This is a genomic window from Streptomonospora mangrovi (assembly GCF_027604915.1).
In the GTDB taxonomy this organism is placed as follows: domain Bacteria; phylum Actinomycetota; class Actinomycetes; order Streptosporangiales; family Streptosporangiaceae; genus Streptomonospora; species Streptomonospora mangrovi.
On sequence record NZ_JAJAQC010000056.1, the window covers coordinates 1 to 44,743 of the forward strand.

The 44,743-nt window shown below is 73.0% G+C and carries 34 protein-coding genes, 1 tRNA gene and 1 pseudogene; 30 read left to right on the forward strand and 6 right to left on the reverse strand.

Translation table 11 applies throughout. From position 1 onward, the window contains the following. On the forward strand, positions 1 to 982 hold a 982-nt coding region (locus LG943_RS24090), incomplete at its 5' end, for a hypothetical protein (RefSeq protein WP_270074649.1). Between the two features lie 282 nt (positions 983 to 1,264). Next, on the forward strand, positions 1,265 to 1,987 hold the full coding sequence (locus LG943_RS24095) for a hypothetical protein (protein WP_270074650.1): 723 nt from the start codon (positions 1,265 to 1,267) through the stop codon (positions 1,985 to 1,987). A gap of 97 nt (positions 1,988 to 2,084) precedes the next feature. On the opposite strand, the gene LG943_RS24100 is transcribed toward LG943_RS24095, so the two are convergent. Next, entirely contained in the window at positions 2,085 to 3,821 is a 1,737-nt protein-coding gene (locus tag LG943_RS24100) for a bis-aminopropyl spermidine synthase family protein (protein WP_270074651.1), read from the reverse strand. Positions 3,822 to 4,588: 767 nt separating this feature from the next. Here LG943_RS24100 and gltB point away from each other — a divergent pair. From gltB to pyk, 6 genes are all read left to right on the forward strand, one after another. Next, a complete protein-coding gene (gene gltB, locus LG943_RS24105; RefSeq protein ID WP_270074652.1) occupies positions 4,589 to 9,151 on the forward strand; it encodes a glutamate synthase large subunit in 4,563 nt (1,520 codons plus the stop codon). Between the two features lie 36 nt (positions 9,152 to 9,187). Beyond that, positions 9,188 to 10,642: a glutamate synthase subunit beta gene (locus tag LG943_RS24110; RefSeq protein WP_270074653.1), complete on the forward strand. Its 1,455-nt coding sequence runs from the start codon at positions 9,188 to 9,190 to the stop codon at positions 10,640 to 10,642. 126 nt (positions 10,643 to 10,768) lie between these two features. Next, the gene (locus tag LG943_RS24115; protein WP_270074654.1) at positions 10,769 to 11,167 is read left to right on the forward strand and encodes a DUF2784 domain-containing protein; all 399 of its coding nucleotides are present in this window, start codon (positions 10,769 to 10,771) and stop codon (positions 11,165 to 11,167) included. Between the two features lie 131 nt (positions 11,168 to 11,298). After that, positions 11,299 to 12,201 carry a prenyltransferase gene (locus tag LG943_RS24120; RefSeq protein WP_270074655.1) on the forward strand — a complete coding sequence of 301 codons (903 nt, stop codon included), beginning with the start codon at positions 11,299 to 11,301 and terminating at the stop codon, positions 12,199 to 12,201. A gap of 199 nt (positions 12,202 to 12,400) precedes the next feature. Beyond that, on the forward strand, positions 12,401 to 12,955 hold the full coding sequence (locus tag LG943_RS24125; protein WP_270074656.1) for a type 1 glutamine amidotransferase domain-containing protein: 555 nt from the start codon (positions 12,401 to 12,403) through the stop codon (positions 12,953 to 12,955). 71 nt (positions 12,956 to 13,026) lie between these two features. Next, the gene (gene pyk, locus LG943_RS24130) at positions 13,027 to 14,457 is read left to right on the forward strand and encodes a pyruvate kinase (RefSeq protein WP_270074657.1); all 1,431 of its coding nucleotides are present in this window, start codon (positions 13,027 to 13,029) and stop codon (positions 14,455 to 14,457) included. Between the two features lie 151 nt (positions 14,458 to 14,608). Here the strand turns inward: pyk and LG943_RS24135 are convergent, their stop codons facing one another. Both LG943_RS24135 and LG943_RS24140 read right to left on the reverse strand, forming a co-directional pair. Next, entirely contained in the window at positions 14,609 to 15,547 is a 939-nt protein-coding gene (locus LG943_RS24135) for a DUF1266 domain-containing protein (RefSeq protein ID WP_270074658.1), read from the reverse strand. A 260-nt stretch (positions 15,548 to 15,807) separates the two neighbouring features. Then, positions 15,808 to 17,283 (reverse strand): MDR family MFS transporter, encoded by a 1,476-nt coding sequence (locus LG943_RS24140; protein WP_270074659.1) that lies wholly within the window; start codon positions 17,281 to 17,283, stop codon positions 15,808 to 15,810. 148 nt (positions 17,284 to 17,431) lie between these two features. Here LG943_RS24140 and LG943_RS24145 point away from each other — a divergent pair, with 148 nt between their 5' ends. Further along, positions 17,432 to 18,034 (forward strand): TetR/AcrR family transcriptional regulator, encoded by a 603-nt coding sequence (locus tag LG943_RS24145; protein WP_270074660.1) that lies wholly within the window; start codon positions 17,432 to 17,434, stop codon positions 18,032 to 18,034. Between the two features lie 137 nt (positions 18,035 to 18,171). Here LG943_RS24145 and LG943_RS24150 read toward each other — a convergent pair. Then, positions 18,172 to 18,245: transfer RNA gene (locus tag LG943_RS24150), tRNA-Leu, on the reverse strand. Positions 18,246 to 18,396: 151 nt separating this feature from the next. On the opposite strand from LG943_RS24150, the gene LG943_RS24155 reads away from it, so the two are divergent. From LG943_RS24155 to LG943_RS24175, 5 genes are all read left to right on the forward strand, one after another. Beyond that, positions 18,397 to 18,966, forward strand: a complete 570-nt coding sequence (locus LG943_RS24155) for an ANTAR domain-containing response regulator (RefSeq protein WP_270074678.1) — start codon at positions 18,397 to 18,399, stop codon at positions 18,964 to 18,966. 362 nt (positions 18,967 to 19,328) lie between these two features. Continuing rightward, complete coding sequence (locus tag LG943_RS24160; RefSeq protein WP_270074661.1) at positions 19,329 to 20,789, forward strand: branched-chain amino acid ABC transporter permease; 1,461 nt, start codon at positions 19,329 to 19,331, stop codon at positions 20,787 to 20,789. Positions 20,790 to 20,801: 12 nt separating this feature from the next. Next, positions 20,802 to 21,800, forward strand: coding sequence for a branched-chain amino acid ABC transporter permease (locus LG943_RS24165; RefSeq protein ID WP_270074662.1), 999 nt, complete (start codon positions 20,802 to 20,804; stop codon positions 21,798 to 21,800). Further along, positions 21,790 to 22,680: an ABC transporter ATP-binding protein gene (locus LG943_RS24170; protein ID WP_270074663.1), complete on the forward strand. Its 891-nt coding sequence runs from the start codon at positions 21,790 to 21,792 to the stop codon at positions 22,678 to 22,680. The genes LG943_RS24165 and LG943_RS24170 overlap by 11 nt, the downstream gene beginning before the upstream one ends. 206 nt (positions 22,681 to 22,886) lie before the next feature. Then, positions 22,887 to 23,681 (forward strand): ABC transporter ATP-binding protein, encoded by a 795-nt coding sequence (locus tag LG943_RS24175; protein WP_270074679.1) that lies wholly within the window; start codon positions 22,887 to 22,889, stop codon positions 23,679 to 23,681. Positions 23,682 to 24,211: 530 nt separating this feature from the next. Here the strand turns inward: LG943_RS24175 and LG943_RS24180 are convergent. After that, the gene (locus LG943_RS24180; RefSeq protein ID WP_270074664.1) at positions 24,212 to 25,462 is read right to left on the reverse strand and encodes an ABC transporter substrate-binding protein; all 1,251 of its coding nucleotides are present in this window, start codon (positions 25,460 to 25,462) and stop codon (positions 24,212 to 24,214) included. 390 nt (positions 25,463 to 25,852) lie between these two features. Then, entirely contained in the window at positions 25,853 to 26,269 is a 417-nt protein-coding gene (locus LG943_RS24185) for a PaaI family thioesterase (RefSeq protein ID WP_270074665.1), read from the reverse strand. A 232-nt stretch (positions 26,270 to 26,501) separates the two neighbouring features. Here LG943_RS24185 and polA point away from each other — a divergent pair, with 232 nt between their 5' ends. From polA to LG943_RS24265, 16 genes and pseudogenes are all read left to right on the forward strand, one after another. Continuing rightward, positions 26,502 to 29,168, forward strand: a complete 2,667-nt coding sequence (polA, locus tag LG943_RS24190) for a DNA polymerase I (RefSeq protein ID WP_408648645.1) — start codon at positions 26,502 to 26,504, stop codon at positions 29,166 to 29,168. A 122-nt stretch (positions 29,169 to 29,290) separates the two neighbouring features. Beyond that, entirely contained in the window at positions 29,291 to 29,755 is a 465-nt protein-coding gene (gene arfB / locus LG943_RS24195; protein WP_270074666.1) for an alternative ribosome rescue aminoacyl-tRNA hydrolase ArfB, read from the forward strand. 442 nt (positions 29,756 to 30,197) lie between these two features. Continuing rightward, positions 30,198 to 31,679 carry a 30S ribosomal protein S1 gene (rpsA, locus tag LG943_RS24200; RefSeq protein ID WP_270074667.1) on the forward strand — a complete coding sequence of 494 codons (1,482 nt, stop codon included), beginning with the start codon at positions 30,198 to 30,200 and terminating at the stop codon, positions 31,677 to 31,679. Positions 31,680 to 31,791: 112 nt separating this feature from the next. After that, the gene (locus tag LG943_RS24205) at positions 31,792 to 32,307 is read left to right on the forward strand and encodes a GNAT family N-acetyltransferase (RefSeq protein ID WP_270074668.1); all 516 of its coding nucleotides are present in this window, start codon (positions 31,792 to 31,794) and stop codon (positions 32,305 to 32,307) included. Between the two features lie 9 nt (positions 32,308 to 32,316). Continuing rightward, on the forward strand, positions 32,317 to 32,910 hold the full coding sequence (gene coaE / locus LG943_RS24210) for a dephospho-CoA kinase (protein ID WP_270074669.1): 594 nt from the start codon (positions 32,317 to 32,319) through the stop codon (positions 32,908 to 32,910). 95 nt (positions 32,911 to 33,005) lie between these two features. Further along, positions 33,006 to 35,096 (forward strand): excinuclease ABC subunit UvrB, encoded by a 2,091-nt coding sequence (uvrB, locus tag LG943_RS24215; protein ID WP_270074670.1) that lies wholly within the window; start codon positions 33,006 to 33,008, stop codon positions 35,094 to 35,096. A 546-nt stretch (positions 35,097 to 35,642) separates the two neighbouring features. Then, the gene (locus LG943_RS24220) at positions 35,643 to 36,638 is read left to right on the forward strand and encodes a GNAT family N-acetyltransferase (RefSeq protein WP_270074671.1); all 996 of its coding nucleotides are present in this window, start codon (positions 35,643 to 35,645) and stop codon (positions 36,636 to 36,638) included. Between the two features lie 85 nt (positions 36,639 to 36,723). Continuing rightward, the gene (locus LG943_RS24225; RefSeq protein WP_270074672.1) at positions 36,724 to 37,626 is read left to right on the forward strand and encodes a hydroxymethylglutaryl-CoA lyase; all 903 of its coding nucleotides are present in this window, start codon (positions 36,724 to 36,726) and stop codon (positions 37,624 to 37,626) included. Positions 37,627 to 37,863: 237 nt separating this feature from the next. Next, a complete protein-coding gene (locus LG943_RS24230; protein ID WP_270074673.1) occupies positions 37,864 to 39,513 on the forward strand; it encodes a CTP synthase in 1,650 nt (549 codons plus the stop codon). Then, positions 39,510 to 40,154: an NUDIX domain-containing protein gene (locus tag LG943_RS24235; RefSeq protein ID WP_270074674.1), complete on the forward strand. Its 645-nt coding sequence runs from the start codon at positions 39,510 to 39,512 to the stop codon at positions 40,152 to 40,154. The genes LG943_RS24230 and LG943_RS24235 overlap by 4 nt, the downstream gene beginning before the upstream one ends. A gap of 275 nt (positions 40,155 to 40,429) precedes the next feature. Continuing rightward, positions 40,430 to 41,392 carry a site-specific tyrosine recombinase XerD gene (locus LG943_RS24240; RefSeq protein ID WP_270074681.1) on the forward strand — a complete coding sequence of 321 codons (963 nt, stop codon included), beginning with the start codon at positions 40,430 to 40,432 and terminating at the stop codon, positions 41,390 to 41,392. 217 nt (positions 41,393 to 41,609) lie between these two features. Then, positions 41,610 to 42,569 (forward strand): ParA family protein, encoded by a 960-nt coding sequence (locus tag LG943_RS24245; RefSeq protein ID WP_270074675.1) that lies wholly within the window; start codon positions 41,610 to 41,612, stop codon positions 42,567 to 42,569. Further along, complete coding sequence (locus LG943_RS24250) at positions 42,566 to 42,940, forward strand: hypothetical protein (protein ID WP_270074676.1); 375 nt, start codon at positions 42,566 to 42,568, stop codon at positions 42,938 to 42,940. The genes LG943_RS24245 and LG943_RS24250 overlap by 4 nt, the downstream gene beginning before the upstream one ends. Positions 42,941 to 43,013: 73 nt before the next feature. Beyond that, positions 43,014 to 43,844, forward strand: coding sequence for a segregation and condensation protein A (locus LG943_RS24255; RefSeq protein WP_270074677.1), 831 nt, complete (start codon positions 43,014 to 43,016; stop codon positions 43,842 to 43,844). 5 nt (positions 43,845 to 43,849) lie between these two features. Continuing rightward, the gene (scpB, locus tag LG943_RS24260) at positions 43,850 to 44,452 is read left to right on the forward strand and encodes an SMC-Scp complex subunit ScpB (RefSeq protein ID WP_270074682.1); all 603 of its coding nucleotides are present in this window, start codon (positions 43,850 to 43,852) and stop codon (positions 44,450 to 44,452) included. Continuing rightward, a pseudogene (locus LG943_RS24265) lies at positions 44,436 to 44,743 on the forward strand (pseudouridine synthase); the annotation flags it as partial. The gene scpB and the pseudogene LG943_RS24265, both read left to right, overlap by 17 nt.

Below are 44,743 nucleotides of genomic sequence, written 5' to 3' on the forward strand. Positions count from 1 at the left end.
GACCAAGGGGCGCCGCGGCGCCCCCGCGCCCGAGGAGCCCCAGCCCGCCCCGGCGGGCCGCCGCGCCCGGCGCGCCCAGGGCGAGGACGGCGGCCCCGGGCGGCGCCGCGCCGCCGCCGTGGACCCCGTCTCCCGGTTCTCCGCCTCGGCGCTGCGCCGGGTGAGCGTGCTGGGCGACCGCCCCAACCAGGTCGTGGCCAACCTCGCCGAGCACAGCACCCGCCGGCGCGGCACCGTGGTGCTGGCCGGTTTGCTGGCGCTGTGCTGCGTGGCGCTGGTCGCCCTGCTGGGCGTCCTGGCCTACCAGCTCACCTCGGCGCCCGATTCGGCCGCCGGGGGCGGCTCCACCGCCATCGTCGAGCCGCCCGAGGGGCACTCCACCCTGGTGCCCACCCTCTACCAGGGCGACCCCGAGGGCAGCGAGCGCTTCGCGCCCATCGCCGAGCGCTCCGGCGACGCCAAGCCGCTGGCCGAGGACCAGGTGTTCGCCAAGGACACCAAGAAGCTGGAACTCAACGACTACGTGCTGGAGCGCGGCCAGACCGAGGTCACCGACACCTGCACGGCCATGGTCTGGGGCGAGGGGGTCGCCCAGGCGCTGGTGGACGGCGGGTGCTCCTCGGCCGCCGGCGCGGTCTTCCGCGACCCCGACGAGAACTACATCGCCCAGTTCACCCTGTTCGACCTGGACAGCGCCGAGTCCGCCGGAGCGGTCTCCACCGCCCTGGACCCCCAGGGCGAGTCCACCGAGCCCGGGTTCGTGCTGCCGATGGACACCGAGGTCCGCGGGCTCCAGGAGGGCTACAGCCAGGCCACCGCGCAGGTCATGGGCCACTACCTGGCCGTGTACTGGGTGGCGCGCGCCGACGGCGCCCCGCCCGGCGACGACGAGCACCTCTCCACGCTCAACGTGCTGGCGATGGACGCCTCCACGTGGGTCTACCGGCAGGTGCGCGACGCCGAGGAGGGCGAGGGCTCCTGACCCCGAGGCGGGGACGGGTGCCGCCGCGCTCAGGCTAGGCTGTGCGACAGCGCGGCGGGCCGCCCTCATTCCCCGCCGCACCCCGCACAGTTTCCCCCGCGACCTGTCCGAGAGGTTCTGGTGTCTTCTTCTGAGTCGTCCGTGCCCGGTTCCCGCGGCCGGAGGAGGAAAACCGACGATGCCGACGCCATCGCGGGTCTGGCCGCGTCGCCTTCCCGCCGCAAGGGAGCCCGCCGGCGGCGCAGGGGCGGCTCCCGCGCGGGCGGTCGGCGCCGGACCCGGATGCTGCCGCTGCTGATGGGCGCGCTGGGGGTGGCCGTGGTGGCGCTGGCGGTCGTGCTGGTCCTCCAGTTCGTCTCGGGCGGCTCCGCGCCGGAGAACCCCGTGCCCACGGCCTATGAGACCCAGGACACCGGCGACGAGATCCTGGCCACGCGCGAGGCCGACTCCCGCCCGCTCAGCGAGAACGAGATCTTCGAGGACAGCCAGGAGATCGACAGCCGCAGCCAGGACGTCACCTTCACGCTGGCCGCCTCCGGGCTGACCGAGGACTGCGCCTCGGCGGTGTGGGGCGAGGAGGTCGCCGCCGCGCTGGCCGAAGCCGACTGCACCCAGGCCGCCCGCGCCGGCTACACCTCCGGCGACTACCTCGGCGCCGCCGTGATGTTCAACCTGCGCGACCAGGAGGCCGCCCAGGCGGTGGCCACCGCGCTCAAGCCGCCCAAGGACCCCGAGGCCGAGCCGTCGGGCTTCATCACCGTGCCCGGTGCCGACGGCGAACTCGCCGACCTCGGCGCCGGCTACAGCGCGGCCGAGGCCACCGTCAGCGGCCACTACCTGACCGTCACCTGGGTGCAGTCGGCCGACTCCACCGACCCCGCCGAGCGCGAGAGCCTGGTCTCGCCGCTGATCGCGCTCAGCGGCTTCCGCGACCCGCTGTACAACCGGGTGGTCCAGTTGGAGACCCTCCAGGAGAGCCAGACCACCACCACGCCCGTGGCCTGACACCTGTGCCCCGCGCCCGGCGCGGGGGTGTGCGCCGCCGCGCCCTCCGGCGCGGCGGCGCACGCGTGTGCGGTGGGACCGGTGCCGGCGCCGGTGCTCAGACCGGAGGAGGGGCCGCCAGCGGTGCGGCCAGCCGCTCGGCCGCCGCGCGCAGGTCGGCGAACCGGTGCTCGGGCAGGTCCAGCGGGGTGTGCCCGCGCAGCCACGGCGCGGCCTCGGCCACGGCCAGCCGCGCGGTGCGCTTGTTGACCGGCGCGCCCGCCGCGGCGGCGGCGCGCTGGAGCCCCTCGCGCAGGGTGGCGGTCAGCGTGCCGTGCGCCCGCCGCAGGCAGTGGGCGAGCACCTCCTCGGCGGGGCCGGCGGGGGCGCGCTCGGCGGCGTGCACCAGGGTGAGGCGGGGGCCGGGGGTCCCGCGCAGGAACCGCACCTCGAAGCGCGGCGCCAGCAGCGCGGCGAGGTCGCGCTGCCCGGCCTGGTCGCGGACGCGGGGGTCGGATGAGGGCACCACCGCGTAGACCTCGGGGCCGGCGGCGGCGAGCACGGCGCGGGGCAGCAGCGCCGCCCAGCCGCCGGTGAGGTTGAGCACGGCGCGCTCGGCGGCCACCGGCGACTCCAGCCAGGTCTCCAGGCGCACCCGCCGGGGCGCGGCGGTGACGCCGGCTGTGTCTCCGGCCCCGTCCCCGGCCGCGTCCCCGAGCGCCGGCCAGTCGCCGACGAGGGTGTCGGGCGCGGCGCGCTCCAGCGCCGCGCGCGCCTCCTCGGCGCCCCAGGAGCCCGCCGCCTCGGCGGCGTTGGCGCCCCGGCTGTAGACGCGGGCGCGGGCCGGGCCGGCGGAGGGGGCGGCCGGGGTGCGGGTGGTGGGCCGCAGCACGTAGAGGTCGGCGGCGGCGCCGATGGCCTCGGCGCCCAGGTAGCGGTGGAACTCCGGCCACAGCGCCTCGGTCACCAGGCCCAGCCGCGCCAGGCGCTGCTGCACCTTGGCGGCCAGGGCGGGCGTGGTCTCGCTGGCGCCGTAGGCCAGCAGGACGCGGCCGCGCTGGGGCGCGGAGAGCCCCTCCAGGGCGCGCCGCAGGAACAGTTCGACGCCCTCGGGGGTGTAGGGCGGGTCGGTGAAGGCGAGGTCGCAGGTGCCGCGCACGGCGGCGGGCAGGCCCAGGCGCAGGTCGGCGAAGTGGCAGCGGACCGGCAGGCCCAGGCGGTCGGCGGCGGCGTCGACATAGGCCAGGATCCGCTCGTCGATGTCGACGACCACGGCCTCCAGCCCGGGGTTGACCAGGGTGGCGGCCAGCGCGGTGAGGTCGTGGTCGCCCACGCACAGCAGCCGGGCGCCCGCCAGGGAGTAGTCGCGGCCCAGCAGCGCCGCGCGCCGCAGCGCGGTGCGCGGTGTGGCGGTGACGTGGTCGAGGTCGGTCAGCGGGGGAGGGGCGTCCTCGACCAGGCGGGTGATCTCGGCCTCGGCCGCCGCCAGCCCGGCCAGGGCCGGCGCCAGGGGGTCGGGCTGCGGCGGGCGGGCGTAGCGGGTGAAGGCGCGCGGGGCGCGCAGCCGCACCCGGCCCTCGGCGTCCCACTCGGCCTCCTCGCCCAGCGCCTCCAGCACGGCCTGGACCAGGCGGTGGGCCACGGCGGTGTCGCGCACCAGGGCCCGTGGGGTCCACCACCCGCCCGAGGATAGCGCGCCGAGGACCCGGTGCAGGCGGGGCGCGGTGATCCCGTGCTCGGCCAGGAGCGCGTCGAGGGCGGAGCGGGGCCGGGCGGGCGGGGCGTCCGGGCGCCGCGCGGCGGCGTGGTCTTGGTCACCCGGGTGGGCGGGGTGCGGGGCGGCGGGGTCGGTCACCGGACGATCCTCCCACGCGGGAGCGGGAGTCCGCGGCGCCGTGAAAACGATCACGTCGGCCGCGCGGGGGAAGCGGTGGGGGCCGTGCGGGGGTGGGCGCGCGGGGCGGGCGCGGGCGCCCGATGGGGCCGGCGGCGGCGCGGAACGGGCGGCGGGGCTGGGGTTCGCGGGCGGCGCGGGTGGTGGCGGGAATGGCGCCGGGGCGGGCGCGGTTGCACTGCTCGCGCGGGTGGAGCGGCCACGGAGCGGTGGCCGGGCGGCCGCGCCAGTGTGCTGTCGGCATATGTCCGATCTGTGTCGCGCGGGTTACCCTGGCTGGTGTGTCCGGGCGGCCCCGGTGACGGAGCGCGGTCGCGGGCACGGTACGGTTCCCTAGCCGTATTCGCCCCGGTTTGGGGTGTTTGAGGCGTGGGGACATGTTTGCGGGGAACCGCCGGATGGAAAGATCACGGCTAGTGCCCCGACGGAGGACCGACGCCGATCCCCTCGGGGGCGCCGACGGCGCCGTCCTCGACCACCGCGCTGTGGCGGTGGTTGGTCTAGACCTCGGGTTCCCGCCCGGGCTGGGCCGATGTATAACGTAGCTACTCACGAGTGTGGTCACTCACCTGGGAAAACGCCGGTCACCACGACGAGGTGACGCGTGCCGGCACGTCCGGACACCGCGGTACCGGCGCCAGGGGAGCGGCCGTCTTCGCACGCAGCAGGGCCAATGTCGTCCCGGATGCGCTTTACCAAAGCCCAGACGTACGACGACAGGAGGGTAGATGCCTGCTGGCCAGGTGCAGCGTTCGTCCGTCCGACCGAACGCCGAGTCCACTCACGAGGGCCTGTACGACAGCGCCTACGAGCACGACGCCTGCGGCGTCGGCTTTGTCGCCGACCTCTCCGGTCGTCGCAGCCACGACATCGTCCAGCAGGCCCTGACGGTCCTGCGCAACCTCGACCACCGCGGTGCGTCGGGCCACGACCCCGACGACGGCGACGGCGCCGGGATCATCACCCAGGTCCCCGACGCCCTCTACCGCGAGGTCTGCGGGTTCGACCTGCCCGAGGCCGGCGCCTACGCCACCGGCATCGCGTTCCTGCCCACCGACGCCGCCGAGCGCGCCCGCGCGGTGGCGGGCATCGAGGCCATCGCCGCCGAGGAGGGCCTGGCCGTCCTGGGCTGGCGCGACCTGCCGTTCGAGTCGCGGTTCTGCGGCCCGGCGGCCCGCGAGGTCATGCCGTTCTTCGGCCAGGTGTTCCTGGCCGGCGCGGCGGGCTCGCCCGCCGAGGGGCTGGCCGGCATCGACCTGGAGCGCTACGCCTACTGCGTGCGCAAGCGCGCCGAGCACGAGCAGGGCGTGTACTTCCCGAGCCTGTCCCCGCGCACCATCACCTACAAGGGCATGCTCACCACGCCCCAGTTGGAGCCGTTCTTCCCCGACCTGTCCGACCGCCGCTACACCAGCGGCCTGGCGCTGGTCCACTCGCGGTTCTCCACCAACACCTTCCCGTCCTGGCCGCTGGCCCACCCGTTCCGGTTCATCGCCCACAACGGCGAGATCAACACGGTCAAGGGCAACCGCAACATGATGCGGGCGCGTGAGGCCACGCTGGCCAGCGACCTGCTGCCCGGCGACCTGTCGCGGATCTTCCCGATCATCGACCCCGAGGACTCCGACACCGCGTCCTTCGACGCCGCCCTGGAGCTGCTGCACCTGGGCGGACGCTCGCTGCCGCACGCGGTGCTGATGATGATCCCCGAGCCGTGGGAGAACCACACCGAGATGGACCCGGCGGTGCGGGCCTTCTACGAGTTCCACTCCATGCTTATGGAGCCCTGGGACGGCCCCGCCTCGGTCTCCTTCACCGACGGCACGCTCGTGGGCGCGGTCCTGGACCGCAACGGCCTGCGCCCGGGCCGCTACTGGGTGACCGACGACGGCCTGGTCGTGCTGGCCAGCGAGGCCGGCGTCCTGGACATCGACCCCGCCCGCGTGGTGCGCAAGGGCCGCCTCCAGCCCGGCCGCATCTTCGTGGTCGACACCGAGCAGGGCCGCATCATCGAGGACGAGGAGATCAAGGCCCAGCTCGCCGCCGAGCACCCCTACGCCCAGTGGCTGGAGCGCGGCGTGGTGCGCCTGGGCGACCTCGCCCCCGGCGAGCCCGCGCCGCTGACCGACCTCGTGCACCACCAGCAGGTCTTCGGCTACACCGAGGAGGAGCTGCGGGTCATCCTCACCCCGATGGCCCGCACCGGCGCCGAGCCGATCGGCTCCATGGGCACCGACACCCCCGTCGCCGCCCTCTCCGCCAAGCCGCGCCAGCTCTTCGACTACTTCTCGCAGGGCTTCGCGCAGGTCACCAACCCGCCGCTGGACGCCATCCGCGAGGAGCTGGTCACCAGCCTCCAGACCGTCCTGGGCGCCGAGGAGAACGTCCTCTCGCCCGACCCCGAGGACTGCCGGCGGATCGTGCTGCCCACGCCCGTGCTGGACGAGTCGGAGCTGGCCGCGGTGGTGCGCGCCGGCGCGCCCGAGGGCGACCCCGCCTTCCGCGCCTTCACCGTCAACGGCACCTACGAGGTCGCCGGCGGCGGCGCGGCGCTGGCCGCCCGCCTGGACGAGATCTGCGCCGAGGTGTCGGCGGCCATCGCCGAGGGCGCCCACATCATCGTCCTCAGCGACCGCGGCGCCGACGACCGGCGCGCGCCCATCCCCTCGCTGCTGCTCACCGGCGCCGTCCACCACCACCTCGTGCGCGAGAAGAGCCGCACCGAGGTCGGCCTGGTGGTCGAGGCCGGCGACGTCCGCGAGTGCCACCACGTGGCCCTGCTGGTGGGCTACGGCGCCTCGGCCGTGTGCCCCTACGTCACCCTGGCCACCGTCCGCGACCTGGTGGGCCGCGGCGTGATCGGCGGCATCGACCCCCACACCGCCGTGCGCAACACCGTGAAGGCGTTCGGCAAGGGCGTCCTGAAGATCATGTCCAAGATCGGCGTCTCCACGGTCAGCTCCTACACCGGCGCCCAGATCTTCGAGGCCCTGGGGCTGGGGCGCGAGGTCGTCGACCGCTGCTTCACCGGCACCCCCTCGCCGCTGGGCGGGGTGGGCTTCGACGTCCTGGCCGCCGAGGTCGCCGCCCGCCACGGCGCCGCCTACGCCGCCAACCCGCCCAGCCACCGCAGGCTGGCCGTGGGCGGGGAGTACCAGTGGCGCCGCGAGGGCGAGCCGCACCTGTTCAACCCCGAGACGGTCTTCAAGCTCCAGCACGCCACGCGCACGCGCCGCTACGAGATCTTCAAGGAGTACACCGCCAAGATCGACGACCAGGCGCACAACCTGATGACCCTGCGCGGGCTGTTCCGGCTCAAGGAGGGCGTGCGCGAGCCGGTGCCGATCGAGGAGGTCGAGCCGGTCTCCGAGATCGTCAAGCGGTTCTCCACCGGCGCCATGTCCTACGGGTCGATCTCGGCCGAGGCCCACGAGACCCTGGCCATCGCCATGAACCGGCTGGGCGGCAAGTCCAACACCGGCGAGGGCGGCGAGGACCCGGCGCGCTTCACCGCCGACGGCAACGGCGACCTGCGGCGCAGCGCCATCAAGCAGGTGGCCTCGGGCCGCTTCGGCGTGACCTCGCACTACCTCACCAACGCCGACGACATCCAGATCAAGATGGCCCAGGGCGCCAAGCCCGGCGAGGGCGGCCAACTGCCCGGCCACAAGGTCTACCCCTGGATCGCCGACACCCGGCACTCCACGCCCGGGGTCGGCCTGATCTCGCCGCCGCCCCACCACGACATCTACTCCATCGAGGACCTCGCCCAGCTCATCCACGACCTGAAGAACGCCAACCCGCGGGCGCGGGTGCACGTGAAGCTGGTCTCGGAGGCCGGGGTGGGCACCGTGGCCGCGGGCGTGTCCAAGGCCCACGCCGACGTCGTGCTGATCTCCGGCCACGACGGCGGCACCGGCGCCTCGCCGCTGACCTCGCTCAAGCACGCCGGCACCCCCTGGGAGCTGGGGCTGGCCGAGACCCAGCAGACCCTGCTGCGCAACGGCCTGCGCGACCGCATCGTCGTGCAGGCCGACGGCCAGATGAAGACCGGGCGCGACGTCATCGTCGCGGCGCTGCTGGGCGCCGAGGAGTTCGGCTTCGCCACCGCGCCGCTGGTGGTCTCGGGCTGCGTCATGATGCGGGTCTGCCACCTGGACACCTGCCCGGTGGGCGTGGCCACGCAAAACCCCGAGCTGCGCAAGCGCTACACGGGCAAGGCGGAGTTCGTGGTGAACTTCTTCGAGTTCGTGGCCCAGGAGGTGCGCGAATACCTGGCCGCGCTGGGGTTCCGCACCCTGGAGGAGGCCATCGGCGCCGTCGACCTGCTCGACACCACCGAGGCCGTCGACCACTGGAAGGCCGCCGGCCTGGACCTGCGCCCCATCCTGCACGAGGTGGAGCCGTGGGCCGGCGACCACCGCCGCCAGGTGCGCGCCCAGGACCACGGGCTGGAGAAGGCGCTGGACAACACGCTGATCCAGCTCGCCGAGGGCGCGCTGGAGTTCGGCGAGCCGCTGCGGCTGGAGCTGCCGGTGCGCAACGTCAACCGCACCGTGGGCACCATGCTGGGCCACGAGGTCACCAAGCGCCACGGCGCGTCCGGCCTGCCCGACGACACCGTCGACATCACCTTCACGGGGTCGGCGGGGCAGTCCTTCGGCGCCTTCGTGCCCCGGGGCATCACCCTGCGGCTGGTGGGCGACGCCAACGACTACGTGGGCAAGGGGCTGTCGGGCGGCCGCATCGCCGTCCGCCCGCCCGAGGACGTCCAGTTCACGCCCGAGGACCACATCATCGCGGGCAACGTCATCGGCTACGGCGCCACCTCCGGCGAGATCTTCCTGCGGGGCGTGGTGGGCGAGCGGTTCTGCGTGCGCAACTCCGGCGCGCTGGCCGTGGCCGAGGGCGTGGGCGACCACGGGTGCGAGTACATGACCGGCGGGCGCGCCGTCGTGCTGGGCCCCACCGGGCGCAACTTCGCGGCGGGCATGTCGGGCGGCATCGCCTACGTGCTCGACCTCGACACCCGCCGGGTCAACGGCGAGATGGTCGACATCGACCCGCTGGAGGAGTCCGACCGCGCGTTCCTGCACGACGTCCTCACCCGCCACCACGAGGCCACCGGGTCGGGCGTGGCGGCGGCGCTGCTGGCCGACTTCGACACCGCCGTCGAGCGCTTCGGCAAGATCATGCCGCGCGACTACAAGCGGGTCCTGGCCGCCCGGGAAGAGGCGGAGCGCGCGGGCCGCGACGTCGGCGAGGCCATCATGGCCGCCGCGCAGTCCTGACGAGCCGGCCGCCACAGAAAGGAGGGAGAAACCGACATGGCTGACCCGAAGGGTTTCCTCAAGATCACCGAGCGGGAGCTGCCCGCCCACCGCCCCGTCGACGTCCGCATCCAGGACTGGCGCGAGGTCTACGCCGACTTCGACCGCGGCACCGTGGTCAAGCAGGCGTCGCGCTGCATGGACTGCGGCATCCCGTTCTGCCACAACGGCTGCCCGCTGGGCAACCTCATCCCCGAGTGGAACGACCTCGTCTACCGGCACGACTGGGGCGAGGCCATCGAGCGGCTGCACGCCACCAACAACTTCCCGGAGTTCACCGGGCGGCTGTGCCCGGCCCCGTGCGAGTCGGCGTGCGTGCTGGGCATCAACCAGCCCGCCGTGACCATCAAGAACGTCGAGGTCTCCATCATCGACCGCGCCTGGGAGGAGGGCTGGGTCCGCCCCCAGCCCCCCGCCGTGCGCACCGGCCGCAGCGTGGCCGTGGTGGGCTCGGGGCCGGCCGGGCTGGCCGCCGCCCAGCAGCTCACCCGCGCCGGCCACGAGGTCACCGTCTATGAGCGGGCCGACCGGATCGGCGGACTGCTGCGCTACGGCATCCCCGAGTTCAAGATGGAGAAGCGGCACATCGACCGCCGCCTGGGCCAGATGGCCGCCGAGGGCACGGTGTTCCGCACCGGCGTCAACGTCGGCGTGGACATCAGCGTGGCCGAGCTGCGCGAGCGCCACGACGCCGTGCTGCTGGCCGGCGGCGCCACCGCCTGGCGCGACCTGCCCGTGCCCGGCCGCGACCTGGACGGCGTGCACCAGGCCATGGAGTACCTGCCCCAGGCCAACCGGGTGCAGCAGGGCGACATCGAGGTGCCCGCCATCAACGCCGAGGGCAAGCACGTCATCGTCATCGGCGGCGGCGACACCGGCGCCGACTGCGTGGGCACCGCCCACCGCCAGGGCGCGGCCTCGGTCACCCAACTGGAGATCATGCCCAAGCCGCCCGCCGAGCGGCCGGCCCACCAGCCGTGGCCGACCATGCCGATGGTCTACAAGGTCACCAGCGCCCACGAGGAGGGCGGCAAGCGGCTGTACTCGGTCAACACCCTGGAGTTCCTGGGCGACGACCAGGGCCGGGTGCGCGCGCTCAGGCTGGTCGACGTCACCCGCACCGACAAGGGCTTCGAGCCGGTGCCCGGCACCGAGCGCGAGATCCCGGCCGGCCTGGTCACCCTGGCCATGGGCTTCGTCGGCCCGCAGAAGGCGGGGATGATCGAGGACCTGGGGGTGGAGCTGGACGGGCGCGGCAACGTCGTGCGCGACCGCGACTACGCCACCACCGTCGAGGGCGTGTTCTGCGCCGGCGACATGGGCCGCGGCCAGTCGCTGATCGTGTGGGCCATCGCCGAGGGCCGCGCCGCGGCCGCCGGGGTGGACCGCTACCTCAGCGGCAGCACCACCCTGCCGGCGGGCATCGCGCCCACCGAGCGGCCCCTGGTCTGAGCGCGCAGGCGGCGGGCGGGCGCGGTGCCCGCCCGCCGCCGCGCCGCCCCGGCCCGCCCCGGCAATACCTACATCCCCGGCGGCGCCGGACGTTCCGGCCGCGCGCGGCGCGGGTATCTCCTCCCCATGGTCTACCGCTTCATCGGCGAGGCGGCCATGCTGGTGCACTTCGGCTTCCTCGCCTACGTCGCGCTCGGCGGGTTCCTCGCCTGGCGGTGGCCGCACGCGTTCTGGCCCCACCTGGTGGTGGGCGCCTACGCCGTGGGCCTGCTCGAAGTCGGCTGGACCTGCCCGCTGACCGTGGTCGAGGACTGGGCGCGCCGCCGCGCGGGCCAGGAGGGCCTGCCGCCCGAGGGGTTCATCGACCACTACCTCACCGGGGTCGTCTACCCCGAGGAGCACCTGGCTCTGGTGCAGTTCGGCATGGGGGTGTGCGTGGCGGTCTCCTGGATCGGACTGCTGGTGCTGCTGCGCCGCAGAGGCGCGCGGAGGGTTCCTGAGGACGACGCCGAACAGCCGCGTTAAGGATCCGTTCATGTTTTTTCCGGCAAATTCCGCGTAACGGACGCAAGGCAGCCCCATAAAACGGCAAAACCGGGCATTAAGGGCATTATGTCCACGGAACCGGCCGGGGACCCGGGCGTACATTCGGGACCATGAGCATGGTGACCTCGGAAGCCCTCCGCTCCGCGGAGCACTTCATCTGGCGCAACGCCCGGCTGATCGACCGACACCGGTTCGCGTTCCACTTCCGAAGCGGGCCCGCCGGCCCGGTCCGCTCCGCTCTGGAGTCCTACCGCAACGTCGACGGCGGCTACGGCAACGGACTCGAACCCGACCTGCGGGGCCACGGCAGCCAACCGCTCGCCGCGGCCACGGCACTGGGCTACCTCGACGAACTGGGGCCCATCCCCAGGGACGTCGGGGCCGACCTGTGCCGCTACCTCACCAGCGTCACCCACGCCAACGGCGGGGTGCCCTGCGTCCTGCCCTCGGCCCGCCACACCGAGGCCGCGCCGTGGTGGCGCGAGGGCGCCGACCACAGCGGCGCCCTCTACCCCACCGCGACCATCGTCGGCCTCCTGCACCGCCACCACCTCTGCCACGCCTGGCGCGACCGCGCCACCGCCTTCTGCTGGACCCGCATCGGCGCCCTGCGCTGGACCGAGCCCGACCAGGCCATCGCCGTGTGCACGTTCCTCCAGCACGTCCCGGACCGGCCGCGCGCCGAGGCGGAGTTCACCCGGCTGGCCCCGGCCATCCGCGCGGGCATCGCCACCGACCCCGCCGCCACCGGGCACGTGCACAAGCCACTGGACCTCGCACCGCAGCCCGGCCACATCGCGCGGCGGCTGTTCACCGACGACGAGATCGCCGCCCACCTCGACGCCCTCGTCGCCGACCAGCGTCCCGACGGCGGCTGGGACATCACCTGGCCCGCCTGGGCCGAGGCCGCCCGCAACGAGTGGCGCGGCATCCTCACCGTCCACCGGCTGCTCACCCTGCGCGCCTACGGGCGCATCGCCGAAGAGGTCCCCGCGCCCCTGCGCGTGGGCTGACCCGGCACCGTCCACCGCCCTTCGACCCGCGGCCGGCCCGGTGTGGCCGGCCGCACGCGTAAGCGCCCGCCGGGTGGGCAGGGGCAGGGGTGGCGGCGCGCGGCACCCCGCGGGCGGCGCCGGCTCCCCGGCGCCGGCGGGCGTGCGCGCGGCCGCCGCACAGCAGCGTCCGACGCACACCACAAGGAGGACACCCACCATGCCTTCCGACCTCAACGGCGCCACCGTCGCCTTCCTCGTCGCCCCCGAGGGCACCGAGCAGATCGAGCTGACCGACCCGTGGGAGGCCGTGGAGAAGGCCGGCGGCCGGCCGCGGCTGGTGTCCACCTCGCCGGGGGAGATCCAGGCGTTCAACCACCTCGACAAGGCCGACACCTTCACCGTCGACGCCACCGTCGAGGAGGTCGGCGCGGCCGACTTCACCGGCCTGGTGCTGCCCGGCGGCGTGGCCAACCCCGACTTCCTGCGGACCGTGCCGCGCGCCGTGCAGTTCGTCAAGGAGTTCTTCGACTCCGGCAAGCCCGTGGCCGCCATCTGCCACGCGCCCTGGACCCTGATCGAGGCCCGCGCCGTGGACGGCCGCCGGCTCACCTCTTACCCCAGCCTCGCCACCGACGTCCGCAACGCCGGCGGCGAGTGGGTCGACGAGGAGGTCGTCACCTGCGCCATGGGCCCCAACACGCTCGTCACCAGTCGCAAGCCCGACGATCTGCCGGCCTTCGACCGGGCTTTGCTCGACGCGTTCGCCAAGTAGCGACCTGGCGTACGCCCGTTCGCAACCTGGTTTAGACCACTGCACCAGCGAGACGCTTTAGAGTGTTAGGCGTGACACGTCGAGCAAAGATCGTCGCGACCCTCGGTCCCGCGACGTCGAGCCCCGAGACCATCCGGGCGCTCGTCGACGCGGGACTGGACGTGGCGCGACTCAACCTCAGCCATGGAACGCACGAGGACCACCGCACCAGCTATGCCAACGTCCGGGCGGCCGCCGAGGCCACCGGGCGCAGTGTGGGCATCCTCGCCGACCTCCAGGGGCCGAAGATCCGCCTGGGGACCTTCCCCGACGGCCCCGTCGAACTCGTCGCCGGCGACGAGTTCACGGTGACCGTCGACGACGTCCCCGGCGACCGGCACCGGGTCTCCACCACCTACAAGAGCCTGCCCGGCGACGTCCGCCCCGGCGACCGCGTCCTCATCGATGACGGCCGCGTCGTCCTGGAGTGCGTCAAGACCACCAGCACCGAGGTCCAGACCCGCGTGCTGATCGGCGGGCAGGTCTCCAACCACAAGGGGCTCAACCTGCCCGGTGTGGCCGTCAGCGTGCCGGCCCTCACCGAGAAGGACGAGGCCGACCTGCGCTGGGCGCTGGAGCAGGGCGTCGACATGGTCGCCCTGTCCTTCGTGCGCAGCCCCTCCGACGCCGAGGACGTCCACCAGATCATGGACGAGGTCGGGGTCCGGGTCCCGCTCATCGCCAAGATCGAGAAACCGCAGGCCGTCGAGCGCCTCCAGGACATCATCGAGGTCTTCGACGGCGTGATGGTCGCCCGCGGCGACCTCGGCGTCGAGCTGCCCCTGGAGAACGTCCCGATGGTGCAGAAGCGCGCCATCGAGCGCTGCCGCGACAAGGCCAAGCCGGTCATCGTCGCCACGCAGATGCTGGAGTCCATGATCAGCGCGCCCCGGCCCACCCGCGCCGAGGCGTCCGACGTCGCCAACGCCGTCCTCGACGGCGCCGACGCGGTCATGCTTTCGGGCGAGACCAGCGTGGGGCGCTACCCGATCGAGACCGTCGAGACGATGGCCCGCATCGTCGCGGCGGCCGAGCAGGAGTCCCTGCGCGCCTCCCACATCCTCAACCGGGTCCCCGAGACCACCGGAGGGGCCATCGCCCGCGCCGCCGCCGAAGTCGGAGCCACCGTCGGCGCCAAGGCCCTGGTCGCCTTCACCATGTCCGGCGAGACCGCCCGCCGCCTGGCGCGCTACCGCTCGCCGATCCCGCTGATGGCCTTCACCACCAGCAGCGCCACGCGCGCGCAGTTGTCGCTCACCTGGGGTGTCGAGACCCACTGCGTGCCCTGGGTCGACCACACCGACGAGATGGTGCGCCAGGTCGAGAGCGAACTGCTCGACATGGGCGTCTACCAGAAGGGCGACAAGATCGTCATCGTCGCCGGCAGCCCGCCCGGAACCCCTGGCTCCACCAACTTCCTGCGGGTCCACCGCATCGGCGACGCGATCGCCCACGGCAAGTAGCCGGCGCACCGCCGGCGGCCGGCCTGAACCCGGCTGGCACCCGCCCCGCGCCGCCGCACCGATGACACGGCCGGCGCGCTCACCACGGCCCCTGCCCCGGGGAGGCGGTCACCGCTTCACCGGGGAGGGCCGACGGGGAGCCCGGGGCGCGCTACCCCGGCTGGGCGCTGGGCGTCCCGGCCTCGTGCCCGACCCGCTCCAGGGGCATGTCCCAGGGCAGCAGGTTCCACGGGCTCGCGGGATCGGCCACCAGCAGGCCCAGCGCGGTCCACACGCGCTCCCAGCCCGGTCCGCGCTGGCCGTACCACAGCAGGTAGCCGGCGTGGAACGCCTCGGCGTACTGCTGCCAGCCCGGATAGCGCCGCTGAAGGTCGGCGGCGGCCCGCCGCAGCAGCGACCGCGTCTCGGGGCCGCTCAGCCACTCCAGCGTCGCCCCTCCGCAGGCCAGCCGGATGAGCTGCGCCGAGCGCCACCACTGGTGGGCGGGGATCACCACGGTGCCGGCCGCCGCGTCGGCGCCGGTCACCTGGCGCAGCCGGACCGCCTGGTCGGGCGAGAGCCGCACCACCCGCTCCTCGCGGGCGTCGGCGCGCAGCCGCCCCCGCAGCGTGGCCGTGGTGAAGTCCACCACCAGGTCGCAGTCGCCGGCGCTGTGCAGGTCGGCCCAGACCCGGTCGACGGCCGCCAGCAGCGAGGCCCGGTCCACCACCCCCCACTCCCGCTCGAAGGCCCGCCGGTAGCGGCGGCGCAACTGGGGCCGCTCCACCTCGTCCCAGGGCTCGGCCAGCGCCACCCGGAAGGGCGCGGCAACGGCGGCGGCCCAGCGCTCGGTGGTCAGCGGGGCGTCGGGGTCGGCGGCGCGCAGGGCGGGCGGCTCGCGGGAGCCGATCACCAGTTCGGTGAAGGAGCCGGCGGCCAGCAGCAGCGTCGGCAGGAACGCCCAGCCGGGCTCGCCGACCACCACCAGCCCCACGACCAGGACCGCCATCGGGGCCAGCAGCAGCGGCTGCCGGCGCTTGGCGCCCCAGGCCACCAGCGCCCAGAACCCGATCGCCAGCGCCCCGGCGATCGCGGCCACCGCGGTCAGCACCGGCCACTCCCTTCGCGGCGGACAGCACGCGCCCAAGGCGGCGGAGGCGCTGTCGGCGGACACACTCCCGCCATCAAGCATCGGCGACGGCGGGGGGTTGTGGCGCCCGCGGCCACGGGTTGTGCTCAGGTTGTGGCCGCGATGTGACCGGCGGCGGCGCGCGGGACCCCGGACGCGCGGCGGCCCCGCGCGTTCACGCGGGGCCGCCGGTGCGTTGCGGGTGAGCGGTGTGGTGATTGGGGGAGGAGCGCCGGGCCGTGTCAGTGCGCCGGCGCGGGGGCGTCCGCGGCGTCGTCGGCCGGCGGGCGGCGGACGAAGAACGCTCCGGCGACCGCGACCAGCGAGATGATGGCCGCGGTGAGGAACGCCGTGTGGACCCCGGCCGCCTGCGCGGCGGTCTCGCCGACTCCGGCGGGCTGCCCGCCGGCGACCGAGGACATCGTGGTGATCAGCAGCGACACGCCGGCCGCCCCCGCGACCTGCTGGAGCGTGTTCAGCACCGCCGAACCGTGGGAGTACAGGCGCGGCCGCAGCGAGCTGAGCGAGGACGAGAACAGCGGGGTGAACGACATCGCGAGCCCGAACGACATCCCCGTCTGGATCGCGACGAGCAGCCACACCGGCGTGGTCTCTCCGACGGTGCTGTAGAACCACAGCGCCCCCGCGACCAGGACCGTCCCGGGGATCAGCAGCGGTCGCGGACCGCGCGCGTCGTAGACGCGGCCGATGATGGGGCCCATGACCCCCATGAGCACCGAACCGGGGAGCACGACGAGTCCGGCCTCCGTGGCGCTCAGCCCGAGCACGTTTTGCAGGTAGAGCGGCAGCAGGGTGAGGCCGCCGAACATGGACAGCGCCAGCACCGACATGACCGCGACCGCCATCGTGAAGTTCACCGAGCGGAACACCCGCAGGTCCAGCAGCGCGGCGTCCCGGCGCTGGAGCAGCAACTGCCGCCACACGAACACCACGAGCGCGACCACGGCGGCGCAGGTGATCAGCGCGATCGTGCCCACGGACAGGGCCGCCTCGGCCTGGTGCTCGCCGCCGAGCTGGCTGAGCCCGAAGACCAGCCCGCCGAATCCGATCGCGGAGAGCACGATCGAGAGCACGTCGATGTGCTTGGCCTCCGGCTCGCCGAGGTTCAGCATCCACTTCGCCCCGATCAGCAGCGCGAACACCGCGATCGGCAGGATGATCCCGAACAGCCACCGCCAGCTCAGCGAGTCCAGGATCAGTCCCGACAGGGTGGGGCCCACGGCGGGGGCCAGGGCCATCACGATCCCGGCGCGGCCCATGATGCGGCCGCGCGAGTGCGCGGGGATCACGTTCATCACGGTGGTCATCAGCAGCGGCATCATGATCGCCGTCCCCGACGCCTGCACGACCCGCCCGACGAGCAGCACGACGAACCCGGGAGCGACCAGGCAGATCAGCGTGCCGGCGCAGAAGAGCGAGGCGGCGGTCAGGAACACGCCGCGCGTGGTGAACCGCTGGAGCAGGAACCCCGTGATCGGGATCACCACCGCCATGGTCAGCATGAAGGCGCTCGTCAACCACTGGCCCAGCGAGGGTGGGATCCCCAGGTCGACGTTGAGATGGGGGATGGCGATCCCCATCGTCGTCTCGTTCAGGATGGCGACGAAGGCGGCGATCAGCAGCAGCCAGATCACCCGCATCCCCCGCGGGTCGATGCCATCGGTGGGACGGGCCGTGGGCGTAGCGGCGGTGGCCATGGAACTCCTGTGGACAGACCTGCAAGGAACTGCCGGCGCCGTGCCTCGACCCTGCGGCGGGGAGGTTTTCTCGTGCGGCGGTGACGACTACGGCAGTATATGCCGCTAATGGCAGTATGTGACAGTTAGGGCAGCCGGACTAGGAGTTGTGAAAGACACCATCGTGGGCATCAGAGAGCGCGCGCGGGAGATGCTGCGCGAGGAGTTGGCCGAGACGGCGACGCGCCTGTTCGAGGAGCGCGGCTTCGACCACACGACGGTCGAGGACATCGCGGCCGCCGCCGGCATCTCCCCTCGCACCTTCTACCGGTACTTCGGCACCAAGGAGGACGTGCTCTTCGGCGACCTTCCGGCCGCCGGCGGCGAGGCCCTCCGCGACCGGCTGGCCGAGAACCTCGACCGGTACCGGCCGTGGGACGCGCTCCACCGGGTCATGCGCTCCACGGCGGCGCGGATCCCACCCCCGGCCCACCGCTGGGCGCGGCTGGTCCGCATCATCAACACCAGCGAGACCCTGCGGGCGAGGAACCTGGAACGGCAGATGCACCTCTGCCGGCTGCTGACCCCGGTCGTCGCGGAAAGCGTCGACGCGCCTGCGCCGCTCAGCGAACTGCGGGCCACCGTGCTCGTCCACACGGCGCTCACCTGCTTCGACGCCGCGTTCTCCTTCTGGGCGGAGCAGGGCGGGACCCCCGACCTCCGCACCGCGCTCGACACGGCGTTCGAGACGTTCGCGCCGGCGGTGGACTGAGGCCGACCGGCCGGCGCCGCCGGGGCGGGAGGCCCGGAACCCCGGAAGCCCGGGGAAACGCGAAAGGCCCCGCGCCGCGCGCGGGGCCGGATGCCGAGAGGATAAGGGCCGCCGGGAGAGCCGGGAGCGGCCAAAAGTGCCCTGAGTGGGACTCGAACCCACACTGTACGAGGTTTGAGCTCGCTCGCTCTACCGATTGGCGTATCAGGGCCGCGCGGCCGTGGGGCGACGGGAGCCGCACCCGACCCGGGGGCGCGCGGCGCGGCTGCCAAGGTCACGCCTTGGCTCCGTTCCCGTGGCCGTTGCTCTGCATCCTAGCGGATCTCGGTACCCTCGTGTACGTGACGACGACGCAGAGCCGCGTGGTGATCGCGGAAGACGAGGCCCTGATCCGGCTCGACCTCAAGGAGATGCTTGAGGAGGACGGTTATACCGTCGTGGGCGAGGCCGGCGACGGCGAGGCCGCCATACGGCTGGCCACCGAGCACAAGCCCGACCTCGTCATCCTCGACATCAAGATGCCCGTCATGGACGGCCTGACCGCGGCCGAGCGCATCGCCGCCGAGCGCATCGCGCCCGTCGTCATCCTCACCGCGTTCTCCCAGCGGGAGCTGGTCGAGCGGGCGCGCGACGCCGGCGCCATGGCCTACCTGGTGAAGCCGTTCAACAAGGCCGACCTCGTGCCGGCCATCGAGATGGCGGTCAGCCGCTACGCCGAACTGGCGGCGCTGGAGGCCGAGGTCTCCGGCCTCCAGGACCGGCTCGAGACCCGCAAGCTGGTCGAGCGGGCCAAGGGCCTGCTCCAGAGCCGCCACGGGCTCAGCGAGCCCGAGGCGTTCCGCTGGATCCAGAAGAACTCCATGGACCGTCGGCTGACCATGCGCAAGGTCGCCGAGACCGTCATCGAGACGCTGAGCGAGCAGCAGCGCTGACCCCCGGCTGAGTCCCCCGTTCCGCACCGCCCCGCCCGCGCGGGGTCCGGCCCCGGCGCACCGCGCCGGGGCCTTTCGCGTGCCCGGGACGCGGCCGGCCGGGCACACCGGGCGGGCCGGGGCCGCGCGCCGGAAGGCACCCCGCAGGGCGGCGCCCGCCGGGGTGACGCTGCGCCACTCGCCTGTCGCGGGCCGTCTCACCTGGGATCACGGTTGCGCACAAAGCAGTGACGTTTCCATCACGCGGCCTTAAGGGCTGCTGAAGAGACAGAGTAAATCCAGCTAAACTCGCGCCACCGACCAGAAAACAGTCGGTATCAGGACATAGATAATGAATCGGTCAGATGCGCAAGGGAGCGCACGTGCGCACACGCCTCGTGACGCTGCTGCTCGCCCTCATCGCCGCACTCCTGGCGATCCCGGGGACAGCAGCAGCAGACGCCCAGGGCGGTGAGTCTGTGTGGGGCCAGATCCGCAACCCCGACAGCGACGACGAAGGTGTCGAAGGCGTCGACATCGCCGTGTCGCAGGAGGGCGAGGAGATCGGCTCCGCCACCACCGACGCCGACGGCAATTGGGAAGTAGAGGTGCCCGAACCCGGCACCTACCAGGTCGTGCTCGACGAGGAGACCGTCCCCGAAGAGTTCGACCTGCTCCAGGTTCCCGCGGGAGCCGAACGGGACGTGGAGGTCCGGGCCGACCAGCGCTTCGCCGTGGTCTACCGACTCGTGCCCCAGGGCGAGGGCGACGTCGCCGCCTCGCCCAGCGAGTCGCAGGAGGCCGACTCCGAGGACTCCGGCGGCTCCGGGGAGGAGGACGCCGCGGGATCCGGTGCCGAGGAGGGCGAGGGGGTCGTGGAGGCCCCCGGGGTCGCCACCGGCCCCGGCCTGGCCAACCAGATCATCGGCCTGACCGTCGCCGGCCTGCTCTTCGGCCTGATCATCGCGATCTCCTCGGTCGGCCTGTCGCTGATCTTCGGCACCACCCGCCTCATCAACTTCGCCCACGGCGACATGGTCACCTTCGGCGCCGTGATGGCCATGATCTTCAGCGGCACCTCGATGCTCACCGGCCTCCACGAGCCCTTCGCCGACGTGCCCGTGCTCGGCCTGGTCACCAACCCGCTGATCGTGGGCACGGTGCTGGCCGTGGTCTGCGGCGCGGCCGTGGGCGGGGTGCTGGAGCTGTTCCTGTGGCGGCCGCTGCGCAAGCGCAACGTCGCGATGATCCAGATGTTCATCGTGACCATCGGCGTCGCCCTGCTGCTGCGCCACCTGCTGCTGGTGGTCTTCGGCGCCAACCGCGAGAAGTACGTGCAGTTCCGCATCCAGGACATGGTCAACATCGGCCCCATCGCGATCACACCGCGCGACCTGGGCATCATGGTGCTGTCCGTCCTCGTGCTGGTGGCCGTGGCGAGCATGCTCCAGTTCACCCGCATCGGCAAGGCCATGCGGGCGGTCTCGGACAACCGCGACCTCGCCGAGTCCTCCGGCATCGACGTCAACCGCGTCACCGTCTACGTGTGGATGCTGGGCGGCGGCCTGTCGGCGCTGGGCGGGGTGTTCCTGGGCCTCAACCAGTCGGTGTACTGGCAGATGGGCTTCCACCTGCTGCTGCTGATGTTCGCGGCCGTGATCCTGGGCGGTCTGGGCACCGCCTACGGCGCCATGGTCGGCGGCCTGGTGATCGGGCTCGTCGCGCAGCTCTCCACCCTGTGGTTCTCGGCGCAACTGATGAACGTGTGGGCGCTGCTGATCATGATCGTCGTGTTGTTGGTCCGGCCGCAGGGCATCCTCGGCCGGCGCGAGCGGGTCGGCTAGGGGAGACAGAACATGGACATCATGATGACCCTGGCCCTGTCCCTCGAAACGGCCATCGGGCCCATCGCGGCCATCTACGTGCTGGCGGCCATCGGCCTGAACATGCACTTCGGCTACACCGGCCTGCTCAACTTCGGCCAGGTCGGGTTCATGCTGGTCGGCGCCTACGGCGTGGCCGTGTGCGTCACCACCTTCGGCCTGCCGCTGTGGGTCGGCTTCTGCGTCAGCGTCCTGTGCTCGGTGGTGCTCGCGCTCATCCTGGGCATCCCCACCCTGCGGCTGCGCGCCGACTACCTCGCCATCTCGACCATCGCCGTGGCCGAGGTGCTGCGGCTGCTCTACCGCGCCGAGTTCGCCCGCCCCGTCACCGGCGGCGTGTACGGCCGGCAGAGCTTCGCCGACGCCTTCTACGAGTTCAACGACCGGGTCGGCATCATCCCGCCCGGCAGCTACGGCATCGGCGACGTCGACTTCTCCGCCGACGAGCTGTGGCTGATGCTGGTCTCCTGGGCGTGCGTGGCCCTGGCGCTGGGCATGACCGCCATGCTGATGCGCAGCCCCTGGGGCCGCGTCATCAAGGGCATCCGCGAGGACGAGGACGCCGTGCGCGCCCTGGGCAAGGACGCCTTCACCTACAAGCTCCAGAGCCTGGTGCTGGGCGGCGTGTTCGGCGGCGTGGCCGGCGTGCTCATCGCCCTCAACCAGGGCAACATCACCCCCGACCAGTTCATGCCGCAGGTGACGTTCTACCTGTGGGCGATGCTGCTGCTGGGCGGCGTGGGCACCCTGTGGGGCCCGGTGATCGGCCCGGTGATCATGTGGTTCCTGCTCACGCTCTTCGACGAGACGCTGCGTTCGCTGGCCTCCTCGGGCGCGCTGCCGTTCCTGGCGACCTCCGACTCCGGCGCGCTGCGCCACGCCCTGGTGGGCATCGCGCTGATGCTGCTGATCATCTACCGGCCACAGGGCCTCGTCGGCAACCGCAAGGAGATGCTGGTCAATGTCAAGTGACGGGATCGACGCGACGCGCACCGCGCCCGCCGCTGCGGGCGGCCCGCTGGCCGCGGTGGAGCCGGTGCCCGGCGTCGCCAAGCCGGACCCCATCCTGACCGCGTCGCACATCCGCCGCTCCTTCGGCGGGCTGACCGCGGTCAACGTGGACCACCTGGAGGTCCAGCGCGGCACCATCACCGCGCTGATCGGCCCCAACGGCGCGGGCAAGTCGACGCTGTTCAACCTGCTCACCGGGTTCGACAAGCCCAACGAGGGCACCTGGAGCTTCCAGGGCCAGCCCCTCAACGGCGTGGCCGGGCACCGGGTGGCCCGCCGGGGCATGGTGCGCACCTTCCAGCTCACCAAGGCGCTGACCCGCCTGACCGTGCTGGAGAACATGCTGCTGGCGGCCCCCGGCCAGGTCGGCGAGGGCTTCTTCGGCGCCTTCGGCTGGTGGATGTGGCGCCGGCAGGAGCAGGCCAACCGCGAGCGCGCCATGGAACTGCTCGCCCGGTTCAAGCTCGACGCCAAGAAGGACGACATCGCCGGCAGCCTGTCCGGCGGCCAGCGCAAGCTGCTGGAGATGGCGCGGGCGCTCATGGTCAACCCGAGCATGGTCATGCTCGACGAGCCCATGGCCGGGGTGAACCCGGCCCTGGTGCAGTCGCTGCTGGGCCACATCACGGCGCTGCGCGACGAGGGCACCACCGTGCTCTTCGTCGAGCACGACATGGACGTGATCATGGGCATCAGCGACTGGATCGTGGTCCTGGCCCAGGGGCAGGTGATCGCCGAGGGCCGGCCCTCCGACGTCCGGTCCGACCAGCAGGTCATCGACGCCTACCTGGGCACCCAGCACGACGAGCCGCAAGGCGCGAAGACGGAGGAGAAGCCGTGAGCGAGTCCGGCACCACGCCCGGTGCCGCGGGCGGCGCGGAGGACGCGGGCGCGGCGGCGCCCGCGGCCGCCGAACCCAGCGGCACCGCGACCGAGAACAAGGCGGACCGGCCCGCCGCGGCCGAGTCCGCCGGGGAGGCCGGCGCCGCGCGGCCGGCGGCCGCGGAGGCGGCGGCCCACCCGCCGCAGACCAAGGCCGAGGCCGAGGTGCTCCAGGAGCACCGCGAGGAGGTCCTGGAGCACGCCGGGGAGGTGGCCGCGCAGGTCGGCGACCCCCGCGACTATCTGCTGCTCGCCCACGAGCTGAAGGCCGGCTACATCCCCGAGGTCAACATCCTCAACGGCTGCACGCTCACCCTCACCGAGGGCGAGGTCGTGGGCATCATCGGCCCCAACGGGGCGGGCAAGTCCACCCTGATCAAGACCATCTTCGGGCTGCTGCCGGTGCGCTCGGGCAGCATCACGCTGCGCGGCGAGAGCATCGTGCGCCGCAGCGCCCACCAGCTCGTCTCCAGCGGCGTGGGCTACGTGCCCCAGACGCAGAACGTGTTCCCCTCGCTGACCGTCGAGGAGAACCTGGAGATGGGCGCGTTCCTGCGGCCCAAGGTGTTCCAGCGCCGGCTGGAGGCGGTGGCCGAGCTGTTCCCGCTGCTGGGCCAGCGCCGCAAGCAGAAGGCCGGCGCGCTCTCCGGCGGCGAGCGGCAGATGGTCGCCATGGGCCGGGCGCTGATGATGGAGCCCTCGGTGCTGCTGCTGGACGAGCCCACGGCCGGGCTGTCGCCGATGTTCCAGGACGAGGTCTTCCAGCGGGTCCGCCAGATCAACGAGACGGGCGTCTCGGTGATCATGGTGGAGCAGAACGCCCGCCGGTGCCTCCAGATCTGCGACCGCGGCTACGTGCTCGACCAGGGCCGCAACGCCTACACCGGGACGGGCCGCCAGTTGCTGGACGACCCCAACGTCATCGAGCTGTACCTGGGGACGCTGGCCAAGGCCGACTGACCCTTCTCGTCCGGGCGGCGCGACCGCCGCTACGGACGGCCGGCTCCATCAGGGGCGGCGCCCGCACCGGGCGCCGCCCCTTCACTGTGCGGTGGCGGGGGAGAGGGGAGCAGAGGAGGCGGGAGAGGGTGAGCGCCGCGCCGAGCGGGCCGGCCGAGGCGGCCCGACTCGGTGTCACCACGGGGAGCGCCGCGCGCCGGGCGGGAGGTGCCGGTACCCCCGGCCGTGCAGGACACGGCGGCGGTACGGCGGCGGCCGCGGCGCCGGGAGGTCGCACCGGGGGAAACCGCGCCGCGCGGCTCCGGAGGCGCGTGAGCGGCGGGAGGCCCGGGGCGGCCCGGCGGCCGGGCCGGTCGGGGGAGGGGCGCGGACACACGGACGGCCCCGGCACGACAGGTGCCGGGGCCGTCCGCGGGGGGGGGGACGGGCGCCCCGGGGGGACTCCCGGGGGATGAGGCCGTGCGCCGCCGGTCCCGCTCCGCCGCGCGGGGCGCGGCGGAGCGGGGGAGCCGGGGGGATCGGCGCGCGGGCTACTCGCCGCCCGACTCCGCGTCGACGGTGATCTCGTCCTGCTTGCTGTGGACGCCCTCGTCGTCGTAGCCGTAGATCTGGAAGGTGGCCGAGGTGACGTCACCGGTGTCGTTGAAGTCCAGCGGACCGCTGACGCCCTGGTAGTCGATGTCCTCGCCGTCGGCGAGCAGGTCGCGGCACTCCTCGAAGGTGGTGCACTCGGTGCCCTCCTTGGACACCGCCGCGATCTCCTCCACGAAGACGGCCGGGTCGGTGCTCTCGGCCTGCTCGGCCGCAAGCGCCGTGACGATCACGCAGTCGTAGACCTGGCCGGAGAACTGGAAGACCTTTAGGTCGCCGTCGAAGGAGGTCAGCCCGTCGATGAACTCCTGGTCGCCGTTGTCGGGAGCGGTGCCCTGGAAGCCGGAGACCGTGCTCGGGTCCTCGGCGTCGACCTTCTCGGCGAGGGTCTCGTCGTTCAGGCCGTCGGTGCCGTACATCTGGTCGGCGTCGACGCCGGCCTCGATCAGGCCGGTGACGACCTGCACGCCCTCCTCGAAGGCGACGATGACGACCGCGTCGGGCTCGGCGTCGGCGATGCCGTTGATCACGGAGTCGAAGTTGGAGGCGTTGGGGTCGTAGCCCTCGTTGAACGTCACCTCGATGCCGTTCTGCTCCAGCGCGTCGGCGGTGGCGTTGGCCAGGCCCTCGCCGTAGTCGTCGGCGCGGTAGGTGATGGCGACGCTCTGGTGGCCGTCGGAGGCGATCTTCTGCGCGAGCACCGGGCCCTGCATGAGGTCGCTGGGGGCGGTCCGCCAGTAGAAGCCGCTCTCGTCCTCCTCGGCCAGGCCCGGAGCGGTGTTGGAGCCGGAGCACTCCACGACCTCGGCGCTGGTGACCGTGTCCATGATGGCCTGGGTCATGCCTGAGGCCGCGGCGCCGATGACGACGTCGGCGTCCTGGTCGATCAGCCGGCCGGCGGCCTCGTTGGCCTGCGCCGCGTCGTTGGCCTCGTCGCCCGTGAGCATCTCGGGCAGTTCGGAGCCCAGAACACCGCCGGCGTCGTTGATCTGCTGGCGCGCGTACTGCGCCGCGCTGATCTGGGGCGGACCCAGGTGGGAGAGGTCACCCGTCTCCGGAAGCACGTAGCCGTACTGCAACGGCTCGTTCTCGCCGCCTCCGTCCTCTCCTCCGCCGCCTCCGCAGGCGGTCAACCCAAGGGTGAGGGCCGAGGCCGCAGCGATGAGGCTGAGGGCCTTCTTTCTTGGCATCGAGGTGTCTCCGTTCAACCGGCTGGATGGCGCAGGGGCTCAACGCGCTGGCCGCCGCGAGGGTGATCGCACTTAACCAACGGCGTTAGCGGAGCTTAATCACACGCGTTCACCTTCCGGTAGATCGCTCCTCATGTCGCTGCTGAGTCGGATTCATGCCGTTATCGCTCCGTAGTCAACGACTCGTGTGAAATGCGCTGATCAGCGGCATTTCTTACGATCTGCCGCCGTGAAAACGCGGTTGGTGACCACGCAATGTGTGCGGCGCCTCAGCCCCGGGACCGCCTCGGCACCCCCCGCCGCACCGCCCGGCGCCCGCGAAAGCGGCCCCGACGCGAAGCGGCCCCGCTCCGGAGCCGGAGCGGGGCCGCGGGCGGGCCGGCGCGGCGCTCAGGCGTCGCGCATCAGGCAGGTCAGCCGCGAGGTGCACACCCGGCGGCCCTCGTCGTCGGTGATGACGATGTCCCACGTGGCCAGGGTGCGGCCCTTGTGCACCGGCGTGGCCACACCGGTCACGTGGCCCTCGGTGGCGCTGCGGTGGTGGGTCGCGTTGATCTCCACGCCCATGGCCACCCGCCCCTCGCCGGCGTGGATCATCGAGCCGATCGAGCCCAGCGACTCCGCCAGCACGCACGAGGCGCCGCCGTGCAGCAGCCCGTAGGGCTGGGTGTTGCCCCGCACCGGCATGCGGCCCACCACCCGGTCGGCCGACGCCTCCAGCAGTTCCAGCCCCAGCCGCTGACCGAGGTCCCCGGCCGCCGTGCCGGAGTTGATCAGCGCGTTCAGCTTCTCGGCGTCGATCGACATCGCCTCTCCCGTTCTGCGATCGCCCCGGCCCGCGCCGTCCGCGGCCCGCCGGCGCCCCCGCGCCCGCCCGGCGCGCGCCGCCGGCGGCGCCGAGCGGCGCGCAAATGTCCGCAGGGCATCCTAGGATTTGCCTGTGGCGATGACAGAAGAGACCCCCGGTCAGAACGGCCCGTCCCCGGCGCAGGCGGCGCCGTCCGATTGCGGACGCCTGCTGCTGCTCGACGGCCACTCCATGGCGTTCCGCGCGTTCTTCGCCCTGCCGGTCGACAAGTTCACCACCGGCACGGGCCAGTCCACCAACGCCATCTACGGCTTCACCTCGATGCTGATCAAGCTGCTGCGCGACGAGCGGCCCACCCACATCGCGGTCGCCTGGGACCTCTCCGGACCCACCTTCCGCGACGAGATCTACACCGACTACAAGGCCGGGCGCGCCGACACCCCCCAGGAGTTCCCCTCCCAGGTGGAGTTCGTGCAGGAACTGCTGAAGCTCGTGGGCATCACCAGCGTCTCCGCCCCCGGCTACGAGGCCGACGACGTCATCGCCACGCTCGCCGCCCGCGGCCGCGAAGAGGGCATGGAGGTCCTCATCGCCTCCGGCGACCGCGACGCCTTCCAACTGGTCGACCGCACCTGCACCGTGCTCTACCCCGGCAAGAGCATCTCCGACCTCACCCGCATGACCCCCGAACGGGTCGAGGAGAAGTACGGCGTCCCGCCCGAGCGCTACCGCGACCTCGCCGCGCTCGTCGGCGAGAAGGCCGACAACCTCCCCGGCGTCCCCGGCGTGGGCCCCAAGACCGCCGCCAAGTGGATCACCAAGTACGGCTCCCTTGAGGAACTGGTCGCCCACGCCGACGAGGTCACCGGCAAGGCCGGCCAGAACTTCCGCGACCACCTCGACCAGGTGCTGCGCAACCAGCAGCTCAACCGCCTCGACCCCGACGTCGAGCTGGAGGCGGGCGTCCACGACCTCACCCTGGGCGAGGCCGACCGCTCCGGCGTCAACGACCTCTTCGACAACCTGGAGTTCGCCTCCACCCTGCGCGACCGCCTCTTCTCCGTGCTCGGCGAGGCCGAGCAGACCGCCGGCCCCGCCGCCGTCGCCGAGGAGTTCAGCGTCGACCTCACCACCGCCGAACCCGGCGCCGTGGCCGCCTGGCTGGAGCGGCACGCCTCCTCCGGCGCCCGCTGCGGCCTGGCCCTGGCCGGCACCTGGGGCGCCGGCACCGGCGAACTCACCGGCCTGGCCGTCGCCGCCCCCGACGGCCCCGCCCTGCACGCCGACCCCGCCGCCCTGGGCGCCGACGACGAATCCGCGCTCGCCGCCTGGCTGGCCGACCCCCGCTTCCCCAAGGCCCTGCACGACTCCAAGGGCCCGCTGCTGGCCCTGTGGGCGCGCGGCTGGGAACTCCGCGGCCTCACCAGCGACACCGCGCTCGCCGCCTACCTCGTGCAGCCCGGCGGGCGCCGGTTCGAGCTGGGCGACCTCTGCCGCCGCTTCCTCAACCGCGAACTCACCGAGCAGCAGGCCGACGGCGGCCAGCTCGCCCTCGACCTCGGCGACGCCGAGGCCGACTCCCGCGCCGCCGAGCGCCTGGCCCTGGCCGTGCGCGCCCGCGCCACCCTCGACCTCGCCGCCGGGCTGGACTCCGACCTCGACAAGCGCGGCGGCGCCGCCCTCCTGCGCGACGTCGAACTCCCGCTCGTGCGGGTGCTGGCCGGCATGGAGCGCACCGGCATCGCCGCCGACCGCGCCTACCTCGACTCCCTCGAGGAGGAGTTCGCCGCCGCCGTGCGCCAGGCCGTCGCCGAGGCCCACCGCGTGGTCGGCCGCGAGTTCAACCTCGGCTCGCCCAAGCAGCTCCAGCAGATCCTCTTCACCGAGCTGGACCTCCCCAAGACCAAGCGCATCAAGACCGGCTACACCACCGACGCCGACGCCCTCGCCTGGCTGGCCGCCCGCACCGACAACGAACTCCCGGTCATCCTGCTGCGCCACCGCGACCAGACCCGGCTGCGCACCACCGTCGAGGGGCTCGTCAAGACCATCGCCGCCGACGGCCGCATCCACACCACCTACAACCAGACCGTGGCCGCCACCGGCCGCCTCAGCTCGGTCGAACCCAACCTCCAGAACATCCCCGTGCGCACCGACGCCGGGCGCCGCATCCGCCGCGCCTTCATGGTGGGCGAGGGCTACCAGCACCTGCTCACCGCCGACTACAGCCAGATCGAGCTGCGCATCATGGCGCACCTGTCCGAGGACACCGCCCTCATCGAGGCGTTCCAGACCGGGCACGACTTCCACGCCGAGATCGCCGCCCGCGTCTTCGGTACCGACGTCACCGAGGTCGACTCCGAGGCCCGGGCGCGCATCAAGGCCATGAACTACGGCCTGGCCTACGGCCTGAGCGAGTACGGCCTCTCCCAGCAGTTGGGCATCACCCCCAAGGAGGCCAAGGCCCTCATGGACGACTTCTTCGTCCAGTTCGGCGGGGTGCGCGACTACCTCCAGGCGGTCGTCGACCGCGCCCGGCGCGACGGCTACACCGAGACCATGCTGGGCCGCCGCCGCTACCTCCCCGACCTCACCAGCGACAACCGCCAGCGGCGCGACATGGCCGAGCGCATGGCCCTCAACGCCCCCATCCAGGGCTCGGCCGCCGACATCATCAAGGTCGCCATGCTCGACGTCGACACCGCCCTGCGCGAGGCCGGCCACCGCTCCCGGATGCTCCTCCAGGTCCACGACGAACTCGTCCTGGAGGTCGCCGCCGACGAACTCGACCCCGTGCGAAAACTGGTGTCGGACAAGATGGCCGGCGCCTATCCTCTCCGTGTGCCGCTGGCGGTCTCCGTCGGCGTCGGCCGCGACTGGCACGACGCCGCGCATTGACCGGGAATTCCAGCTCCGCCCGGACCGCTGTACTCCGGGAGCGCCCGGCCGCCGGCCGCGCGCGGCCGGCGGCACGCCATGACCACGACACACGCGCACGGACAACGGGGAGGGTGGGCACCATGGCCAAGGAGGCCCGGCCGGTCGAGCGGCCCGAACCGCCGGACGCGGTGCGGACCTCCCCCCGCGTCCGGCTGATCGAGCAGGAGCTGGTCTGGCGGTTCTCCCGCTCCAGCGGACCCGGCGGCCAGCACGTCAACACCTCCGACACCCGCGTCTCGCTCTCCCTGGACCTCGCCACCACCCGGTCGCTGTCGGCCCAGGAGCGCGAACGCGCCCTGCGCCGGCTGGCGGGCCGGTTGGTCGGCACCGTGTTCACCGTCACGGTCGAGGACTTCCGGTCCCAGGCGCGCAACCGCGACCTCGCCCGCGAACGGCTCGCGGCGCGGCTCGCGCTCGCCGCCCTCACCGACCCCCGGCCGCGGCGCGCCACCCGGCCCACGCGCGGCTCCACCGAGCGCCGGCTGGCCGCCAAGCGGCGGCGCTCCCAGGTCAAGCGGCTGCGCGGGCGCGGCGCCGACGACTGACCCCCGCCGGGCGCGCCCGCCGGCGTAGGCCCCCGGCGCCCCCCGGGGGCCGTGCCGGGGCCGCGCGGACGGGCGCCCCCCGGCGCCGGAACCGACCCCGTTCCGACCTCGCGCCGGAGGGGGGTAAGATCACGCGGATGCGCGAAAGCCGGTTTGTCGGCGGTATTCCGATTGACCTGGCCGCCCCCGTCTCATATTGTGGCTAGAGCGTTGTGGACTCGCGTGCGCAACTCGACCTCGGAGATCGTGCCGGTGTGACAGCCAGATCGCATACTCGACCCCCGGGCTTCGGGTCGGCACCGCGGTCCGCCGGCACCTCGGCGGGTCACCGACCGGATCCGGGCCTTCGGCTCGGGCCGCTCGTCCCCGGAGTGGCGGCGGAGCCGCACGAGCCCGCGGCGCACCCTTTCTGCCAATGTCCGTATCCGGAGTCCACCCACACATGACGAGCAGCACCGAGGTAACCTCGACACCCCAGGTAGCGGTCAACGACATCGGGTCCGAGGAAGCCTTCCTCGCAGCGATCGACGAGACCATCAAGTACTTCAACGACGGTGACATTGTCGAAGGCACCATCGTGAAGGTCGATCGAGACGAGGTCTTGCTCGATATCGGCTACAAGACCGAGGGTGTTATCCCGTCCCGGGAACTGTCGATCAAGCACGACGTCGACCCAGGCGAGGTCGTGTCCGTCGGCGACCACGTCGAGGCCCTCGTCCTCCAGAAGGAGGACAAGGAAGGCCGCCTCATCCTGTCCAAGAAGCGCGCCCAGTACGAGCGCGCCTGGGGCACGATCGAGAAGATCAAGGAAGAGGACGGCGTTGTCACCGGCACCGTGATCGAGGTCGTCAAGGGCGGCCTGATCCTCGACATCGGACTCCGGGGCTTCCTTCCGGCCTCCCTGGTCGAGATGCGCCGCGTGCGCGACCTCCAGCCCTACGTCGGTCGCGAGCTCGAGGCCAAGATCATCGAGCTCGACAAGAACCGCAACAACGTCGTGCTGTCGCGGCGCGCCTGGCTGGAGCAGACCCAGTCCGAGGTCCGCCAGACCTTCCTCAACACCCTCCAGAAGGGCCAGATCCGCAAGGGCGTGGTCTCCTCCATCGTCAACTTCGGCGCCTTCGTCGACCTCGGCGGTGTGGACGGCCTCGTGCACGTCTCGGAGCTGTCCTGGAAGCACATCGACCACCCCAGCGAGGTCGTGGAGGTCGGCCAGGAGGTCACCGTCGAGGTCCTCGACGTCGACATGGAGCGCGAGCGCGTCTCCCTGTCCCTCAAGGCCACCCAGGAAGACCCCTGGCAGCAGTTCGCCCGCACGCACCAGATCGGCCAGGTCGTGCCCGGCAAGGTCACCAAGCTGGTCCCCTTCGGCGCCTTCGTCCGCGTCGAGGAGGGCATCGAGGGCCTGGTGCACATCTCGGAGCTGGCCGAGCGCCACGTCGAGATCCCCGAGCAGGTCGTCCAGGTCGGCACCGAGATCTTCGTCAAGATCATCGACATCGACCTCGACCGCCGGCGCATCAGCCTCTCGCTGAAGCAGGCCAACGAGAGCGTGTCGCCCGACCAGGTCGACTTCGACCCCACGCTCTACGGCATGGCGGCCGACTACGACGAGCAGGGCAACTACAAGTACCCCGAGGGCTTCGACCCCGAAAGCGGCGAGTGGCTCGAGGGCTTCGAGGCCCAGCGCGACGAGTGGGAGCGCCAGTACGCCCTGGCGCAGGCCCGCTTCGAGGCGCACCGCAAGCAGGTCGAGGAGGCCCAGGCCGCCGAGGCCGAGGCCGCGGCCGAGCCGGCCTACGAGGGCGAGCCCGCCCCCGCGCCCAGCTCCGGCGGCGAGTCCGAGTCCGGCGGCGGCGCGCTGGCCTCCGACGAAGCCCTCGCGGCGCTCCGCGAGAAGCTCGCGGGCGGCTCCGACAGCTAGTCCGCCGCTGCTCGGTCGCGCACCGCGCGAATCGCCAGGGCCGCTCCCGTTCGCGGGGGCGGCCCTTCGCTATGATCGCCGCAGCCGCGCACGCAGCACGAGGGGAGCCGAGATGAGCCCGCCGCCCGGCCTCGCGATCGAGGACGCCGTCGCCGAGGACGCGGGCGAGCTCTGGACCCTCCAGCGCGCGGCCTTCGTCGACGAGGCCCAAGCCTACGGCGATCCGTTCATCCTGCCGCTCACCGAGTCCCTCGACCAGGTCCGCCGCTTCGGCGGGTCCGGGGGAGTGCTGCTCAAGGCGGTGCTGGAGGGGCGCATCGTGGGCGCGGTCCGCGGCCGGGCCGCCGAGGGCGTCGCCCTGGTCAGCAAGCTGTGCGTGGCCCCCGACCTGCGCCGCCGCGGCATCGCCCGCGCGTTGATGACCGCGCTGGAGGACCGCATCACCGCGGCGTTCCCCGCCGTCACCGGGTTCGCCATCGCCACCGGCCACGACAGCGCGGCCAACCTGCGGTTCTACCGCGGCCTGGGCTACCACGAGACCCACCGCGAGCGCCTGGCCGACCACCTGACCATGGTCCATCTGCGCAAGCCCGTACCCGGCCGCGGCACCGCGGCCCAGACCGCCTGAGGGGCCGCCGTGCTGCGCGTGGGACTCACCGGAGGCATCGGCTCGGGCAAGAGCGCGGTCGCCCGGCGGCTGGCCGACCACGGCGCGGTGGTGGTCGACGCCGACCAGATCGCCCGCGAGGTCGTGGAGCCCGGAACCCCCGGCCTGGCCGAGGTCGTCGCGGAGTTCGGCCCGGACATCCTCACCCCCGAGGGCCGCCTGGACCGCCCCCGGCTGGGCGAGATCGTGTTCTCCGACCCCGCACGCCTGGCCCGGCTCAACGCCATCGTGCACCCGCGCGTGGGCGCCCGCACCGAGGAGCTGATGGCCGCGGCGCCCGCCGACGCGGTCGTGGTCTACGACGTCCCGCTGCTGGTCGAGAACGACCTCGGCGCGCTCTACGACGTGGTCGTGGTGGTCGACCTGCCCGAGGAGGAGCAGGTGGCGCGGGTGGTGGCCAACCGCGGCATGCCCGCCGAGCAGGTCCGCGCCCGCATCAAGGCCCAGGCCACCCGCGAGCGCCGCCGCGCCGCCGCCGACCTCGTCATCGACAACTCCGGCACCCCCGCCGACCTCGACCGACAGGTCGCCGAGCTGTGGGCCGACCTCAGCTCCCGCGCCTGAGCGGGTGGAACGGGGAATCCGCCGCGCGCGACCGGTGTTGTCCGACCCGGGCTATACCGTGGAAGGACCAGTGGTCCCGAGGGGAGTGAGGCAGCGTGCGGCCTGTCACCGACATCCAGCGCAAGATGGCGCCGTTCGAGGTCGTCTCGGAGATGACCCCCGCCGGCGACCAGCCGGCGGCCATCGCCGAACTCACCCGCCGGGTGCGGGCCGGCGACCGCGACACCGTGCTGCTGGGCGCCACCGGCACCGGCAAGACCGCCACCGTGGCCTGGATGGTCGAGCAGCTCCAGCGCCCCACCCTGGTCATGCAGCCCAACAAGACCCTCGCCGCGCAGTTCGCCAACGAGCTGCGCGAGATGCTGCCCAACAACGCGGTCGAGTACTTCGTCTCCTACTACGACTACTACCAGCCCGAGGCGTACGTCCCCCAGACCGACACCTACATCGAGAAGGACTCCTCGATCAACGACGAGGTCGAGCGGCTGCGCCACTCGGCCACCAACTCCCTGCTGACCCGCCGCGACACCATCGTGGTCGCCTCGGTGTCGTGCATCTACGGCCTGGGCACCCCCCAGGAGTACGTCGACCGCATGGCCGCCCTCGAGGTCGGCATGGAGATCGACCGCGACGACCTCCTGCGCCGGCTGGTGCAGATGCAGTACACCCGCAACGACATGGCGTTCACCCGGGGCACCTTCCGGGTGCGCGGCGACACCGTCGAGATCATCCCGGTCTACGAGGAACTCGCCATCCGCATCGAGATGTTCGGCGACGAGATCGAGCGGCTGCTCACCCTGCACCCCCTCACCGGCGAGGTGTTGGGCGAGGCCGACCACATGTACCTCTTCCCGGCCTCCCACTACGTCGCCGGCCCCGAGCGCATGGAGCGCGCCATCGCCGGCATCGAGGCCGAACTCGGCGAACGCCTCACCGAGATGGAGAACCAGGGCAAGCTGCTGGAGGCCCAGCGGCTGCGCATGCGCACCACCTACGACCTCGAGATGCTGCGCCAGGTCGGCACCTGCTCGGGCATCGAGAACTACTCCCTGCACTTCGACGACCGCGCGCCCGGCAGCCCGCCCAACACCCTCCTCGACTACTTCCCCGAGGACTTCCTGCTGGTCGTGGACGAGTCCCACGTCACCGTCCCGCAGATCGGCGGCATGTACGAAGGCGACGCCTCCCGCAAGCGCACCCTGGTCGACCACGGGTTCCGGCTGCCCTCGGCGCTGGACAACCGCCCGCTGAAGTGGGAGGAGTTCGTGGAGCGCATCGGGCAGACCGTCTACCTGTCGGCCACGCCCGGCCCCTACGAGCTGCGCCAGAGCGGCGGCGACGTGGTGGAGCAGGTCATCCGCCCCACCGGCCTGGTCGACCCCGAGGTCGTGGTCAAGCCCACCGACGGCCAGATCGACGACCTCGTGCACGAGATCCGGCTGCGCGCCGAGCGCGACGAACGCGTGCTGGTCACCACCCTGACCAAGAAGATGGCCGAGGACCTCACCGACTACTTCGCCGAACTGGGCATACGCGTGCGCTACCTGCACAGTGAGGTCGACACCCTGCGCCGGGTGGAGCTGCTGCGCGAGCTGCGCGTGGGCGAGTACGACGTCCTGGTGGGCATCAACCTGCTGCGCGAGGGCCTGGACCTCCCCGAGGTCTCCCTGGTGGCCATCCTCGACGCCGACAAGGAGGGGTTCCTGCGCTCCTCCAGCGCGCTGATCCAGACCATCGGCCGCGCCGCCCGCAACGTCGCCGGGCAGGTGCACATGTACGCCGACAACATCACCGACTCCATGCGCAACGCCCTGGACGAGACCAACCGGCGCCGCGCCAAGCAGTTGGCCTACAACGAGGAGCACGGGATCGACCCGCAGCCGCTGCGCAAGCGGATCGCCGACATCCTCGACTCCCTGGCGCGCGAGGACGTCGACACCGAGGAGCTGATCGGGTCGGGCTACCGCAGCCCCAAGGCGCCGGTCCCCGCCCTGGCCGGGCAGGAACGCTCCCAGGACGTCAGCGCCATGCCGCGCGCGGAGCTGGCCCAGCTCATCGAGCAGCTCGGCCAGCAGATGCACCAGGCCGCCGCCGACCTCCAGTTCGAGCTGGCCGCGCGGCTGCGCGACGAGATCAAGGAGCTGAAGCGCGAACTCCGCGGCATGGACGCCGCCGGGGTGAGCTGACGCTGCGTCATCGCGGCGGCGGGGCCGGGGCGCGTGCGCCCCGGCCCCGCTCGCGTGTTTGCGCCGCGCGCCCGGGCCGGTAGAGTACTCCGTTCTGCTCTCCCCGGCGGCGCCGCGCTGAAGTGCGGAAATGACGAAATCGGCCGTCGAATGACACGGAGCGTGAATTCCGTCGGCCAATGGTTACGCTGCGCCGTTCGCCCTGGACCCGGCCTGCGAATGCATGTGCCGACGCGGCGTGCGTTTGCCGAGTTCGGCCGCGTCCTCGCATTTCAGCGGCTGTTGCGCGGTGCCGGACCCGCGTGGTGGCAGGCGTTGCCGATCGGCTACCGTAGGGCGCACGAGGCGTTGTCGCGGATGAAATTGCATGGCGACAATTTCAAAACGATCCGGGTAATTCTCGCCGGGTCGGCGGGCGAATGCGGGCCGGAGGCGCTACGGTCTTTGTGTCCGTGTTGCAACGGTATGTGACCGCTGAAAGACCCCCGGCACGCCGCGCCGGCGGGTCGAAGGCAGGTATGCGGTATGCGCGGCCAGGGAGGTGGGATGGGCGGTTATGTCGCTCGGGTGCGGCATGACGAGCTGCCCGGCAGCGGTGCCGAGTTCGACCGGCTGGTGAACTCCGTGGCGCAGCGGTGGCGGGCGGTCGACCCGCTGCTGCCCGCGCCCACGCGCCCCCGGTCCAGCACCTATCCGCTCCTGACGGTCAGCGACGAAAACGGCGAGCCGGTGGCCGCCGGCACCATGCGCTACACCTGGCACCAGCCGGGCGAGGTCGGCCGCACCTGGGGCATGCCCGACCAGCACTGGCTCACCCCCGTCGTCGGCGGCCCCGAACCCCGCAGGGCCCTGGACTCCCTGCTGTCGAGCTGGCGCGAGCAGCTCCAGCAGTTGCCCACCGGCACCGGCTCGGAGTCGGCGGCCCTGCTCACCTGGCCGGCGCGCGACGTCTCGGCCGTCTCCGCGCTCCAGTGGCACGGCCTCCAGCCCTACAGCGTGCTGGCGGCCCGCGAGCGGCGCCGGGGCGTGCCGCCCTCGCTGCCGCCCCGCGACGTCACCATCCGGCTGGCCGACTCCCAGGACCTCACCCAGATCGTCAGCCTGCTCATGGAGGAGCACCGCTACGAGGAGCACTTCGGCGGTGTGTTCGTCCAGCCCGAGACCGCCGAGCAGACCCGGGGCGTGGCCGCGCGCTCGCTGGCGCGCTCGCCGTCGTGGATCTGGCTGGCCGAGCGCCGGGGGCGCCCCGTCGGCCTGATCTGGGTGTCCCCGCCCGACCGCGCCCGCTGGGCCGCCCCGCTGGTGCGCAGCGCGCCCGCCGCCCACATCGGCTACGGCGTGGTGGCCGAGGAGGAGCGCGGCCGGGGGATCGGCACCGCTCTGGTCAGCCACGCCCACCAGGCGCTGGACACCCACAACGTGCAGATCACGCTGCTGAACTACGCCATGCTCAACCCGCTGTCCGGCCCGTTCTGGAACCGCATGGGCTACCGCCCGGTGTGGACCACCTGGGAGGTCCGCCCCGCGCTCGCCCTGCGCTGACCGCGCGGGCCGCACCGCACTACCCTGGCCGGCAGGGGCGCCGCCGGGCGGGGCGGCGCCGGTGGACGCGACGAAGGGCGGACGCATGGCGGCGGCGGAACGGGTGGAGATCGTCGAGGTCGGGCCGCGCGACGGCCTCCAGAACGAGGACACGCCCCTGTCGGTGGCGGACAAGGTGGAGCTGATCCGGCGGCTGGTCGCGGCGGGCGCGCGGCGCATCGAGGCCGTCAGCTTCGTCAACCCTCGCCGGGTGCCGCAGATGGCCGGCGCCGAGGAGGTCATGGCGGCGGTCCCGCGCACCGATGGCGTCTCCTACATCGGCCTGGTCCTCAACCGCAAGGGCCTGGACCGCGCCCTGGCCGCCGGGGTGGACGAGGTCAACGTCGCCATCCCGGCCACCGACGAGTTCTGTCGCCGCAACCAGGGCACCACCGTCGAGGAGATGACGGCGGTCTTCGCCGACATCGCGGCGGCCGCCGCTGAGGCGGGCACGCCCGTCAGCGCCACCGTGTCCACCGCCTTCGGCTGCCCCTTCGAGGGCGAGACCGACCCCGGGCGCGTGGCCGCGATCGCCCGCGACGCGGCGGCGGCCGGAGCCGTCGAGATCGCCGTCGCCGACACCATCGGCGTGGGCGTGCCCCGCCAGGTGGCCGACCTGCTGGCCCGCGTCCGCGCGGCGGCCCCCGGCGTGCGGCTGCGCTGCCACTTCCACAACACGCGCAACACCGGCTACGCCAACGCCCACACCGCGCTGGAGCACGGCGTCGACGTGCTCGACGCGAGCGTCGGCGGGTTCGGCGGCTGCCCGTTCGCCCCCGGGGCCACCGGCAACATCGCCACCGAGGACCTCGTCTACCTGCTCGACCGAAGCGGTGCCGCCACGGGCGTCGACTCCGCCGCCACCGCCCGCGTGGGCACCTGGCTGGGGTCGCTCCTGGGCAAGGAGCCCCCGGCCCTCCTGGGCCGCGCTGGAGGCTTCCCCGGCTAGGGCGGCCGGGTGGCCCACGGCGGTCTCCTCGCCGTCGATTCCACGGACGTGCCTGCGGTTCGCCCTGGGCGAGGCCCTCGCCCGGGGTGTGTATCGGCGCAGGTGCCCGGCACTGTTATCCTGGTGGCCCGTGGAGTCCGAGGTCGCCGACGACCAGCCTGACCGCGGCACCGGGCACCGCACGGACGTCCGATCGAAAGCGGGACGGCCGTCGCCTTACGACCACGGGAGCAACATTTGGCATCCGCCGCGAGCACCAAACACCTCTTCGTCACTGGCGGTGTCGCCTCCAGTCTCGGAAAGGGCCTGACCGCCTCCAGCCTCGGGCGGCTGCTGAAGTCGCGCGGCCTGCGGGTCACCATGCAGAAGCTCGACCCCTACCTCAACGTCGACCCGGGAACGATGAACCCGTTCCAGCACGGCGAGGTGTTCGTCACCGACGACGGGGCCGAGACCGACCTCGACATCGGCCACTACGAGCGCTTCCTCGACACCGAGCTGTCGGCGTCGGCCAACGTCACCACCGGCCAGGTCTACTCCAGCGTGATCGCCAAGGAGCGCCAGGGCGCCTACCTCGGCGACACCGTGCAGGTGATCCCGCACATCACCAACGAGATCAAGGCGCGGATCTACGCCATGGAGTCCGCCGACGTCGACATCGTCATCACCGAGATCGGCGGCACGGTCGGCGACATCGAGTCCCAGCCCTTCCTTGAGGCGGTCCGCCAGATCCGCCACGAGATCGGCCGCGACAACTGCTTCTTCCTGCACGTGTCGCTGCTGCCCTTCCTCGGCCCCTCCGGCGAGCTGAAGACCAAGCCCACCCAGCACTCGGTGGCCGCCCTGCGCAACATCGGCATCCAGGCCGACGCGATCGTGTGCCGCGCCGACCGGCCCATCCCGCAGAGCCTCAAGAGCAAGATCAGCCTGATGTGCGACGTGGACGAGGGCGGCGTGGTCTCCACGCCCGACGCGCCCTCCATCTACGACATCCCCAAGGTGCTGCACCGCGAGGGCCTCGACGCCTACGTCGTGCGCCGCCTGGGCCTGGCCTTCCGCGACGTCGACTGGACCGAGTGGGACGACCTGCTGCGCCGCGTGCACCAGCCCGACCGCGAGGTCACCATCGCCCTGGTGGGCAAGTACATCGACCTGCCCGACGCCTACCTCTCGGTGACCGAGGCGCTGCGCGCCGGCGGGTTCTCCGAGAACACCCGCGTGGACCTGCGCTGGGTGGCCAGCGACGACTGCGCCACCGAGGCCGGGGCCGAGCGGGAGCTGTCGGGCGTCGACGGCGTGCTGATCCCCGGCGGGTTCGGGGTGCGCGGCATCGAGGGCAAGCTCGGCGCCATCCGCTACGCCCGCGAGAACCGCATCCCGCTGCTGGGCATCTGCCTGGGCCTCCAGTGCATGGTGATCGAGTACGCCCGCAGCGTCGTCGGCCTGGAGGGCGCCAACAGCGCCGAGTTCGACGACAAGGCCAAGCACGCCGTCATCGCGACCATGGCCGACCAGACCGACGTGGTCGCCGGCGAGCGCGACATGGGCGGCACGATGCGGCTGGGCCTGTACCCCGCAGACCTCGCCGAGGGCTCCCTGGCCCGCGAGCTGTACGGCAGCGCCCAGGTCTCCGAGCGGCACCGCCACCGCTACGAGGTGAGCAACGCCTACCGCGACCAGTTGGCCGAGGCCGGCCTGGTGTTCTCCGGGCTCTCGCCCGACGGCCGCCTGGTGGAGTACGTCGAGCTGCCGCGCGAGGAGCACCCGTTCTTCATCGCCACCCAGGCCCACCCCGAGCTGCGGTCGCGCCCCACCCGCGCCCACCCGCTGTTCCGCGGGCTGATCTCGGCCGCCCTGGAGCGCGCCGCCGCGGTCGGCCGCGCATGAGCGCCGCCGAGCCCGAGGCCGCCGCGCTCGCCGACAACCCGGAGTCCTGGCCGGTCGACAGGACGAGCGAGGTCTACCGGGGCGCCAAGACCTCCACCGTCGTCGACTGGGTGCGCATGCCCGCCGCCGGCGGCGGGCACGAGACCGTGCCGCGCGAGCGGCTGGAGCACCCCGGCGCCGTCGCCGCGCTCGCCCTGGACGACCGCGACCGGGTGCTGATGGTCCACCAGTACCGCCACGCCGTGCGGCACCGGCTGTGGGAGCTGCCCGCCGGCGTTCGCGACGAGGAGGGCGAGCCGCCGGTGCGCACCGCCCAGCGGGAGCTGGCCGAGGAGGCCGGCTACCGCGCCGAGCGCTGGTATGAGCTGGCCGACTTCTTCCCCTCGCCCGGGTTCTCCAGTGAGCGCATCCAGGTGTTCCTGGGGCGCGGGCTGCACCCGCTGGCCGCGTCGGAGGTCTCCTTCGTCCGGGAGCACGAGGAGGCCGACCTGGCCGCCGCGTGGGTCCCGCTGGCCGAGGCCGAGGCCGCCGTGCTCGCCGGGCGGGTGCACAACGGCGCCACGGTGATCGGCGTGCTCGCCGCGGCCTCGGCCGCGCGCGGCGGGTTCGCCGCTCTGCGCCCGGCCCCGGCCGCCGACTGAGCCGCCCGCACCGCGCAGACGGCACGCGCACACCGCGCCGCGGCCGCCGGCCGAGCCGCCGCGCCGCACCGCTCAGCGCCGCGCCCCGCACCCCGGGGCGCGGCGCGGCGGGTTGTCCGAATTGGGGGAGGCTTGGCCGGGTATCGCCGTGTCGCCCGGCGAATGTCGGCGCCGTGTGGCATGATCGGCGCGTTGACCTCCCCAGCGGCGGAAGACGGGTGATCGTGGCAGCGGCCGAGCAGCACGCGTCCCCCGCGCGGCAGCCCGGTGCCGCGCTGGTCTCGGTGGTGCGCGGCTACCTCGACCACCTCGCCGTCGAACGCGGCCTGGCCGACAACACCCTGTCCTCCTACCGCCGCGACCTCAACCGCTACCTCGCGTTCCTGGCCGCCCGCGGCCACACCGCCCTCGACGGCGTCACCGAGTCCGACGTCACCGAGTTCCTGCGCCGGCTGCGCGAGGGCGACTCCGACCACCCGCCCCTGGGCACCAACTCCGCCGGCCGCGCCGTGGTGGCCGTGCGCGGGCTGCACCGGTTCGCCCTGCGCGAGGGCATCACCGCCACCGACCCCGCCGGGGGAGTGCGCCCGCCCGCGCCGCCGCGCCGGCTGCCCAAGGCGGTGTCGCTGGACACCATCGAGTCCCTGCTGGGCGCGGTGCCGGCCGAGGGCGACCCCCGCGCCGCCCGCGACCGCGCCCTGCTCGAACTCCTCTACGGCACCGGCGCGCGGATCTCCGAGGCCGTGGGCCTGGACGTCGACGACCTCACCCGCGTCAGCGCCGGCGGATCGGGAGCCGAGGGCGCCGACGGCTCCGGCGAGGTCAGCGTGGTGCGGTTCCGCGGCAAGGGCGGCAAGGAGCGGCTGGTGCCGATCGGCCGGTTCGCGCGCGGCGCGGTGGAGTCCTACCTGGTGCGGGCGCGGCCGGTGCTGGCGGCCTCGGGCCGGGGGGTGCCCGCGCTGTTCCTCAACGCCCGCGGCGGGCGGCTGACCCGCCAGGGCGCGTGGTCGGTGCTGCGGGCTGCGGCCGAGCGCGCCGGGCTCAGCGACATCTCGCCGCACACCCTGCGGCACTCCTTCGCCACCCACCTGCTCGACGGCGGCGCCGACGTCCGTGTGGTGCAGGAGCTGCTGGGCCACGCCTCGGTGACCACCACCCAGGTCTATACGATGGTCACCGTTGACCGCCTGCGCGAGGTCTACGCGGCCAGCCACCCCCGGGCCAACGCCGCCGGGTGAGGCCCCGCCGCCGGCCGCCCGGTGACCCCCGGTGCGCGAACCCGCCCGGCACCGGCGGGCGAGGCCGTAGAGTGTCGCGTTGAATCATTGCGTGCCGTCGTTCTAGAGTCGCCGCACGACGGTTGGTCGCTGTCGACATATTGAGTTTTTCCGACGGCCGGCCGCGCGGGGCGCCCAACCGCCCGGCGCCGGCGGGTCCGTAGGGAGGTCAAGGGTTGTGAGCTGGTCGGAGTACGACGACGCGGAGCCGGTCGGCCCCGTCGACGACAACATGCCGGACTCCCCGGTGAGCAACCCATGGGGGGAAACGCGCAGCACGGGGGCGGCACTGCAAGCGAAAAGACCGAAGCCGGAGTTCCCGGTACCGGCGCCGTTGGACAGCCACGGCCCGGCCCGTATCGTAGCACTGTGTAATCAGAAGGGTGGGGTCGGTAAGACCACGACGACGATCAACCTCGGCGCGGCCATCGCCGAGTACGGCAGGCGGGTGCTGCTGGTCGACTTCGACCCGCAGGGCGCGCTGTCGGTGGGGCTGGGGCGGCTGGACCCGCGCGAACTCGACCTCACCGTCTACAACCTGCTCATGCAGCGCGACGTCACCGTCGAGGACGTCCTGATCAAGACCGACGTCGACGGCCTCGACCTCATCCCGAGCAACATCGACCTGTCGGCGGCCGAGGTCCAGTTGGTGGGCGAGGTCGCCCGCGAGCACATGCTCTCGCGCGCACTGCGCCCGGTCATCAACGACTACGACGTCGTGCTCATCGACTGCCAGCCGTCGCTGGGCCTGCTCACCGTCAACGCGCTCACCGCCGCCGACGGCGTGATCGTGCCGCTGGAGTGCGAGTTCTTCGCGCTGCGCGGTGTCGCGCTGCTCATGGACACCATCCAGAAGGTGCAGGAGCGGCTCAACGAGAACCTGGTGATCGACGGCTTCCTGGGCACCATGTACGACCCGCGCACCCTGCACGCGCGCGAGGTCCTGGCCACCATCATCGACGGGTTCGGCGACAAGGTCTACGGCACCGTCATCAACCGCACCGTCCGCTTCCCCGACGCCACCGTCGCCGGGGAACCCATCACCCGCTTCGACTCCTCGTCGGCGGGCGCCAACGCCTACCGGGAGCTGGCGAAGGAGGTGCTGGCCAGGTGGCCAATCAGCGGACACGACGCGTGACGCTGCCGGGCGCCGACGAGCTGTTCTTCCGCCCGTCGGAGCCCGCCGCGCCCGAGCCCGCGCCACCGGAGCCCGAACCGCCCGCCGCCCGCCCCGCCGGGGCCTCCGGCGGCGCGCGCCCGGTGCCGCGCGCCCGGCCCGCGCGCCCGCCCCGGCCCAGCGGCCGGCAGCGCCACGACGAGAAGATCACGGTCTACATCTCGGCGCCCGAACTGCTGGCGCTGGAGCAGACCCGGCTGACCCTGCGGGGCGACCACGGCATCACGGCCGACCGCGGCCGCATCGTCCGCGAGGCGGTGGCGGTCCTGCTGGCCGACTTCGAGGAGCACGGGGCCTCCAGCATGCTGGTGCGGCGGCTGAGCGAGACGTGACCACGGCACCGGTTCAACGGTGCCACCCTGGAACGATGACCCAGAGCAGTCCGGCCTCGCCCCGGGCGCGCCCATGAGCGCTCCCGGCGGCGAGGCCGCTTCCGACGGCGGATTCCAGGTGCACCTGGACAACTTCGAGGGGCCCTTCGACCTGCTCCTCGGGTTGATCTCCAAGCACAAGCTCGACATCACCGAGGTGTCGCTGTCGAAGGTCACCGACGAGTTCATCGCCTACATCCACGCCCACGAGGGGAACTGGGACCTCGACCAGGCCAGCCACTTCCTGCTGGTGGCGGCCACGCTGCTGGACCTGAAGGCGGCGCGGCTGCTGCCGCGCGGCGACGTGGAGGACGAGGCCGACCTCGCCCTGCTGGAGGCGCGCGACCTGCTGTTCGCCCGCCTGCTCCAGTACCGCGCCTACAAGGAGGCCGCCGCCGTGCTGGCGGGGCGCCTGTCCGCGCAGGGCCGGCGCTTCCCGCGCGCGGTGCGGCTGGAACCGCGGTTCGCCGAGGCGCGCCCCGACGTGTTCATCAAGCTGGGCCCCCAGGAGTTCGCGATGCTGGCGGCGCGGGTGTTCACCCCCCGCGAACCGCCCAGCGTCCCGGTGACCCACATCCACCAGACCCGCACCTCGGTGCGCGAGCAGGCCGAGGTGGTGGTGCGCGCGCTGCGCGAGCACGGGCGGCTGACGTTCGCCGAGCTGACCGCCGACTGCGCCGGCACCTTCGAGGTCGTCGCGCGGTTCCTGGCGCTGCTGGAGCTGTACCGGGCCGCCAGTGTGGGATTCGACCAGCCCGAGCCGCTGGCCGAGCTGGTGATCACCTGGACCGGCAGCGCCGAGGGGACGATCGCGGTGTCCGACGAGTTCGACCAGGCCAGGCGCGAGAGCGAGGAGGAGACGTGAGCGCGGTGGAGCACGAGGAGGCGGCGGCGCGGCCGCCGGCGGCCGGCGGCGGGGGCGAGGCGGAGCTGCGCCGCGACCTGGAGGCTGTGCTGATGGTGGTGGACCAGCCGGTCGCCGAGTACGACCTGGCCCGCGCCTTCGACCGCCCGGTCGAGGAGATCGCGCGGGTGCTGGCCGAGCTGGCGGGGGAGTACACCGCGCAGGGCCGCGGCTTCGACCTGCGCCAGGTGGCCGAGGGCTGGCGGTTCTACACCCGGCCCGAGTGCGCCGCCGTGGTCGAGCACTTCCTCAAGGAGGGCCAGGAGGTCCGGCTGACCCAGGCCGCGCTGGAGACGCTTGCGGTGGTGGCCTACCGCCAGCCGGTGTCGCGCGGGCGGGTCTCCGCGGTGCGCGGTGTGAACTGCGACGGGGTTATGCGTACCCTCGTACTGAGGGGCCTGATCGAGGAGGCCGGACAGGACCCGGAGTCCGGCGCGCTGCTCTACCGCACCACCACCTATTTCCTGGAGCGTCTGGGCCTTCGCGACCTCGGCGAACTCCCCGACCTCGCCCCCTTCCTGCCTGACGACATCGAAGGTTTTGACGACACCGGTGAACACGCCACGTAAGAACGACCGATCCCGCGGTGAGCGGGACCACGACGACCGCCGCGCCGAGCGCGGCCGGTCCGCCCCGCGCGGTGAGCGCGGCGACCACGACACCTCGGCCCGGCGCGGCGGCGCCCGCGGGGCCGCCAACGCTACGGGGCGTGACGGCAACCGGGGGGCGGCCCGCGGGTCCTCCGGCGACCGCTTCGCGCGCGGCGGCCGCGGTGAGCGGTCCGACCGCGCCGGCGGCGGCGCCCGCGGCGACCGCCCGGCGCGCTCGGGCGGCCCCGGCGGCTACGGCCGCGGCGACCG

What these genes read in the sequence shown, in the direction of transcription:
- LG943_RS24095 (WP_270074650.1), top strand. Translation starts at nt 1,265, where the DNA reads ATGCTGCCGCTGCTGATGGGCGCGCTGGGGGTGGCCGTGGTGGCGCTG.
- gltB (WP_270074652.1), top strand. Translation starts at nt 4,589, where the DNA reads ATGCCTGCTGGCCAGGTGCAGCGTTCGTCCGTCCGACCGAACGCCGAG.
- LG943_RS24110 (WP_270074653.1), top strand. Translation starts at nt 9,188, where the DNA reads ATGGCTGACCCGAAGGGTTTCCTCAAGATCACCGAGCGGGAGCTGCCC.
- LG943_RS24115 (WP_270074654.1), top strand. Translation starts at nt 10,769, where the DNA reads ATGGTCTACCGCTTCATCGGCGAGGCGGCCATGCTGGTGCACTTCGGC.
- LG943_RS24120 (WP_270074655.1), top strand. Translation starts at nt 11,299, where the DNA reads ATGAGCATGGTGACCTCGGAAGCCCTCCGCTCCGCGGAGCACTTCATC.
- LG943_RS24125 (WP_270074656.1), top strand. Translation starts at nt 12,401, where the DNA reads ATGCCTTCCGACCTCAACGGCGCCACCGTCGCCTTCCTCGTCGCCCCC.
- LG943_RS24140 (WP_270074659.1), bottom strand. Translation starts at nt 17,283, where the DNA reads ATGGCCACCGCCGCTACGCCCACGGCCCGTCCCACCGATGGCATCGAC.
- LG943_RS24165 (WP_270074662.1), top strand. Translation starts at nt 20,802, where the DNA reads ATGGACATCATGATGACCCTGGCCCTGTCCCTCGAAACGGCCATCGGG.
- LG943_RS24170 (WP_270074663.1), top strand. Translation starts at nt 21,790, where the DNA reads ATGTCAAGTGACGGGATCGACGCGACGCGCACCGCGCCCGCCGCTGCG.
- LG943_RS24180 (WP_270074664.1), bottom strand. Translation starts at nt 25,462, where the DNA reads ATGCCAAGAAAGAAGGCCCTCAGCCTCATCGCTGCGGCCTCGGCCCTC.
- LG943_RS24185 (WP_270074665.1), bottom strand. Translation starts at nt 26,269, where the DNA reads ATGTCGATCGACGCCGAGAAGCTGAACGCGCTGATCAACTCCGGCACG.
- polA (WP_408648645.1), top strand. Translation starts at nt 26,502, where the DNA reads ATGGCGTTCCGCGCGTTCTTCGCCCTGCCGGTCGACAAGTTCACCACC.
- arfB (WP_270074666.1), top strand. Translation starts at nt 29,291, where the DNA reads ATGGCCAAGGAGGCCCGGCCGGTCGAGCGGCCCGAACCGCCGGACGCG.
- rpsA (WP_270074667.1), top strand. Translation starts at nt 30,198, where the DNA reads ATGACGAGCAGCACCGAGGTAACCTCGACACCCCAGGTAGCGGTCAAC.
- LG943_RS24205 (WP_270074668.1), top strand. Translation starts at nt 31,792, where the DNA reads ATGAGCCCGCCGCCCGGCCTCGCGATCGAGGACGCCGTCGCCGAGGAC.
- LG943_RS24220 (WP_270074671.1), top strand. Translation starts at nt 35,643, where the DNA reads ATGGGCGGTTATGTCGCTCGGGTGCGGCATGACGAGCTGCCCGGCAGC.
- LG943_RS24225 (WP_270074672.1), top strand. Translation starts at nt 36,724, where the DNA reads ATGGCGGCGGCGGAACGGGTGGAGATCGTCGAGGTCGGGCCGCGCGAC.
- LG943_RS24235 (WP_270074674.1), top strand. Translation starts at nt 39,510, where the DNA reads ATGAGCGCCGCCGAGCCCGAGGCCGCCGCGCTCGCCGACAACCCGGAG.
- LG943_RS24255 (WP_270074677.1), top strand. Translation starts at nt 43,014, where the DNA reads ATGAGCGCTCCCGGCGGCGAGGCCGCTTCCGACGGCGGATTCCAGGTG.